The 55,625-nt window shown below is 69.0% G+C and carries 50 protein-coding genes (1 of these 50 running past the window's edge); 22 read left to right on the top strand and 28 right to left on the bottom strand.

Annotation, left to right across the window (positions count from 1 at the left end; all coding sequences use genetic code 11):
* Nucleotides 1-228, bottom strand: partial view of a 50S ribosomal protein L28 gene (rpmB, locus tag RKE50_RS15755; RefSeq protein ID WP_350038013.1) — the 5' portion only. Its footprint begins 9 nt before the window's first position; only the first 228 of its 237 coding nucleotides appear in the window; the start codon lies at nucleotides 226-228; the stop codon falls past the left edge of the window.
* A gap of 154 nt (nucleotides 229-382) precedes the next feature.
* Nucleotides 383-1,057, bottom strand: coding sequence for a RadC family protein (gene radC / locus RKE50_RS15750; protein ID WP_350038011.1), 675 nt, complete (start codon nucleotides 1,055-1,057; stop codon nucleotides 383-385).
* 103 nt (nucleotides 1,058-1,160) lie between these two features.
* On the opposite strand from radC, the gene coaBC reads away from it, so the two are divergent.
* From coaBC to slmA, 4 genes are all read left to right on the top strand, one after another.
* A complete protein-coding gene (coaBC, locus tag RKE50_RS15745) occupies nucleotides 1,161-2,384 on the top strand; it encodes a bifunctional phosphopantothenoylcysteine decarboxylase/phosphopantothenate--cysteine ligase CoaBC (RefSeq protein ID WP_350038009.1) in 1,224 nt (407 codons plus the stop codon).
* Nucleotides 2,385-2,451: 67 nt separating this feature from the next.
* Nucleotides 2,452-4,929: a phosphomannomutase/phosphoglucomutase gene (locus RKE50_RS15740; RefSeq protein WP_350038007.1), complete on the top strand. Its 2,478-nt coding sequence runs from the start codon at nucleotides 2,452-2,454 to the stop codon at nucleotides 4,927-4,929.
* A 21-nt stretch (nucleotides 4,930-4,950) separates the two neighbouring features.
* Nucleotides 4,951-5,853 (top strand): acetylglutamate kinase, encoded by a 903-nt coding sequence (argB, locus tag RKE50_RS15735; protein ID WP_350038005.1) that lies wholly within the window; start codon nucleotides 4,951-4,953, stop codon nucleotides 5,851-5,853.
* Nucleotides 5,854-5,929: 76 nt separating this feature from the next.
* A complete protein-coding gene (gene slmA / locus RKE50_RS15730; RefSeq protein ID WP_350038003.1) occupies nucleotides 5,930-6,595 on the top strand; it encodes a nucleoid occlusion factor SlmA in 666 nt (221 codons plus the stop codon).
* Here the strand turns inward: slmA and RKE50_RS15725 are convergent.
* Nucleotides 6,592-7,257, bottom strand: coding sequence for a hypothetical protein (locus tag RKE50_RS15725; RefSeq protein ID WP_350038001.1), 666 nt, complete (start codon nucleotides 7,255-7,257; stop codon nucleotides 6,592-6,594). The two genes, slmA and RKE50_RS15725, sit on opposite strands and share 4 nt — an antisense overlap.
* Nucleotides 7,258-7,295: 38 nt before the next feature.
* On the bottom strand, nucleotides 7,296-7,940 hold the full coding sequence (pyrE, locus tag RKE50_RS15720; protein ID WP_350037999.1) for an orotate phosphoribosyltransferase: 645 nt from the start codon (nucleotides 7,938-7,940) through the stop codon (nucleotides 7,296-7,298).
* Nucleotides 7,941-8,025: 85 nt separating this feature from the next.
* On the opposite strand from pyrE, the gene RKE50_RS15715 reads away from it, so the two are divergent.
* Nucleotides 8,026-8,790: an exodeoxyribonuclease III gene (locus tag RKE50_RS15715; protein ID WP_350037997.1), complete on the top strand. Its 765-nt coding sequence runs from the start codon at nucleotides 8,026-8,028 to the stop codon at nucleotides 8,788-8,790.
* A gap of 5 nt (nucleotides 8,791-8,795) precedes the next feature.
* Here RKE50_RS15715 and rph read toward each other — a convergent pair whose 3' ends face one another.
* The gene (gene rph, locus RKE50_RS15710; RefSeq protein WP_350037995.1) at nucleotides 8,796-9,518 is read right to left on the bottom strand and encodes a ribonuclease PH; all 723 of its coding nucleotides are present in this window, start codon (nucleotides 9,516-9,518) and stop codon (nucleotides 8,796-8,798) included.
* 128 nt (nucleotides 9,519-9,646) lie between these two features.
* Between rph and RKE50_RS15705 the strand changes: the two genes are divergently transcribed.
* A complete protein-coding gene (locus RKE50_RS15705; RefSeq protein WP_350037993.1) occupies nucleotides 9,647-10,498 on the top strand; it encodes a YicC/YloC family endoribonuclease in 852 nt (283 codons plus the stop codon).
* A gap of 470 nt (nucleotides 10,499-10,968) precedes the next feature.
* Here the strand turns inward: RKE50_RS15705 and RKE50_RS15700 are convergent, their stop codons facing one another.
* Both RKE50_RS15700 and RKE50_RS15695 read right to left on the bottom strand, forming a co-directional pair.
* A complete protein-coding gene (locus tag RKE50_RS15700) occupies nucleotides 10,969-13,404 on the bottom strand; it encodes a YbcC family protein (protein WP_350037991.1) in 2,436 nt (811 codons plus the stop codon).
* Nucleotides 13,401-14,942 carry an NADH-quinone oxidoreductase subunit L gene (locus tag RKE50_RS15695; protein ID WP_350037989.1) on the bottom strand — a complete coding sequence of 514 codons (1,542 nt, stop codon included), beginning with the start codon at nucleotides 14,940-14,942 and terminating at the stop codon, nucleotides 13,401-13,403. The genes RKE50_RS15700 and RKE50_RS15695 overlap by 4 nt, the downstream gene beginning before the upstream one ends.
* 188 nt (nucleotides 14,943-15,130) lie before the next feature.
* Between RKE50_RS15695 and gmk the strand changes: the two genes are divergently transcribed.
* From gmk to RKE50_RS15675, 4 genes are all read left to right on the top strand, one after another.
* Complete coding sequence (gene gmk, locus RKE50_RS15690) at nucleotides 15,131-15,751, top strand: guanylate kinase (RefSeq protein WP_350037987.1); 621 nt, start codon at nucleotides 15,131-15,133, stop codon at nucleotides 15,749-15,751.
* 116 nt (nucleotides 15,752-15,867) lie between these two features.
* Complete coding sequence (gene rpoZ, locus RKE50_RS15685) at nucleotides 15,868-16,128, top strand: DNA-directed RNA polymerase subunit omega (protein ID WP_350037985.1); 261 nt, start codon at nucleotides 15,868-15,870, stop codon at nucleotides 16,126-16,128.
* A 24-nt stretch (nucleotides 16,129-16,152) separates the two neighbouring features.
* Nucleotides 16,153-18,273, top strand: a complete 2,121-nt coding sequence (gene spoT / locus RKE50_RS15680; protein ID WP_350037983.1) for a bifunctional GTP diphosphokinase/guanosine-3',5'-bis pyrophosphate 3'-pyrophosphohydrolase — start codon at nucleotides 16,153-16,155, stop codon at nucleotides 18,271-18,273.
* Between the two features lie 24 nt (nucleotides 18,274-18,297).
* Nucleotides 18,298-18,681, top strand: coding sequence for a RidA family protein (locus RKE50_RS15675; protein ID WP_350037981.1), 384 nt, complete (start codon nucleotides 18,298-18,300; stop codon nucleotides 18,679-18,681).
* Here the strand turns inward: RKE50_RS15675 and RKE50_RS15670 are convergent.
* On the bottom strand, nucleotides 18,678-19,553 hold the full coding sequence (locus RKE50_RS15670; protein ID WP_350037979.1) for a Rossmann-fold NAD(P)-binding domain-containing protein: 876 nt from the start codon (nucleotides 19,551-19,553) through the stop codon (nucleotides 18,678-18,680). The two genes, RKE50_RS15675 and RKE50_RS15670, sit on opposite strands and share 4 nt — an antisense overlap.
* Nucleotides 19,554-19,637: 84 nt before the next feature.
* Here RKE50_RS15670 and recG point away from each other — a divergent pair, with 84 nt between their 5' ends.
* Nucleotides 19,638-21,698, top strand: a complete 2,061-nt coding sequence (recG, locus tag RKE50_RS15665; protein ID WP_350037977.1) for an ATP-dependent DNA helicase RecG — start codon at nucleotides 19,638-19,640, stop codon at nucleotides 21,696-21,698.
* A 16-nt stretch (nucleotides 21,699-21,714) separates the two neighbouring features.
* Here recG and RKE50_RS15660 read toward each other — a convergent pair whose 3' ends face one another.
* The gene (locus RKE50_RS15660) at nucleotides 21,715-23,085 is read right to left on the bottom strand and encodes an FAD-dependent oxidoreductase (protein WP_350037975.1); all 1,371 of its coding nucleotides are present in this window, start codon (nucleotides 23,083-23,085) and stop codon (nucleotides 21,715-21,717) included.
* Between the two features lie 155 nt (nucleotides 23,086-23,240).
* Here RKE50_RS15660 and RKE50_RS15655 point away from each other — a divergent pair, with 155 nt between their 5' ends.
* Genes RKE50_RS15655 through RKE50_RS15645 form a run of 3 tightly spaced genes read left to right on the top strand, consistent with a single transcriptional unit; the run spans nucleotide 23,241 to nucleotide 25,931 of the window.
* Nucleotides 23,241-23,858: a chorismate--pyruvate lyase family protein gene (locus RKE50_RS15655; RefSeq protein WP_350037973.1), complete on the top strand. Its 618-nt coding sequence runs from the start codon at nucleotides 23,241-23,243 to the stop codon at nucleotides 23,856-23,858.
* Nucleotides 23,859-23,870: 12 nt separating this feature from the next.
* Nucleotides 23,871-24,761: a 4-hydroxybenzoate octaprenyltransferase gene (gene ubiA, locus RKE50_RS15650; protein ID WP_350037971.1), complete on the top strand. Its 891-nt coding sequence runs from the start codon at nucleotides 23,871-23,873 to the stop codon at nucleotides 24,759-24,761.
* A 15-nt stretch (nucleotides 24,762-24,776) separates the two neighbouring features.
* On the top strand, nucleotides 24,777-25,931 hold the full coding sequence (locus RKE50_RS15645; protein WP_350037969.1) for a GNAT family N-acetyltransferase: 1,155 nt from the start codon (nucleotides 24,777-24,779) through the stop codon (nucleotides 25,929-25,931).
* Nucleotides 25,932-25,934: 3 nt separating this feature from the next.
* On the opposite strand, the gene RKE50_RS15640 is transcribed toward RKE50_RS15645, so the two are convergent.
* From RKE50_RS15640 to yaaA, 3 genes are read right to left on the bottom strand one after another with little or no spacing between them, the layout of a single operon-like run.
* The gene (locus tag RKE50_RS15640) at nucleotides 25,935-26,528 is read right to left on the bottom strand and encodes a DUF938 domain-containing protein (RefSeq protein ID WP_350037967.1); all 594 of its coding nucleotides are present in this window, start codon (nucleotides 26,526-26,528) and stop codon (nucleotides 25,935-25,937) included.
* A gap of 7 nt (nucleotides 26,529-26,535) precedes the next feature.
* Nucleotides 26,536-27,999 (bottom strand): flavin-containing monooxygenase, encoded by a 1,464-nt coding sequence (locus RKE50_RS15635; protein ID WP_350037965.1) that lies wholly within the window; start codon nucleotides 27,997-27,999, stop codon nucleotides 26,536-26,538.
* The gene (yaaA, locus tag RKE50_RS15630) at nucleotides 27,999-28,775 is read right to left on the bottom strand and encodes a peroxide stress protein YaaA (protein ID WP_350037963.1); all 777 of its coding nucleotides are present in this window, start codon (nucleotides 28,773-28,775) and stop codon (nucleotides 27,999-28,001) included. The genes RKE50_RS15635 and yaaA overlap by 1 nt, the downstream gene beginning before the upstream one ends.
* 139 nt (nucleotides 28,776-28,914) lie before the next feature.
* On the opposite strand from yaaA, the gene RKE50_RS15625 reads away from it, so the two are divergent.
* Genes RKE50_RS15625 through RKE50_RS15615 form a run of 3 tightly spaced genes read left to right on the top strand, consistent with a single transcriptional unit; the run spans nucleotide 28,915 to nucleotide 31,209 of the window.
* A complete protein-coding gene (locus tag RKE50_RS15625) occupies nucleotides 28,915-29,430 on the top strand; it encodes a TRAP transporter small permease subunit (protein WP_350037961.1) in 516 nt (171 codons plus the stop codon).
* On the top strand, nucleotides 29,430-30,794 hold the full coding sequence (locus RKE50_RS15620) for a TRAP transporter large permease (protein ID WP_350037959.1): 1,365 nt from the start codon (nucleotides 29,430-29,432) through the stop codon (nucleotides 30,792-30,794). The genes RKE50_RS15625 and RKE50_RS15620 overlap by 1 nt, the downstream gene beginning before the upstream one ends.
* 22 nt (nucleotides 30,795-30,816) lie before the next feature.
* The gene (locus tag RKE50_RS15615) at nucleotides 30,817-31,209 is read left to right on the top strand and encodes an acyl-CoA thioesterase (protein WP_350037957.1); all 393 of its coding nucleotides are present in this window, start codon (nucleotides 30,817-30,819) and stop codon (nucleotides 31,207-31,209) included.
* Between the two features lie 6 nt (nucleotides 31,210-31,215).
* Here RKE50_RS15615 and RKE50_RS15610 read toward each other — a convergent pair whose 3' ends face one another.
* Nucleotides 31,216-32,382: a TRAP transporter substrate-binding protein gene (locus RKE50_RS15610; RefSeq protein WP_502937899.1), complete on the bottom strand. Its 1,167-nt coding sequence runs from the start codon at nucleotides 32,380-32,382 to the stop codon at nucleotides 31,216-31,218.
* Between the two features lie 40 nt (nucleotides 32,383-32,422).
* Nucleotides 32,423-34,573 carry a DNA helicase II gene (gene uvrD / locus RKE50_RS15605; RefSeq protein WP_350037955.1) on the bottom strand — a complete coding sequence of 717 codons (2,151 nt, stop codon included), beginning with the start codon at nucleotides 34,571-34,573 and terminating at the stop codon, nucleotides 32,423-32,425.
* A 125-nt stretch (nucleotides 34,574-34,698) separates the two neighbouring features.
* Between uvrD and RKE50_RS15600 the strand changes: the two genes are divergently transcribed.
* From RKE50_RS15600 to RKE50_RS15580, 5 genes are all read left to right on the top strand, one after another.
* Nucleotides 34,699-36,093 carry an SPOR domain-containing protein gene (locus RKE50_RS15600; RefSeq protein ID WP_350037953.1) on the top strand — a complete coding sequence of 465 codons (1,395 nt, stop codon included), beginning with the start codon at nucleotides 34,699-34,701 and terminating at the stop codon, nucleotides 36,091-36,093.
* Nucleotides 36,094-36,151: 58 nt separating this feature from the next.
* On the top strand, nucleotides 36,152-36,520 hold the full coding sequence (locus tag RKE50_RS15595) for a hypothetical protein (protein WP_350037951.1): 369 nt from the start codon (nucleotides 36,152-36,154) through the stop codon (nucleotides 36,518-36,520).
* A 51-nt stretch (nucleotides 36,521-36,571) separates the two neighbouring features.
* Nucleotides 36,572-37,777 (top strand): cytochrome-c peroxidase, encoded by a 1,206-nt coding sequence (locus tag RKE50_RS15590; protein ID WP_350037949.1) that lies wholly within the window; start codon nucleotides 36,572-36,574, stop codon nucleotides 37,775-37,777.
* Between the two features lie 3 nt (nucleotides 37,778-37,780).
* Nucleotides 37,781-39,289, top strand: a complete 1,509-nt coding sequence (locus RKE50_RS15585; protein ID WP_350037947.1) for a parallel beta-helix domain-containing protein — start codon at nucleotides 37,781-37,783, stop codon at nucleotides 39,287-39,289.
* A gap of 126 nt (nucleotides 39,290-39,415) precedes the next feature.
* Nucleotides 39,416-40,672 carry an OmpP1/FadL family transporter gene (locus tag RKE50_RS15580; protein WP_350037945.1) on the top strand — a complete coding sequence of 419 codons (1,257 nt, stop codon included), beginning with the start codon at nucleotides 39,416-39,418 and terminating at the stop codon, nucleotides 40,670-40,672.
* 18 nt (nucleotides 40,673-40,690) lie between these two features.
* Here the strand turns inward: RKE50_RS15580 and RKE50_RS15575 are convergent, their stop codons facing one another.
* The 14 genes from RKE50_RS15575 to RKE50_RS15510 all read right to left on the bottom strand — a co-directional run.
* Complete coding sequence (locus RKE50_RS15575; RefSeq protein ID WP_350037943.1) at nucleotides 40,691-41,269, bottom strand: antibiotic biosynthesis monooxygenase; 579 nt, start codon at nucleotides 41,267-41,269, stop codon at nucleotides 40,691-40,693.
* A 13-nt stretch (nucleotides 41,270-41,282) separates the two neighbouring features.
* Nucleotides 41,283-42,083 carry a glutathione S-transferase family protein gene (locus RKE50_RS15570; protein ID WP_350037941.1) on the bottom strand — a complete coding sequence of 267 codons (801 nt, stop codon included), beginning with the start codon at nucleotides 42,081-42,083 and terminating at the stop codon, nucleotides 41,283-41,285.
* A complete protein-coding gene (gene dmpG, locus RKE50_RS15565) occupies nucleotides 42,076-43,101 on the bottom strand; it encodes a 4-hydroxy-2-oxovalerate aldolase (protein ID WP_350037939.1) in 1,026 nt (341 codons plus the stop codon). The genes RKE50_RS15570 and dmpG overlap by 8 nt, the downstream gene beginning before the upstream one ends.
* Nucleotides 43,102-43,118: 17 nt before the next feature.
* Nucleotides 43,119-44,033 carry an acetaldehyde dehydrogenase (acetylating) gene (locus RKE50_RS15560; RefSeq protein WP_350037938.1) on the bottom strand — a complete coding sequence of 305 codons (915 nt, stop codon included), beginning with the start codon at nucleotides 44,031-44,033 and terminating at the stop codon, nucleotides 43,119-43,121.
* A gap of 37 nt (nucleotides 44,034-44,070) precedes the next feature.
* Nucleotides 44,071-44,859, bottom strand: a complete 789-nt coding sequence (locus RKE50_RS15555; protein ID WP_350037936.1) for a fumarylacetoacetate hydrolase family protein — start codon at nucleotides 44,857-44,859, stop codon at nucleotides 44,071-44,073.
* A gap of 19 nt (nucleotides 44,860-44,878) precedes the next feature.
* Nucleotides 44,879-45,499, bottom strand: coding sequence for a glutathione S-transferase family protein (locus tag RKE50_RS15550; RefSeq protein WP_350037934.1), 621 nt, complete (start codon nucleotides 45,497-45,499; stop codon nucleotides 44,879-44,881).
* 19 nt (nucleotides 45,500-45,518) lie between these two features.
* Nucleotides 45,519-46,112, bottom strand: a complete 594-nt coding sequence (locus RKE50_RS15545; RefSeq protein ID WP_350037932.1) for a 2-hydroxychromene-2-carboxylate isomerase — start codon at nucleotides 46,110-46,112, stop codon at nucleotides 45,519-45,521.
* A gap of 81 nt (nucleotides 46,113-46,193) precedes the next feature.
* Nucleotides 46,194-47,501, bottom strand: coding sequence for a DUF1329 domain-containing protein (locus RKE50_RS15540; protein WP_350037930.1), 1,308 nt, complete (start codon nucleotides 47,499-47,501; stop codon nucleotides 46,194-46,196).
* 29 nt (nucleotides 47,502-47,530) lie between these two features.
* Nucleotides 47,531-49,507, bottom strand: coding sequence for a DUF1302 family protein (locus RKE50_RS15535; RefSeq protein ID WP_350037928.1), 1,977 nt, complete (start codon nucleotides 49,505-49,507; stop codon nucleotides 47,531-47,533).
* A gap of 61 nt (nucleotides 49,508-49,568) precedes the next feature.
* Nucleotides 49,569-51,980, bottom strand: coding sequence for an efflux RND transporter permease subunit (locus tag RKE50_RS15530; protein ID WP_350037926.1), 2,412 nt, complete (start codon nucleotides 51,978-51,980; stop codon nucleotides 49,569-49,571).
* Nucleotides 51,973-52,965 carry a WD40/YVTN/BNR-like repeat-containing protein gene (locus RKE50_RS15525; RefSeq protein ID WP_350037924.1) on the bottom strand — a complete coding sequence of 331 codons (993 nt, stop codon included), beginning with the start codon at nucleotides 52,963-52,965 and terminating at the stop codon, nucleotides 51,973-51,975. The genes RKE50_RS15530 and RKE50_RS15525 overlap by 8 nt, the downstream gene beginning before the upstream one ends.
* Nucleotides 52,962-53,753, bottom strand: a complete 792-nt coding sequence (gene dmpH / locus RKE50_RS15520; protein WP_350037922.1) for a 2-oxo-3-hexenedioate decarboxylase — start codon at nucleotides 53,751-53,753, stop codon at nucleotides 52,962-52,964. Before dmpH ends, RKE50_RS15525 begins: the two co-directional genes overlap by 4 nt.
* Before the next feature lie 13 nt (nucleotides 53,754-53,766).
* Nucleotides 53,767-55,227: a 2-hydroxymuconic semialdehyde dehydrogenase gene (locus RKE50_RS15515; RefSeq protein ID WP_350037920.1), complete on the bottom strand. Its 1,461-nt coding sequence runs from the start codon at nucleotides 55,225-55,227 to the stop codon at nucleotides 53,767-53,769.
* A gap of 43 nt (nucleotides 55,228-55,270) precedes the next feature.
* Nucleotides 55,271-55,625: VOC family protein (locus tag RKE50_RS15510; RefSeq protein ID WP_350037918.1), on the bottom strand; the 355-nt coding region annotated here is incomplete at its 5' end.

Genomic DNA, 55,625 nt, shown 5'->3' with positions numbered 1-55,625 from the left:
CTCGCCACGGGCGCGCAGTTCGCCCAGGACGGTGTCGATGCCTTTCTTGTCGATGATGCGCATACCCTTGCTCGAGACGCGCAGGGTGACAAAGCGCTTCTCCGAATCCACCCAGAAGCGATGCTGGTGCAGGTTCGGCAGGAAGCGGCGGCGACGCCGGTTCTTGGCGTGCGATACGTTGTTACCGGTGACCGGGCGCTTGCCGGTGACCTGACAGACTCGTGCCATCGTTGTCTCCTTCGGGACCCGGGGACCTACACGCCGGGGGCCTGCAAAACTGTGGGGCGGCGGGGCACATCTCACCTCGGTTCGGGGGGCCTGCCGCGCGGAGCGCGACTTTATACCAGAAGGTCGGGGGGTCCGCAAGGACTGATGTGGCGTTTCAGAGCAGCCCCTGTTCCGCGAAAGAGAAGGCCTCGCCGCGGCCGACGATCACGTGGTCCAGTACCCGGATGTCGAGGAGGCCGAGGCCGGCCTGCAGGCGCTCGGTGATGCGCCGGTCCGCGTGGCTGGGCTCGGCGACCCCCGAGGGATGGTTGTGGGCGAGGATCACCGCCGCCGCCCGGTGCTGCAGGGCGCGCACCGCCACCTCCCGGGGATAGACGGCGGCCCCGTCGAGGGTACCGAGAAACAGGTCCTCGCAGCGCAGCAGCCGGTGCTGGCTGTCGAGGAAAAGACAGGTGAAGACCTCGCGGGTCCGCGCCGCCAGGTGGTGCTGCAGGAAGCGCCGGGTATGCCGGGGGCTGCTCATCACGTCGGCCCGGCGCAGCTGCTGCTCGACGCTGCGCCTGGCCAGCTCCACCGCGGCCTGCAGCTGCGCGACCTTGGCGCTGCCCACCCCGGGCTCCGCCTCCAGGGCGGCGGCGTCCATGGCCAGCACCCCGGCGAGATCGCCGCCGCGCTCCAGCAGGGCGCGGGCGAGGCCGAGGGCGCTCACGCCACGCCGCCCGGTGCGCAGCACCACCGCGAGGAGCTCCGCATCGGAGAGCACCCCGGGGCCGTGCAGGTGCAGCTTTTCGCGCGGCCCCTCACCCCGCGGCCAGTCGTCGATCGCCATGTGGCAGCCCCTCCCTGGGCTTTGCGCGAACCGTGTCCGGCGGAGAGCCTTGTGCTATCTTCCCGCCCTTCACACGCCCGATTTTCCCAGCCCGGGGCCCGCGATGGCACATCTTTTCAATCGCAATGTCGTCCTTGGCGTCTGCGGCGGCATCGCCGCCTACAAGGCCGCCTTCCTCGTGCGCGAACTGCAGGCGCGCGGGGCCGACGTGAGGGTGATCATGACCCGCGGCGCCGAGGCCTTCATCACGCCCCTCACGATGCAGGCCCTGTCGACGCACCCGGTGCACCGGGACCTCCTCGACGAGGAGGCCGAGCGCGGCATGGGCCATATCGAGCTCGCCCGCTGGGCCGACCTGCTGCTCATCGCCCCCGCCACGGCCGACTGCCTCGCCCGCCTCGCCGCCGGCCGCGCCGACGACCTCCTGACCACCGTCGCCCTGGCGACGGCGGCGCCGGTACTCGTGGCGCCGGCCATGAACCAGCAGATGTGGGCCGACGCCGCCACCGCGGCCAATATCGGCACCCTCGAGGCGCGCGGTATTCACCGGGTCGGCCCCGCGGACGGGGACCAGGCCTGTGGCGAGGTGGGTACCGGGCGCATGAGCGAACCGCAGGCGATTGCCGAGCACGCCGCGGGCCTGTTCGAGCACGGCGCCCTCGCCGGCCTGCGCGTGGTGATCACCGCCGGCCCCACGCGGGAGGCGCTGGACCCGGTGCGCTACCTGTCCAACCACAGCTCCGGCAAGATGGGCTTCGCCCTGGCCGCCGCCTGCGTGGACGCCGGCGCCCACACGACGCTGGTCAGCGGCCCGGTGACGCTGCCGACGCCGCCGCACGTGGCGCGTACGGACGTGGAGAGCGCCCGCGAGATGCTCGAGGCCTGCCTCGCCCTGCTGCCGGCGTGCGATATCTTCATCGCCTGCGCCGCGGTCGCCGACTACCGGCCGGAGCACGCCGCCGACGACAAGATAAAGAAGAACGAGGAACGGCTGAGCCTCACCCTGGTGCGCAACCCGGACATCGTCGCCACGGTAGCGGCGGCCGACCCGCGCCCCTTCACCGTGGGCTTCGCCGCCGAGACCCGGGACATCCTCGCCTACGCCCGCGGCAAGCTGGAGCGCAAGGGCCTCGACCTGGTGGTCGCCAACGATGTCTCCGCCGAGGGTATCGGCTTCAACAGTGACGACAACGCGGTCACCCTGCTCTGGGCCGGCGGCGAAGCGCCGCTGCCGCGGGCGGGAAAAGGCAGCCTTGCCCGCGCCATCGTCCAGCACATCGCCGAACGCTACCGCGCGACCCGCGGTGCCGCGGTCGTTTCCCCGTGATCCGCGCCGGTTTATGATGCAGCGGGGGCTCCGGCTGCCATGTTGAAGCCATGCTCAAGTTGAAGCCATGCTAAAAAAAGAACAGCAACGCAACAGCGACAGCCGCCGCCTGCACGGTATCGACGCCGCGGGCAACGGGCTCTACGGCATCCTTTATAGCGGCTTCGCCCTGCTGCTGATCCCCGCCGTGCTCCTGCTGGCCTGGCTGCTCATCCTGCGCCAGCCGGCGCTGGAGCGTGAACTGGTCGACGAAGTCGCGGCGGGCTACGCCGCCAGCCGGGCGCAGGCGGTCGCCGCGCAGGCCGCGGCGGTACAGGCGCGGCTTCAGTCCATGCTTGCCAGTGACGAGTTCTCCGCGCTGCCGCCCGGGCCGACGCCCGACACCCTGGCCGGCGCCGCGGCGGCTGCGCTGGACGGTTTTCCCGATGCCGTGGGCCTGCGCGTCTTCGCCCTCGACGACCTCGGCACCGCCGGGCTCCAGGAGGGCGAGGGCGGCCTCGAGAACCACATCGAGATCGACCTCGTCCGCCGCGCCTCGAACGGCGAACCCACCATGCCGGAAGCCTACCGGGCCGGGGAGCGGTGGCTCTACTCCTTCGCCGAGCGCGGGGCGCTCGCCGGTGACGGCGAGCGGCTGGTCGCCCTGCTGAGCTACGACGAGCGCCTGCTCCGCGACAACCTGGCGGCGCCGGAAGACCAGGGTGGCACCTTCTCGCTGCTGCAGCGGCTGCAGGGCCGCGGTGCCGGCGCGGAAACCCGGGTCTTCGGTCCGGGCCCCGGCGACCGGGCTGCGCGCGCCGCCGTGGCGGGCACGCCCTGGTTCGTGGTGTTCACGCCGGGCGAGGCACTCGTTGCCTCCCTCGAGGACAAGGTCTCCCAGCCGCTGCTGGCGCTGCTCCTATTGCTCCTGGCCGGCAGCGCGGGCTTCGCCCTGGTGGCCCGGCGCTACCCGGCGCTGCTGCGCCGGGAGGTGGCCCGGGCCGAGGCCGCCGCCGAACACCGCACCCCCTACACGCTGAAGGTACCGGAACTCGCCCCGATCGCCCGCAGCCTGCGCAAGCTGACCCTGCGCCGGACGCGCATGGATGGCGTACCCCGCGTGCAGGAGGCCCCGGCGCCCGCGGCCGCTTCCAGCGCCCCGAGCCGGGAGGCGGTCTCGGGCCCGGCGGAAGCGCTGCCGGCGCACATCTTCCGCGCCTACGACATCCGAGGCATCGCCGACACGGAACTCGACGACGACACGGTCTACCGCATCGGCGCCGCCATCGGCACGCTGGCCGAAAACCTGGGCGAGCAGACCCTCCTGCTCGGCTACGACGGCCGCGCCAGCAGCGGCCGCATCAAGGCCGGCCTCGAGCGAGCACTCCTGCAGGCGGGTCGCGACGTCATCGACATCGGCCTCGTGCCGACCCCGCTGGCCTACTTCGCCGCGCACCAGTTCGAGGACGCGACCTCGGCGCTGATCGTGACCGGCAGCCACAACCCGGCGGAGTACAACGGGGTCAAGCTGTACCTGAAGCGCAAGCCCGTGGCCAGCGGCGACATCCAGCGCCTGCGCGAGATCGCCCTCTCCGGGAAGTTCAGCCAGGGCAGCGGACACAAGCTCCAGCGCGATGTGGCCTCCGACTATCTCGATGAGCTCGTCGGCGACGTCGCCATCGCCATGCCCCTGAAGATCGTGGTCGACGCCGGCAACGGCGCCACCGGGCACCTCGCGCCCACGCTGTTCGAGGAGCTGGGCTGCGAGGTCATACCGCTCTACTGCGACATCGACGGCAGCTTCCCGAACCACCCGCCGGACACCAGCGTGGCCGCCAACCTCGCGGACCTGCAGGCAGCGGTGCGCCGGGAGGGCGCGGACTTCGGCGTCGCCTTCGACGGCGACGGCGACCGGGTGGCCGCGGTGACCGGCAGCGGCGAGATCGTGCCCGCGGACTACCTGCTCATGCTCTTCGCCCAGGATGTGATCACGCGGAACCCGGGGGCGGACGTGGTCTACGACGTGAAGTGTTCCCGCAACCTCGCCCAGCTCGTCACCAGCCTCGGCGGGCGCGGGGTGCTCTGGCGCACCGGTCACACCCACATCAAGGAGAAAGTCGCCGAGACCGGCGCCCTGGTCGGCGGCGAGTTCTCCGGGCACATGGTGTTCGGCGAGCGCTGGTTCGGTTTCGACGACGGCCTCTACGCGGCCGCGCGGCTCGCCGAGATCGTCAGCAGCAGCGAGAGCACCCTGGACGAGCTCCTCGCCCAGTTCCATCACTCCGCGAGCACGCCGGAGATCATCATCCCCGTGGACGAGGCGCAGAAGTTCCAGCTCGTCGAGAGCTTCCGCCAGCAGGCGGACTTCGGCGACGGCCGCATCAACGACCTCGACGGCGTGCGCGTCGACTACACCCGCGGCTGGGGCCTGCTCCGCGCCTCCAACACCTCGGCCGCGCTCACGGCGCGCTTCGAGGGCGACGACGAAACCGCGCTGCAGGAGATCATGAGCCTCTTCCGCGAGCAGCTCGCGCAGGTCCACCCGGACCTCGACCCCAACTTCTGACCGATCCACACCGGGAACGCCATGTCACTCTCCGCCGACGCCGCCCTGCAGGTCGCCCAGGTCCTTACCGAGGCGCTGCCCTACATCCAGCGCTTCACCGGCAAGACCATCGTCGTGAAGTTCGGCGGCAACGCCATGGTCGACCCGCTGCTGCACGAGAGCTTCGCCCGCGACATCGTGCTCATGAAGCTCGTGGGCATGAACCCGGTCGTGGTCCACGGCGGTGGCCCGCAGATCGGCTCGCTCCTCGAGCGCCTGAACATCAGGAGCGAGTTCGTGGACGGCATGCGGGTCACGGACTCGCAGACCATGGACGTGGTGGAAATGGTGCTCGGTGGCCGCGTAAACAAGGAAATCGTCGCGTCCATCCACCGCAGCGGCGGCAAGGCCATCGGCGTGACCGGCAAGGACGGCCAGCTCATCCGCGCCCGGCGGCTTACCATCGAGCGCCGCGGCCCGGAGCTGGAGGCGCCGGAGATCATCGACATCGGCCACGTGGGGGAAGTGCGGCAGGTGGACACGGAGATGCTCAACGTGATCCTCGACAGCAACTTCATCCCGGTGATCGCCCCCATCGGCTGCGACGACGAGGGCCAGAGCTACAACATCAACGCCGACCTGGTCGCCGGCAAGCTGGCCCAGGTAATGCAGGCCGAGAAGCTCATGCTGCTCACCAACGTCGCCGGCCTCATGGACGGCGACGGCAAGGTGCTGACCGGTCTCAGCACCGCCGAGGTCGATGCACTCATCGCCGACGGCACCGTGCACGGCGGCATGCTGCCGAAGATCAGCTGCGCCCTGGAGGCGGTGAAGTCCGGTGTCGCCAGCGCCCACATCGTCGACGGGCGGGTGCCGCACGCGGTGCTGCTCGAGATCTTCACGGACCAGGGCATGGGCACGAAGATCACCAGCCGGGGAACCTGAGGCCGCATCCTGAACCTGTATTGCAGGGCTACCGGTCCCCGGCTACGATGGGGGCACCCTGGAAGAGCCCCCACCCATGCCGCAACGTAAGTCCCAGCGCCGTCAGCAGATCCTCGAGGCGCTGGCGGAGATGCTCGAGGCCAACCCCGGCGACCGCATCACCACGGCGCGGCTGGCCGAGCGCGTCGGCGTTTCCGAGGCGGCGCTCTACCGCCACTTCCCCAGCAAGTCGAAGATGTTCGAGGGGCTCATCGAGTTCATCGAGGACAGCCTGTTCGAGCGCATCGCGCTGATCCTGCGCGAGCAGTCCGCCGCGGCGGCCCGCTGCGAACACATGCTCGGCCTGCTGCTCAGCTTCGTGGAGCACAACCCCGGTATTTCCCGCATCATGACCGGCGATGCCCTCGCCGGGGAGAACCCGCGGCTTCACCAGCGCGTGGTACAGCTGTTCGAACGCTACGAGACCCAGCTGCGCCAGGTACTGCGCGACGCGGAGGTGCACGAGGGCCTGCGCCCGGTGCTCCCCCTGCCCGCGGCGGCCAACCTGCTCATGGCCAGCGCCGAGGGGCGGATGACCCAGTTCGTGCGCAGCGGCTTCCGCCGCAGCCCCACGGCCGACTGGCCGGCGCAGCTGTCGTTCCTGTTCGAGGGTTTCTTTCGCGAGGTCCCGCGCCCGCTGCGGGACGAGCACGGGCAGGGGCAGGAGCAGGAAGCGACGCGGCAGGAGCCGAGCGCCGGTTAGTCCTCCGCGCCCGTGCCGTCGCTCCGGGCCATGCGCTTGCGCAGTTCCACCACCTCGAGCAGCGTGCGGAAGCGCTCGATATCGCGCTCGTAGGACGCCACGACCTCGCTGATCTCCCGCTCGCGCTCGACCATGGAGCGCTGGGCCTGGGCCATGTCGCGGCGCAGGTCCTCGATCGCCTCGAGGTGCGCCTCGCTCACGGGCTCGCCCCGGCGCTCCTGGTCGGCGGCCTGGGCCTGGTAGTTCTCCACCTGCTGGCGCAGGGAGCGCTGCTTGCCCCTGAGGATACTGACGCGAATGCGCAGGTCGCGAAGCGCCCGGTCCCGGGCCGCCTCGATATCCTCCACGGAGCTGTAGCGCAGCAGCAGGGACTGGTCCCACGCCTGCAGCCGCTTGCGCTCGTCCTCGGCCTCCCGGGCCAGGCGCTCCTCGCTGGTCATGTTGGCCCGCTCTTCAGCGGTGAGGCTGCGCGGGACCACGTCGACGATCACGCCCTTCTCATTCAGGACCTCGTAGCCCTTGGCGACGTGCTCGGGGGGGACCTGGTAGGCGACGACGGCGTTGCCTTCGTCGTTGATATAGCGGTACATCGGCTGGGCCTCGACGGTGACAGCCGCAAGGAGGGCCAGGAAGACCCCCGGAATCGCGATACGCGCGCTCATTACCCGGCAATATAGGCGTCGCAGGACGCGGGGACAAGTCACACGCCGTACTGCTCGCGGTAGGCGAGCATGGCCTCGACGGCGCCGGCGGGAGCATCCTCGCGCTCGCGGAGCCAGTCGATGAGGTGGCCCATGTGCACGATGGAGAGCACCGGCACGCCGTGGCGCTCGGCGATCTCCTGCACCGCGGAGTGCTCGCCCTGCCCGCGCTCGCGCCGGTCGAGGCCGATAACCACGCCGGCGAGCCGGGCCCCGGCGCCTTCGATCATGGCAATGACCTCGCCCACGGCCGTGCCCGCGGTAATCACGTCGTCGATAACCAGTACCCCGCCCTCGAGCGGCGCCCCGACCAGCGATCCGCCCTCGCCGTGGTCCTTCGCCTCCTTGCGGTTGTAGGCGAAGGGTACGTCGCGGTCGTGGTGGTCGGCGAGGGCGACGGCCGTGGTCGCGGCCAGGGGAATGCCCTTGTAGGCGGGGCCCAGGAGCACGTCGAAATCGACGCCGGCATCGACGATCCGGTGCGCGTAGCAGCGGCCCAGGGTCGCCAGCGCGGCGCCCGTGGCGAAGGCGCCGGCATTGAAGAAATAGGGGCTTCGACGGCCCGACTTGAGGGTGAACTCACCGAAGCGCAGCACGTCGTAGCGCCGCGCGAGCTCGATGAAAGCGCGCTGGTATTCCTCCATGGATGGCGGGCCCACTCCTTGATGCAACTCAGTATTCTGGCATGGCGCGATTCGGTATCATAGCGCCCTGACAAGGGGGTACGGAATGCGAATCATCAGCTTCAGTGCTGACGGCCTCAGGGAAGCGGCCGGAAAGGGGCTTTACGAGTGGCTTGGCGAACAGGATGCGGATTTCATCTGCATCCAGGACCTGCGCTGCTCAGAATACGACCTGCAGGACGACAAGTACTTCCCCCGGGACTACAACGGCTACTTCTTCGACGACGTGGACGGAAAGGCCAACGGCGTCGCCATCTACTGCCGCAAGCTGCCCAAGGCCATCATGACCGGGCTCGGCTTCGCCGAGTTCGACATGGAGGGCCGCTACATCCAGGCCGACTACCAGGACGTCAGCGTCGCCTGCCTGCTGGCACCCGCGGCGCCCGCCGGTGACGGCGCCGCCCTGGCGCGCAAGGAGCAGTTCTTCGAGCTCTACGGTCACCACCTGCAGAAGGTCCGTAACAAGCGCCGCCAGTTCATCATCTGCGGCAACTGGCAGATCGCCCCCAGCGCCATCGATGTTGCCGATACGGAGAGTGCCAGCGGCCAGCCCGGCTTCCTGGGCGAAGAGCGCCAGTGGATGGACGAGCTGCTGGCGAACGGCTACGCCGACGCCTTCCGCGAGATCAACTCGGATGGCGACGAGTTCACCTGGTGGCCCGACGGCGACCGCGACGGCCCCGGCTGGCGCACGGACCTGCAGATCATCTCCGAGGGCCTGCGCTTCAAGGTCGAGCACGGCGCCATCAACAAGACGCAGCACTTCTCCAGCCACGCCCCGCTGATCATGGATTACGACCTGGAGGTCTGAGCCCCTCAGCCGGCGGCGAGCGCCTCCCGCTGCCGCGCCACCAGGTCACTGATACCGGCGGTCGCCAGGTCGAGCATGGCATCGAGGGCGCCGCGCTCGAAGGGCGCACCCTCCGCCGTCCCCTGCACCTCGATGAAACCGCCGTCCTCGCCCATCACGACGTTCAGGTCCGTGTACGCCGTGGAGTCCTCGGCGTAGTCGAGGTCCAGCACCGGCACGCCGTCGACGACGCCGACGGAGACCGCCGCGACGAGACCGAGCAGCGGGTCTTCCAGCAGCCGCTTGTCGCGCTGCATACCGTTCAGCGCATCGACCAGCGCCACGCAGGACCCGGTGATCGCCGCCGTGCGCGTGCCGCCGTCGGCCTGGATGACGTCGCAGTCGATGGTGATGGTGTACTCGCCGAGCTTCGACAGGTCGAGCCCCGCGCGCAGTGAGCGCCCGATCAGGCGCTGGATCTCCTGCGTGCGGCCACCCTGGCGGCCGCGCGCCGCCTCCCGGCCCATGCGCGTCCCCGTGGAGCGCGGCAGCATGCCGTACTCCGCCGTGAGCCAGCCCTGCCCCTGCCCGCGGAGGAAGCGCGGCACGCCCTCCTCCACGGAGGCGGTGCAGATGACCTGCGTGTGCCCGAAGGCGACGAGCACGGAGCCCTCGGCGTGGCGGGTGAACTGGCGGGTGATGCCGATATCGCGCAACTGGTCCGGCCGGCGGCCGCTGGGTCGCTGCATGGAGCCTCCTTGTCTGTGTCTCACTTCGTCGGGCCGGGAGTATACGTGAGCCGGCCCGGGACCGTCGCCGTGCTAGCATGGCGGCCCGTCTAGCAGACCCTGGAGGCAGCGCAGCGATGGTCAACAGCATGACAGCGTTCGCCCGCGCCGGCGCCAGCACGCCCTTCGGTGCGCTGGTGGTGGAGCTGCGCAGCGTGAACCACCGCTACCTCGACTGCCACTTCAAGCTCGCCGACGAGCTGCGCTCCCTGGAGCCGGCGCTCCGCGAGCGCCTGGGCAAGGCCCTCGCCCGCGGCAAGGTGGACTGCCTGGTCCGCCTCCAGGCCACCACCGCGGACCGCCCCCTCGAGCTGGACCGCGCCCGCCTCGCCCAGGTGCTCGATGCCTGCCGGGAGATCGCCGGCGAGGAGGACACGGTAGCCAGGCCGGACCCGCTCGCGGTGCTCCAGTTCCCCGGCGTCGCCCGCACGCCCGCCCCCGCGGAGGATGACCTCGCCTCGGCCGCCCTCGCGGTCTTCGACGAGGCCCTGGCCTCGCTCGCGGACACCCGCACCCGCGAGGGCACGCAGCTCCACCGCCTGGTCGCCGAGCGCATCGACGCGGTCGCCCGCGAGGTGGACGCGGTCCGCGAGCAGCTCCCGGCACTCCGCGAGCAGCAGCAGGGCCGCCTGCGCCAGCGCCTGGCCGAGTTGACGGAATCCCTGGACACGGACCGCCTGGAACAGGAGCTCGCCTACCTCGCCCAGAAGACGGACGTCGACGAGGAGCTCGACCGCCTCGACGCCCACGTCGCCGAGGTCCGCCGCGTCCTCGACGCCGCCGGCCCCTGCGGCCGCCGCCTCGATTTCCTCATGCAGGAGCTCAACCGCGAGGCCAACACCCTCTCCGCCAAGTCCATCGGCATCGCCCAGACCCAGGGCGCCATCGAGCTCAAGGTCCTGATCGAGCAGATGCGGGAGCAGGTTCAGAATATCGAGTAGTGGCTTTGGTCGGTTAGAAACCGTGATTTTATAGCTGGCGTTGGTGGCGGCGTCCCCCGGAACGCCCACCCGGGACACGCTACAAGCACATCCATGTGCGCTCGGCGCGGGCCATCCATGGCCCGCGACGGTCCCGGGCGGGCGTTCCGGCGCACGCCTTCGCCGGGACGGCGCTGCCCGGCCCATCCGTGGTCACCGATTCACTAACCGGGTGTAGCCAGTCAGAGGCGCTCTTGCCGATATGCGGGAACGTGGCAGAACGGTCGCCGGGCCTGCTTAACGCAGCGAGGTCCTGCGAGAAGGCGGGGTGCCGGGAAGGGCCTCCCGGAACGTCGCCGGCCATGGACGGCCGGCGTCGAGCGCACATGGATGTGCTTGTAGCGGTTCCGGGAGGCCCTTCCCGGCAGCTCGCCGCCCCGGGGGCCGCTCAAGAGCTCCAACCGAGAGCGCCAAATGCTCCCGCCCGAATCCTAAGCCGCCGCCGATGTCGCCGAGGAGCCGGCGACAGACCACCGGCCGCGGTGCAGGCGCTGGATCTCGCCGGCCTCGTCGTCGATGCGGAAGAGGTAGAGCCACTCGTTGTCGATGAGCTGGCGGACCACTTCGTGCTTCTCGGCGATCGCCGCGATGGCCTCGGCCGGGGCATCGAGATAGACCGACAGGCGCAGCGGCGCGTGGACCCAGTCCTCGCCGTCGTGCACCGATTGCAGGGGGAGGCCGATGCGCAGGTCGCCGCCGTTGCCCTCGAAGACACCGAGGTTGCCGCCGACCACGTTGTGCAGCACCTTGTTGCCCGAGCCGTAGCGGGTGGGGTCCGTGACCGAGGCGTTGTACTGCATGTTGATCCAGTGCGTCACCACCATCGGCGCGGTCATGATCAGCTCGAGCACCGGGTAGCCGGCCTCGGCGTCGGCGTGCCGGTCGTAGTCGTGCAGGAAACTGCGGCCGCCGAGGTTCAGGTGGCGGCTGCGGCTGCGCGGCGCGACGATGAAGCAGGCGTTGCCCGCGAGGCCCCACTCCGGGCGCACCTGCGACCAGTCGCGGCTGCGGGCCGGGATGTCGCTGTCGCTCCGCGCCGGCGAGACGCCGAGGGCGGTGGCGCGCTCGCGCCGCGTCGCGGCGCTGGCGGCGGCGATCCAGTCGGCGAGGGGTGCATCCGTTTCCGGCAGCGCCTCGAAGAAGCGGAGCTCGTCGGTCGTCGTATCGTGCAGGGTCGGCACGAAGCGGGTATCGGCGGGGATCGGGATGCCGTGATCGCTGGCCAGGTGCGCGCGCACGTCGGCATCGTTGAGGACCTGCGCGAGTACGCGGACATTGACCTCGCCGGTCTGCCCGCAGCAGGCACCGCAGTCGAGGCCGGCGAAGTGCGGGTTGTTGCGCGTGCTGCTGCCGTGGCCGGCGAGGAGGACCACCGGCGCGAAGTTGCGGGTAAGGGTCATGGCGCCGAGCACGCCGGCGACCAGCCCGGCCTGGGCCGCGGCGTCGAGGGCACGGCCGTCCTGGCGCAGCTCGAAGCGGGCGCCGTGGGTGCAGTGCTCGTTCACCGGGTGGGCCGGTGCGCCGCCGACGAAACTCTCGCGCAGCAGGCGCAGGGCGTAGCCGATCCCGGCCGCCTCGACGAAGCCGAAGGCCGCCGGGGCCTTCTTGCCGAAGGCCTCCCAGCGCGCGCGGCTGTTGAAGCCGCGGCTGCGCGCCTCGACGGCGGCCTCGTCGCCGGCCTCGACCGCCGTCAGCGCCGACGGCAGCAGCCCGGGCAGCTGCGGCCGCTCGTAAGCGCTCCCCGCCGGGGCGTAGGCGATGGGCAGGCCGAAGAAACCGGCGAAGCCGAGCGTCTGGATGGACGGATCCTGGGCCTCCAGCGCGCGCCGGTAGACCTCCGAGCGAACGTCGATGCAGAACACGGCCTGCAGGCTCGGGCGCTCGGCTGGCGCCGCCGCGGGGACCGGGGCCAGCAGGCTGTCGTGCAGCGAACCCTGGAAGGCGAATTCGGCGGCGCGCTGCCAGACCCAGGCCGGTCTCTGCGCGTCCCGGTGCTGGCGAAGCAGCCCGGGCAGGCGGTCGAACTGCTGGCGCCACTGGCGGCGCACGATGGCCGCGGTCTCCGCATGCTGCTCGCCGTGGTGGCGCCAGAGCACCAGTTCCCAGGCGAGCCGGATGGCGATCAGCGCGGGCATGCGGTCGTCCTCGCCGCCGGCGAGGTTAGCCTGCCAGCGCAGGTACGCCACCCAGGACGCCCAGCCGTTGACCTCCAGCAGCAGCGCGTGGAAGTAATCCTCGGCGAGTTCCGGGCCCAGCTCGAAGGCCTCGGCTGCCGCCTGGAACAGTGCATCCTCGTCGTCCGGCAGGGCCTCGAACTGCCGGTGCAGGCCGCGCTCGCCCATCATGATCTCGATGCCGCGATCGTTGCGCACCGCGTCGAGCCACTCGCGGTAGAGCCCCGTATCTGCCACCGCGGGCAGCGGCGTGTCGCCGCTGAACACGCTGGCGCAGAACTGGCTGACCTGGTGCACGATCTCGTCGTGCCAGCTGACCTGCCGCTCCAGGTCCCGGGTGCCGTCCACCTGGTCGCTGAAGTTGTGCCAGTGCGCGAGCTGGTCCTCGCCGTCGAGCCAGGCCAGCAGCTGCTTCTCGTCCAGCGGCAGCCCGGTCTCGGCGAGGGCGGCGGCCAGGTGCTCGAAGCGGATCTCGCGCTGCCAGCGGGCGCGGTACCAGCTGCGCGGCATGAGGCAATTGACCTGGCCGAGCGCGGCGAGGCGGGAGGCCACCGCCGGCAGCGGCTTGTCGCGCAGCTCCCACCAGGGGTTGACGGCGATGAGCTGATCCAGCGGCCAGGTCGGGGCGATCCGCCGCCCGGCGGCGGTCACCGCTTCGCGAAGGGCGTCCATACGCGTTTCGTTGCTGCTCATCGGGTTCCCTCCAGTTGCTTGATGGTAAGTACTTGCTTGCTCGCAGCCCGCGGCGGTAGCTGGGCCGGCCAGATAGCCAGGGTGATCCGCGTGGCCCACTCATCGAGGTAGAAGCCCGCGAAGAGATTGCGGTAGAGGCGGCGGGCGAGGGCACTCTCCGGCCGGCAGCGCAGCACCCAGTAGGCGCCGAGGAGGCCGAGGAACAGGGCCACGCACCAGAGGATCGCGGCGAGACCCGGCGCAACCGCTGCCGGTGCGAGCGCCGTGAAGACGAATTTCTGCAGGGCGTAGGCGACCGCGAGACCGCCGGCCACGGCCAGTGCCCGGAGCGCGGAGCCGCGAACCAGCGTGCTGCCGCGCTCACTCACCAGCACCAGGGCCATCAGGGCGAAGAGCAGCCAGAGGCTCGCATCGGGCGTGAGCCAGCCGGTGGCAAAGAGGCCGCCGAAGATGGCGATCACCACCCCGGCAAAGACCGGCGCGGCAGCGCGCGGCGCCTGCGCCGGCGGCGCCAGCCGCTGCCGCAGGTAGGCCTCGACCTGGCCGCCGGCGGCGAGGAAGCAGTAGGCCTTGTAGCAGGAGTGGGCGACCAGGTGCAGGAGCGCGAGGCCGTACTGGCCGAGGGCACACTCCACCAGCATGAGGCCCATCTGCGCCACCGTGGACCAGGCCAGCAGCACCTTGATGCTGACCCGGGTCATGGTGACCAGCGCGGCAATCACGCAGGTGAGCCCCGCCACCACCAGCAGCAGCCCCTTGGCGGGCGCCGCGAGGGCCATGAGCGGCGCCATGAGCAGGAGCAGGTAGCCGCCGAGGTTGATGATCCCGGCATGGAGCAGGGCGGAGACCGGCGTGGGCGCTTCCACCACCTGGATCAGCCAGCCGTGCATGGGGAACTGCGCGCACTTGACCATGGCGGCACTGGCGATCAGCAGCGCGGCCAGCTGCTCGCGAAGGCCCAGGGATACGCCCGGCTCGGCGTAGGCGGCGAGCATGCCGTCGATGTGCAGCGTGCCGTGCTCCAGGTAGAGCAGGCAGCCGGCGGCTGCCAGGCAGAGCTCCGCCAGGCGGGCGAAGAGGAATTTCTTGTGCGCCGCCAGGGCAGCGCGCTTGCGCTCCGGGTAGAACATCAGCAGCTGGTGCAGGCTCAGGCTGATGCCCGCCCAGGCCAGGAGCAGGACCAGGTAATGGTTGGTGGTGACCACCACGGCCACGCAGGCGAGGGTGACCTGCAGCCAGCGCTGGAAACGGGCCTGTCCCGCGTCGCCGTCGAGGTAGTGCGCCGAGAAGCGGGCGACCACCAGGCCGATGAAGGCGACCAGGGACAGCACGATACTGTTCACGGGGTCGTGCAGGAACCAGCCGGACACGGGGTGAGGCGCAAGGTCGAGGCCCAGCGCCAGGGCCAGGGCCAGGGCGTTGCCGCCCTGGACCAGCCGCCAGCCGGCGCGCGGCGCGGCAAACCCCGCCAGCCCGGCGGCCAGCAGGTAGACGAGGGGGACGAGCAGCAGGGCGAGATCTGTCCAGTTTCCGGTCATGGGGCACCTCCGAGTCAGCGATGGGGCGCAGTATCGCGGCCGGACAATATTCTGTAAAATAGATATTTATTATTCTATCGTTCTTTTTTAATTCATATCTGGCTTTCCCCGGCCGCTGGCGCGATTGAATCCCGGACCCGGCTGGCATACCTTTAGCGGCCCCGGGACGCAGGCGACGGAACGAGAGCATGAGCACGGCCACCGGCACCCTCTTCACGATTTCCGCGCCCAGCGGGGCCGGCAAGACGAGTCTCGTCGAGGCCCTGGTTGCCCGGGTACCGGCGCTCACGGTCTCCGTGTCGCATACCACGCGGCCGCAGCGGCGCGGCGAGGTCGACGGCGTGAACTATCACTTCGTGGAGCCGGCCGCCTTCCAGGCGATGCTCGGCGAGGGCGCCTTCCTCGAGCACGCCGAGGTCTTCGGCAACTGCTACGGGACCTCCCAGGCCTGGGTGCAGGAGCGCCTCTCTGCCGGCACGGACGTGATCCTCGAGATCGACTGGCAGGGCGCCCAGCAGGTGAAGCGGCTCATGCAGGAAACCTGCTCCATCTTCATCCTGCCGCCGTCCCGGGAAACGCTGCACGAACGGCTGACGGCCCGCGGCCAGGACGATCCGGAAACCATCGCCCGGCGCATGGCCCAGGCCGTGGCCGAGATGTCGCACTACGTGGAGTACGACTACCTCGTATTCAATGACGACTTCGAGCGCGCCCTGGACGAGCTCGCCGCCATCGTGCAGAGCTGCCGCCTGCGCACCCGCGCCCAGGGCGAGCGCCACGCCGACACCCTGGCCCGCCTGCTCGCCTGAGGCGCTTCGCGCAGCCCTTGCCCCGGGGGCGGTAAGCTCCTGTATACTATGCCGTTCTCCGGCGCCCGCCTGTCTGTGCGCGCCGAACCACAGGTCGACCAGGAAGCCCGATAGCCATGGCACGTGTAACCGTAGAAGATTGCCTCGCGAGCGTTGAAAACCGCTTCGAACTCGTCATGCTGGCCAGCAAGCGCGCCCGCCAGATCGCGACGGGGGGCAAGGACCCGCTGGTCCAGGAAGAGTCCGACAAGCCGACCGTCATCGCCCTGCGCGAAATCGCCGAGGGCCTGGTGACCGGCGACATGCTGGCGCGCGAGGATGAGCTCGATGCCGAGGAAGAACTCGCCGAAGTCATGGGTGCCAGCGAGAGCTTCTGATCCCGTCGTGATCGCGAGGGCTTGATGCAGACCATCGACGCCCTCGACGCCACCCTGCGCAGCTATCTCGAAGCGGACCAGACCCGCCAGGTCCGCCGCGCCTACTATTTTGCCGAGCAGGCCCACTACGGCCAGACCCGCCGCAGCGGGGAGCCCTACGTCACCCATCCGCTCGCCGTCGCGAACATTCTCGCCGGCATGCACATGGACCACCAGAGCCTCATGGCCGCCATGCTGCACGATGTCATCGAGGACACGGGCATCAACAAGGCGGCCATCGGCCGGCAGTTCGGCGATGCCGTGGCCGAGCTCGTCGACGGCGTCAGCAAGCTCACGCAGATGGAGTTCGAGAGCCTCGAGGAGAAGCAGGCCGAGAACTTCCAGAAGATGGCGCTGGCCATGGCGCGGGACATCCGCGTCATCCTCGTCAAGCTCGCCGACCGGCTGCACAACATGCGCACCCTGGGCGTGCTGCCCACCGACAAGGCCCGGCGCATCGCCCGCGAGACCCTCGACATCTACGCGCCCATCGCCATGCGCCTGGGCATGAACGCGGTGCGCATGGAGTTCGAGGACCTCGGCTTCTCGGCGCTGTACCCGATGCGCGCCCGGCGCATCGAGGCGGCCGTGCGCAAGGCGCGGGGCAACCGCAAGGAACTGGTGGAGAAGATCCGCCACCAGATCGAGTCGACGCTGCGCCAGGAGGGGCACGCCGCGGAGGTGATCGGCCGCGAGAAGCACCTCTATAGCATCTACCAGAAGATGCGCTCGAAGAATAAGTCCTTCTCCGAGATCATGGACATCTACGCCTTCCGCATCATCGTCGACTCCGTGGACACCTGCTACCGCGTGCTCGGCTGCATGCACAACCTCTACAAGCCGGTCCCCGGCGAGTTCACGGACTATATCGCCATCCCGAAGGCCAACGGCTACCAGTCGCTGCACACGGTGACCAAGGGCATGCACGGCGTGCCCATCGAGATCCAGATCCGCACCCGCGAGATGGAAGACATGGCCAACAACGGCATCGCCGCGCACTGGCTCTACAAGAGCGACGCGGGCTCCGCCGGCGGCAGCCATGCGCGCGCCCGGGAATGGGTGCAGGGCCTGCTCGAGATGCAGCAGCGGGCCGGCAACTCGCTGGAGTTCATCGAGAACGTCAAGATCGACCTGTTCCCGGACGAGATCTACGTGTTCACGCCGAAGGGGCGCATCCTCGAGCTGCCCCGGGGCGCCACGGCGGTGGACTTCGCCTACGCGGTGCACACGGACCTCGGCAACCGCTGCGTCGCCTGCCGCATCAACCGGCGCCTCGCGCCGCTGTCCGAACCGCTGCAGAGCGGCCAGACCGTCGAGGTGCTCACCGCCGCGGGCGCGCGGCCGAACCCCTCCTGGTTCAACTACACCGTGACCGCCAAGGCGCGCACGAACATCCGCCACTTCCTCAAGAACCAGACCCGGGAAGACTCGGTGGCCCTGGGCCGGCGCCTCCTCGACAAGGCCCTCGGCGACGCCGAGAGCGCCGTCGAGGAACTCGACGGGGACACGGTGACGGACTACCTCGGGCACAACGGCTACGGCAGCATGGACGACCTGCTGGAGGATATCGCCCGCGGCAAGCGGCTGCCGGCCGTGGTGGCACAGCAGCTGCTCGGCGACGGCGAGGAGGCGGCGCCGAAGCAGCGGGAGGAGGGCGGCGGTGCGCCGCTCGCGATCCGCGGCACGGAGGGCTTCATGGTCTCCTACGCCCGCTGCTGCCGCCCGCTCCCCGGCGACCCCATCGCCGGCTACCTGAGCTCCGAGCGCGGCGTGGTCGTGCACCGCGAGGCCTGCCGCAACCTCGCCGAGATGCGCGAGAAGCCCGAACGGCTCATCCCGCTGCGCTGGGACGATAACGTGGAGGGCGAGTTCCCCGCGGAGCTGCGGATCGAGGTGGAGAACCGCCGCGGAACCATCGCCGTCATCGCCACGCGCATCAACAGCATGGGCGTCAACATCGAGAAGATCTCCACCGAGGACAAGGACTACCAGTTCACCTACGTGGACCTGGAACTGCAGGTGAACAACCGCGTTCACCTAGCGCGCATCATGCGCCGGCTGCGCGGCATCGCCACCGTGCGCCGGGTGATGCGCGTCACCAACTAGCGTCGCCGACAGAAGGAATCGAGCATGACCAACCGCGCCGTGATTTCCACCGACCGGGCGCCCGCCGCCATCGGCCCCTATTCCCAGGCGGTGAAGGTGGGCAACATCGCCTGGCTCTCCGGCCAGATTCCGCTCGATCCGGGGACCATGGAGCTGGTCGAGGGCGGCATCGATGCGCAGGCGCGGCAGGTCTTCCGCAACCTCGCCGCGGTCGCCGAGGCGGCCGGCGGCGACCTCGACGATGCCGTGAAGCTCAATATCTCGCTGACGGACCTCGGCGACTTCGCGACCGTCAACGGGATCATGGAAGAGTTCTTCAAGGCGCCCTACCCGGCCCGGGCCTGCGTGCAGGTCGCGGCGCTGCCGAAAGGGGCGGCCATCGAGGTCGAGGCCCAGCTCGCCCTCTAGCCCTCCGCCGCCAGCGCGGCGGCGTAGCCCGCGCGGTAGTCGGGGTAGCGCAGCCGGTAGCCGCTCTCGTGCAGGCGCCCGTTGCTGATGCGCTTGTGGCCCCGGGACAGGGGCCGGGCATCGTAGCGCCGCTCGCTTTCCGGCACCCCCAGCTGCTCCGCCAGCCACGCTTCCACCGTCGCCTGCGGCACGGGGCAGTCGTCCACCACGTTGTAGGCCGGGGCGACAGCGCTGCCTTCCGCGGCGGCTGTCAGCAGGTGGGCGAGAAAGCCGCCGACATCGTCGCGGTGGATGCGGTTGCTGTAGTGCACCGGGGTCGGCGGACAGAGGCTGCCGCTGGCGACCCGGCGCTGCAGGAAGCCGTCGGCGCCACCGTAGATGCCGGCGCAGCGCAGGCGTGCGACGGGTGCGACAGCGGCCAGCGCGTCCTCCGCGGCGACGATCTCCGCCGCCGCCGGGTCCGTGGCCGCCGTGGCCAGGGGGCTCGTCTCGTCGACCCAGCCGCCGTCCTTCTCCGCGTAGACCCGCGTACTGGAAACGAACAGCAGCTGCCGCGGCGGGTGCGCCGCGAACGCCTCGCCGAGGTAGCCGGCGGCGTCGGCGAAGCCCCGTCGGTAGCCGGCTTCGTCGCGGCCCAGGGGCTTGAAGGTGGTGACCACGAAATCCGGCGCCAGCGCCGCGATCCGCGGGGCGACCGCCGGATCCGCGTAGTCACCGGCCAGCCCCTCGAAGCCCGGCGGCAGGGCCGCCACGTCACGGCGCAGGCCGACGAGCCGCACGCGGGCCAGCGGGCTTGCCGGATTGTCTCCCAGGGCCGCGGCACACCGGGCCGCGAGATCGCCGGCGCCCACGAAGAGCACCGTGGTGCTCACGGAGCCGCTCCCGGACGGAGTCGATGAAGGCCTCCGCTCCAGGCCGTGCGACAATAGCGGGCGGGTGTGTCGACAGTGGCAAGCATGGCAACAATAGTAGCGCAGGATCTGGCCGCCTTGCGCGGCGTGGGGCCGAAGCTGGCCGCCCGGCTGCAGGCCTACGGCGTCGCGCGGGTCGAGGACCTGCTGTTCCACTTTCCGCTGCGCTACCAGGACCGCACCCGCGTCACGCCGATCGGCGGCCTGGTCGAGGGCAGCGAGGCGGTGGTCGAGGGAGAGGTGCGCGGCGCCGATGTCACCTTCGGCCGCCGGCGCAGCCTGCTGGTCCTGCTCCAGGACGGCACCGGCACGCTGACGCTGCGTTTCTTCCACTTCAGCAACGCCCAGAAACAGGCCCTGCGGCCGGGGGTGCGCCTGCGCTGCTTCGGCCAGGTGCGCACCGGGCCGCGCGGCGCGGAACTCGTGCACCCGGAGTACCGGGCGGTGGGCCCCGGGCCCGCGCCCGTGGAAGACCGGCTGACGCCCATCTACCCGACCACCGAGGGCATCGGCCAGCAGCAGTGGCGCAAGCTCTGCGGCCAGGCGGTGGCCCTGCTCAGGCGGCAGCCGCCAGAGGACCTCCTCGCCGGCGTCGACGGCGACGGCTTCACGCTGGCCGATGCCATCGCCTACCTGCACGCGCCGCCGGCGGGCGCGGCGCTAGAAGCGCTCCGGGACGGCCGCCACCCGGCGCAGCTGCGCCTCGCCCGGGAGGAACTGCTGGCCCACCACCTGTCCCTGCGCCACCTGCGGGCCCGGGAGCGCGCGCACCGCGCGCCGGCGATGGCGCCCGACAGCGCGGGCCTGCGCGATTTCCTCGCGCGGCTGCCCTTCGTACCCACGGGCGCCCAGGAGCGGGTCATGGCGGAGATCGCCGCGGACCTCGCCAGCGAGGCGCCGATGCTGCGCCTGGTACAGGGCGACGTCGGCTCCGGCAAGACGTTGGTCGCCGCCGCCGCGGCCCGGCAGGCGATCGCCGCGGGCTACCAGGTGGCGATCATGGCGCCCACAGAGCTCCTCGCCGAGCAGCACCGGGTGAATTTCGAGGGCTGGTTCGCGGAGGAGCCGGTGTCCATCGCCTGGCTCAGCGGCCGGGTGAAGGGCGCGGCCCGGCGCGAGGCATTGGCCGCCATCGGCGACGGCAGCGCGGACCTGGTGGTCGGGACCCACGCCCTGTTCCAGGACGCCGTGTCCTTCGCCCGCCTCGGCCTGCTCATCGTCGACGAGCAGCACCGCTTCGGCGTGCACCAGCGGCTGTCCCTCAAGGACAAGGCCGCGGACTGGCGCCCGCACCAGCTGGTGATGACCGCGACGCCGATCCCGCGCACCCTTTCCATGGTCGCCTACGCGGATCTCGACTGCTCGGTGATCGACGAGCTGCCCCCGGGGCGCAAGCCGGTGAACACCGTGCTGGTGGACAGCGCCCGCCGCGACACCGTGATCGAGCGGGTCGCCCGAGCCTGCGCGGAGGGCCGCCAGGCCTACTGGGTCTGCACCCTGGTGGAGGAGAGCGACGTACTGCAGGCACAGGCCGCGGAGGCGACCTACGAGGAGCTGGCCGCGGGACTCCCGGGGCTGCGCGTGGGACTGATACACGGCAAGCTGCCGGCGGCGCGGAAGGCCGAGGTCATGGCGGCCTTCAAGGCCGGAGACTGCGACCTGCTGGTGGCGACGACGGTCATCGAGGTCGGCGTGGACGTGCCCCGGGCCAGCCTCATGGTGATCGAGAACCCGGAGCGCCTGGGCCTTGCCCAGCTGCACCAGCTCCGGGGCCGGGTCGGCCGGGGCAGCGCCGAGAGCCACTGCGTGCTGCTCTACCAGTCACCCCTGTCGGCGAACGGGAAGGAACGGCTGCAGGCGCTCCGGGAGAGCAACGACGGCTTCTTCATCGCGCGCAAGGACCTGGAGCTGCGCGGCCCCGGCGAGGTGCTGGGCACGCGGCAGACCGGCCTCATGGATTTCCGCGTGGCGCGGCTGCCGGAGCACGAGGACCTGCTGGACGCGGTACAGGAGCAGGCCCGGGCGCTCGCGCAGCGCTACCCGGAACGGGTAGCGCCGCTCATCGAGCGCTGGACCGGGACCCGCCAGGCCTTCGCCGGGGTCTGACGCCCGCCGCGCCCGCTCAGGGCAGGATCGGCGGCAGGGCCTTCTGCAGGGCGATCTTCTCGCGGATGGCCTCGCCGGTGAGGGCGAAGCCCCGGAGCTCGCCGGCGCCGTCCCGGAACTCGCAGCGCACGTTGGCGCCCTCGGCGTCGATCTGCCACTCGCCCGCCGCACCCGCCGGCGGCGGCGCCACCACGACCGGGCAGGTCGGCGTCTTGATGGTCACGGGCATCGCCGGGTAGGTCACCGCCGTGCGCTCGCCGGTGAGGGTCTTGCCGAGGGCCCGGGCCGCCGCCATCAGCGGTGCCACGTAGACGAGCACGTGCCCCTCCACCTCGGCGCAGTCGCCGAGCGCATAGACGTTCGGCGCCGAGGCCTCGAGGTAGCGGTTGACAACCACGCCGCGGTTGCTGGCGAGCCCCGCGGCCCGGGCGAGCTCCGTGCGCGGACGCACGCCGACCGCGGAAACGACCAGGTCTGCGGCGATCGTCTCGCCGTTGTCCAGGGTGACTTCCACCCCGGCCCCGGCCTTGTTCACCGCCGTGGCCAGGGCGCCGAAGTGGAACACCGCGCCCTGTTCGGCGAGGGCCGCCTGCACCGCCTTGCCGGCGGTTTCCGGCAGCAGCGTCGGCAGGCAGTAGCCCAGCGGGTCGACCACCTCCACCTCGAAGCCGCCGTTCAGAAGGTCGTTGGTGAACTCGCAGCCGATGAGGCCGCCGCCGATGATGCACACGCGCCGGGCGTCGTTCTCGACCATGGCGGCGCGGAAATCGGCGTAGTCCATGAGGTCGTTCACGGAGTAGACGTAGTCGAGACCGTCCCCCGCCAGCGGCGGTTCGATGACCTGCGAACCCACGGCGAGCACCAGCTTGCCGTAGTGGATCATCGTGGCGTCCTCGCCCACGTGGAGGATCTGTTTTTCCGTATCGATCTCGTTGACCTTGGTATGGGTCCACACCTTGGCGTCGAGCTGCGTGCCCATGCCGCCGGCATCCTGCTGGGCGAGGTCGTCGGCGCCGGTGTTCTTGGTGTAGCCCGTGGAGAGCATGGGCTTGGAGTAGGAGCGGCCGTCGTCGGCGGTGATGAGGATCACCGGCGTCTCACTGTCGTAGCGGCGGATCTCCCGGGCGAGCCCGTAGCCGGCGAGGCCGGTGCCGATGATCACGATCGGCGCATGCTCCCGGTCCGCCTCGGCCTCCTGGTGGTGCGGGGTCTCCTCGACCGGCGACTCCTCGAGGAGCTCGAAATCCTCCTTGCCGACGCCGCAGTCCGGGCAGAGCCAGTCCTCGGGCACGTCCTCCCAGCGCGTACCCGGCGGAATGTCATCATCGGGCCAGCCCTTGGCCTCGTCGTAGACCAGCCCGCAGACGATACATTCCCACTTGCTCATAGCGACCCTCCTGCCGTCCGCCCGGAAGCGGAAAAGCGACCACTATAAATAGGCGCCGGGAATGTGCAAGGGCGGGGCCCCGAGCGCAGCCCGGCGACCTTGCATGCGCCCGCGTTCTGGCGCATCCTCGCGCCTCTTCCCGTGCAGCGACCCCCGTGACCCGAGTACCGCCCGACAGCCCCGCCGACCCTGCCTGGCGCAGCCCCGACGACCCCCGTCTCGCCGGGCTCCACGGCCTGCGCCACTGGCTCCTCGACGACGGCTCGCTGACCCGCCGCCTGGTGGACAGCGGCGGTGTCTTCCGCGTGCAGCGCCTGAGCCAGCGCTGGGCCACGCCGCGGGCCAGCGAGCGCCGGGTCCTGGCGAACGGCCTCCGGCAGCGGGCCCTGGTGCGCGAGGTCGCCCTGCGCCTCGACGGCGAGGCGGTGGTGTTCGCCCGCAGCGTGTTCCCCTACGCCAGCCTCTGCGGCCGCCTCGCGCACCTGCGCAAGCTGCAGGGCAGCTCGCTCGGTGCGATCCTGTTCAGCGCCGCGGACATGCGCCGCAGCCCTTTTCAGGTAGCCCTGCTCGACGGCGACAGCCAATACCTGCCGCCCGCGCTGCGCCAGGACCGCCCGGCCTGGGCCCGGCGCTCGGTCTTCCGCCTGCACGGCCAGCGCCTGCTGGTCAGCGAGGTCTTCCTCGCGCCGTTCCGCCCCTGGCCGCCCGGACCCGGCCTCGAGCGTGGCTGGCGCCGCCGCGTGAGCGCTGCAATCCTGCCCGCAACGCAGTAAGCTTTCGTCCCCATGACGACACTGAGCCAACCGTCGCCCGGCAAGACCGCCGCGCTCCTGCAGCTGATCCGCTGGGACCGTCCCATCGGCACGCTGCTGCTGCTGTGGCCGACGCTCTGGGCCCTGTGGATCGCGGCGGAGGGCCTGCCGGACCTGCACCTGCTGGTGATCTTCAGCGTCGGCACCTTCCTCATGCGCTCCGCCGGCTGCATCATCAACGACCTCGCCGACCGCAACTTCGACGGCGGGGTCACGCGCACCCGGGAGCGACCCCTGGTCACCGGGCGGGTGTCGGTGAACGAGGCGGTGGGCCTGTTCTGTGTGCTCTGCCTGCTCGCCTTCGGCCTCGTGCTGCTGACCAACCGGCTGACGGTGGTGCTCTCCGTACCGGCACTGCTGCTGGCATCGACCTACCCCTTCATGAAGCGCTACACCCACTTTCCGCAGATCGTCCTCGGCCTGGCGTTCTCCTGCGCCATCCCCATGGCCTTCGCCGCTCAGCGCGGCGAGCTGCCGCCGGCCCTGTGGCTCCTGTTCACCGCCAACGTGCTCTGGACCGTGGTCTACGACACCAAGTACGCCATGGTGGACCGGCGCGACGACCTCCAGGTCGGCATCAAGAGCACCGCGGTGCTGTTCGGCGATGCGGACCGCTACATCATCGCCGGCCTGCAGGTGCTCTGCCTCGCCGCCCTCTACCTCGCCGGTGAGCGCTTCGGCCTCGGCGCCTGCTACAACCTCAGCCTGCTTGTGACCGCCGGGCTGTTCGGCTATCACCTGTACCTCATCCGCCACCAGGACGAGGCCGCGTGCTTCCACGCCTTCCTGCACAACCGCTGGGTCGGCCTGACGGTCTTCCTCGGCATCGCCGCCGATTACGCCCTGCCGGCCCTCACCGGCTGAGGGGCGCGGGCCGCCATGGCTGACTTCGCGCTACAGGCCCTGGGCAGCCTGGAGGCCCTCCCCGCGGCGAGCTGGGACGGGCCGGGCACGGCGGCCTATCCCTTCCTGCGCCACGACTTCCTGCTCGGCCTGGAGACGACCGGCTGCACCACCGCCGACAGCGGCTGGCAGCCCTGCCACCTCCTGCTCCGCGACGGCGAGGCGGTGGAGGCCGCGGCCCCGGGCTACCTGAAGGGACACTCCTACGGCGAGTACGTCTTCGACTGGGCCTGGGCCGACGCCTGGCGGCGCATGGGTCTCAGCTATTACCCGAAGCTGGTCACGGCCATCCCGTTCACACCGGCAACGGGGCCGCGGCTCCTGTGCCGTCCCGGCGTGGACCCGGCCGGCGCCTGGGCCGCACTGCTCGAAGGCGTGAGGCAGCTCGCCGAGCGGCGCGGCCTCTCCTCCTGGCACGTCCTGTTCCCGGAGCCGGAAACGGCGGCCATCCTGGAGGGGCTGGGCCTGGCCACCCGCCACGCAGTGCAGTTCCACTGGTTCAACCGCGGCTACGCGGACTTCGACGATTTCCTCGCGACCTTTGCCAGCCGCAAGCGCAAGGCGCTGCGCCGGGAGCGCCGGCGCGTGGCGGAGCAGGGGCTCGCGCTGCGCACCCTCACCGGCAGTGAGATCCGCCCCGCCGACTGGGCGACCTTCCACCGCTTCTACCAGCTCACCTACGCCAAGCGCAGCGGCCACGGCGGCTACCTGAACCGCGCCTTCTTCACGGAAGTCGCGCCGCGGCTCGGCGACCAGGTGGTCATGGTGCTCGCCGACAAGGGCGGCCGCGACGTGGCCGGCGCCCTCTACTTCCGCGGCGAGGACACACTCTACGGCCGCTACTGGGGCTGCGAGGAGGAGTTCGACTGCCTGCACTTCGAGGCCTGCTACTACCGCGGGATCGACTACTGCATCGCCGAGGGCATCGGCCGCTTCGACCCCGGTGCCCAGGGCGAGCACAAGATCCAGCGCGGCTTCGAACCCATCCACACCCGCTCCAGCCACTGGATCGCCGAACCGGCGCTCGCCGATGCCGTGGCCGCCTTTACCCGCGAGGAGCTGGACCACGTGGAAGCCTACCGGCGGGAGGCCGCCAGGCTGCTGCCGTTCCGGGCCGGGGACCCCGGCTGACGCTCAGCCGCGGCGCCAGAGCAGCAGGCGGTTGTTCGCGGGCATGGCGTGATCGGCCTCGAGGGCAAAGCCCGCCGCGGCGGCCAGCGCATCCACCGCCTCGAAGTCACGGATGGCGCTGTGCGGTGAGCGCGCCGCCAGCCACTGGTCGAACTGCGCGTTGCTCTGCGAGGTGTAGCGCCCGCTGTAATTGAAGGGCCCGTAGACCGCCAGCAGCGTGCCCGTGGCCGCACCGGCGAGCGCCTCGAACAAGGCCTCCGTCGCCTCCCAGGGCATGATGTGCAGCGTGTTCGCCGTGAACACGCCGTCCGGCACGGGCACCGGCCAGGGCCGCTCGCAGACGTCCAGCGCGCGCGGGGCCTCGAGGTTCGGCGCGGGAAAGGCACGGCAGCGCGGTTCGAGGACGGCCAGGGCCTGCGGGTGCTCCGTGGGCTGCCAGCGCAGCCAGGGCATGGCCGGGGCGAAGGCGGTGGCGTGCTGGCCGGTGCCGGCGCCGATCTCGAGCACCGCCGTGCAGGCGCCGAAGGCTTCCCGGAGCACGGCCAGGATCGGTTCCCGGTTGTTCTCGCAGGCCTGCGAGAAGGGCAGCTCCGCCATGGTCGCCTCAGCCCATGTCGAAGTCGGCGAAGTCCGGTGCGCGCATGTGCCACCAGTAGGCCGCCGTGGAGCGGGGCCAGTTGTTGCTGATCCGGCCCTCGGCATCCTTGTACCAGCTGTCGCAATCGCTGGCCCACACGGTCTGCGCCAGCTCGCCCTGCAGGTGGTCGTTGTAGGCCCGCTGCACGCCGGGGTTCACCTCCAGCCGCTTCAGGTCGTGAACCAGCAGCTTGTCGATGCAGGCGGCCACGTAGCGGCACTGCCGCTCCACCATGAAGATGATCGAGTTGCTGCCGAGGTTGCTGTTCGGCCCGTAAAGCATGAAGAAATTCGGGAAGCCCGCGGTGCACACGCCCCGGTAGGCCTCCTCGCCATCGGCCCAGGCCTCGCCCAGGGAGCGGCCGTCGCGGCCGACGAACTCGACCTGGCCCTGCATCGGGTGGGTCTTGAAGCCGGTGCCGTAGATGATCACGTCCACCGGCCGGGCCTCGCCGTCTGCGCTGCACACCCCCTGTTCGTCGATGCCCTCGATGGGCGAGGTCACCAGTTCCACGGTGCTGCGCCGGAAGGCGCTGTAGTAGTCATCGGAGAACAGGATGCGCTTGCAGCCGATGCGGTAGTCCGGCGTCAGCGCCCGCCGCAGCGCGGGGTCGTCGACCTCCTCCTCCAGGAACTGCCGGCTCTTGCGCTCCAGCAGCGCCCGGGCGATGCGGCTCCTGCTGCGCAGCACCGGGTACAGGACCCACTCGCCGCGCAGCCAGACCAGCAGCCGGGCCAGCTTCTGCGCCAGCGGCAGGCGCGCGAACAGCGACTTCTCCCAGCCGTGGTAGGCGCGGTCGCCGCGGCGCACGATGTAGTTCGGGCTGCGCTGGTAGACGTAGAGCTGCGCCGCTTCCCGGGCCACCGGGGGAATGAACTGGATCGCGCTGGCGGCGGTGCCGATCACCGCCACCCGCTTGCCGGCCAGGGACAGGTCGTGGTTCCAGCGCGCGGAATGGAAGGTCTCGCCGCGGAAGCGCTCGGCGCCCGGAAACGCGGGCGTGAAAGGCACGTTGAGCTGGCCGAGCCCGCTGACCAGCGCCCGCGCCGACACCCGCTCGCCGCTCTCCAGCTCCACCTGCCAGCGGCCGTCGTCGCCGAAGGCGGCCCGCTTCACGGAGGTCGACAGGCGCAGGTGCGGGCGCAGCCCGAACTGCACGGCCGTGTCCTCGAGGTAGGCGCGGATCTCGTCGTGGGGCGCGTGCCGCCGGCTCCAGTCCGCCTTCGGCGCGAAGGAGTAGCTGTACAGCACCGAGGGCACGTCGCAGCAGGCACCCGGGTAGCTGTTGTCGTACCAGGTGCCGCCGACGGCGGGGGATTTCTCGAGGATAACGAAGTCGCGGATGCCGCGCCTGAGCAGGGCGATACCCATGCACAGGCCGGACATGCCGGCGCCGATGATGATGACCTGGTGGCTCTTCCCGTCAGCCATCAGGGCGGCGTGTCGCGGGTAAACACCAGCTCCCGCGCGGCCGATTCGTCACGACTGTAGCGATAACCGGCGACGTCGAAGTCCTTGAGCGCCTCCGGGTCGTTGATGGCGTTGTCGATGATGAAGCGGGCCATCTGGCCGCGCGCCTTCTTGGCGTAGAAGGATATGATCTTGTACTTGCCGCCCTTCAGGTCCTTGAACACCGGGGTCACGATCTCTGCGTCCAGCGCCTTCGGCTGCAGCGCCTTGAAGTACTCGTTGGAGGCGAGGTTCACCAGCACCCGGCTGCCGCTCTTGCCGAGCTGCCGGTCCAGGGTGCGGGTCAGGCGGTCGCCCCAGAACGCATACAGGTTGGCGCCGCCGCGGTTGGCGAACTTGAGGCCCATCTCGAGCCGGTAGGGCTGCATCAGGTCGAGGGGTCGCAGGAGGCCGTAGAGCCCGGACAGGATACGCAGGTGCTTCTGGGCGAAAGCGAGGCCCGCGCTGTCCAGCGTCTCGGCTTCCAGGCCGGTGTAGACGTCGCCACGGAAGGCGAGCACCGCCTGCTTGGCGTTGTCGAGGTCGAAGGGCGTCGACCAGTTCATGAAGCGCTCGTGGTTGAGTTCGGCGATCTTCCCGCTCACGCCCATGAGGTCGCGAAGGGCGTCGGGGGAGAGGCCCCGGGCGTCCTCCACCAGCTCGGCCGCGGCATCGAGGAAGGCCGGCTGCGTGGCCCGGCGGGTCGTCGGCGCGGTCTCGAAATCGAGGGTCTTGGCGGGCGAGATCACGGTGAGCATGGAAGCTTTCCTTTTTCTGACCGGGCAGTGGTGCTGACTTGGCAGTGGCCGGGGTGTGCCGCGGGGCGCCGCCGCGGGGCCGGGGCGACAGCGCGCTATGATACCCTTCGCGCGAATAATCAAAAAGGATCACCCCGCCATGACCCGGGTGCGCCGGCTCGTGCAGCTCATCGATGCCTTTACCGGGACCTGCGGCCACGCCCTCGCCTGGCTGATCGCGGCCATGGCGCTGCTCACGGCCGCGGTGGTGCTCATGCGCTACGGCCTCGAGCTGGGCTCCATCGCCGCGCAGGAGGCGGTCACCTACCTCCATGCCTCCGTGTTCATGCTCGGCGCCGCCTACGCCCTGAAGAACGGCGCCCACGTGCGCGTGGACATCTTCTACCAGCGCTTCACGCCGCGCACCCGGGCCTGGATCGACAGCCTCGGCGGCATCGTTTTCCTGCTGCCGCTGTGCGCGGTGATCGGCCTCGGCAGTGTCGCTTTCGTCGCCCAGGCCTGGTCCGTGCACGAGACCTCGGCGGACGCGGGCGGCATCCCCGCCGTGTTCCTGCTGAAGACGCTGCTGCCGCTCATGGCGGCGAACCTGGCTCTCCAGGGTGTGGCCGAGATCCTGCGCAACGCGCTCACGCTGGTCGGAGACACGACCTCCTGATGGACGGGACCATCGCCCTGTGGCTGTTCGCGGCCGTCTGCCTGCTGCTCATGCTCGGCTACCCGGTGGCCTTCACCCTAGCCGGCACCGCGCTGGCCTTCGCCGCCGGCGGGATCATCGCCGGCGTCTTCGACGCCTCCTTCCTCTCCGCCCTGCCCGGCCGGCTCTTCGGCACCATGAGCAACACCACGCTCATCGCGGTGCCGCTGTTCGTGCTGATGGGGGTCATCCTCGAGAAGTCGAAGGTCGCCGAGGAGCTCCTCGACAACATGGCGCACCTCCTCGGCGGCGTGCGCGGGGGCCTTGCCCTCTCCGTGGTCATCGTCGGCATGCTGCTGGCGGCGAGCACCGGCATCGTCGGCGCCACGGTGGTGACCATGGGGCTGCTGTCGCTGCCGAGCATGCTCCGCGCCGGCTACAGCCCGGCCATCGCCACCGGCACCATCTGCGCCACCGGCACCCTCGGCCAGATCATCCCGCCGTCCATCGCCCTCGTACTCCTCGGTGACATCCTCTCCAGCGCCTACCAGCAGGCGCAGCTGCGCATGAACGTGTTCAGCCCGGACACCGTCTCCGTGGGCGACCTATTCGTGGGCGCGATCATCCCCGGGCTGCTGCTGGTGGCGCTGTACATGGTCTTCCTGCTGCTGGTCGCCTGGCTGCGGCCGGGGCTCCTGCCCGCCGGCCAGCGCGAGCCGGTGGACACGCTCGCCTTCCTTCGCGGGCTGGTGCCGCCGCTGGCGCTCATCGCCGTGGTCCTCGGCTCCATCCTGGCCGGCGCCGCGACGCCCACGGAGGCGGCCGGTGTCGGCGCAGTGGGCGCCTGGCTGCTGGCCCTGGCCAAGGGCGAGATGCCCCTGGTGAGGCTGCGCTCGGTGCTCCGCAACACGCTGGAGATCACCGCCATGGTGTTCATGATCCTGGTCGGCGCGGCCGTATTCTCGCTGGTGTTCCGCGGCTTCGGCGGCGAGGAGCTGATCCACGCCTTCCTCACGGACCTGCCCGGCGGCGTCTTCGGCGCGACCCTGTTCGTGATGGTGCTGATCTTCCTCCTCGGCTTCATTCTCGACTTTATCGAGATCACCTTCGTGGTCGTGCCGATCGTCGGCCCGGTGCTGCTGATGATGGGGCTGGACCCGGTCTGGCTCGGCATCATGATCGCTATCAACCTGCAGACCTCGTTCCTCACGCCGCCCTTCGGTTTCGCCCTGTTCTACCTGCGCGGCGTCGCCGCCGACCAGGTCCCGACAGGCGCAATCTACCGCGGCGTGATACCCTTTATCGTGATCCAGCTGCTCGTGATCGCCGCCCTCTGGCAATGGCCGGAGCTAGCCACCTGGCTGCCCGCGGTGCTCTCGGACTAGCCCTGGCAACCCGGGAACTGCCATGAACGATATCGATTCCACTCCGACGCCCCAGGGCGAGCTGGCGCTGCAGACCATCGCCATGCCCAAGGACACCAACGCCGAGGGCGACATCTTCGGCGGCTGGCTGTTGTCACAGATGGACCTCGCCGGCGCGATCGCCGCGCGCGAGGTCGCCGGCGGCCGGGTGGCCACGGTGGCGATCGAGGGCATGGCGTTCATCACGCCGGTGCACGTGGGCGCGGTGGTGTCCTGCTACTGCGACGTGATCGAGATCGGCCGCAGCTCCATCCGCATCGTGGTCGAGGTCTGGATCGACTCGCCGCACGACGGCGAGCCCATCAAGGTGACCGAGGGTGAGTTCATCTTCGTCGCCATCGACGACAAGCGCCGCACCCGCACCATCAAGCGCTAGCGCGCCTTACTCTTCCGACCGGGGCACGGGGTCGCCGAGGACCGTCGTGCGGGCGTTGATGTAGGCTTGCTCGGAGATACCGTGGTAGGCGCGCACTGCGTCGAGAAACTCGCGGTAGGAGGCGTAGACCTTGCGCGCCATCGGGTCCCCGGCGACCAGGCGGGCCATGACCTCGTCGCTTTTTTCCTTTAGCAGCGCGAGCACGTCATCCGGCAGGCGGCGCAGCTTCACCTCGTGCTCCTTCAGCAGCGTCTCCAGCGAGGCGTTGTTGCGCGCGGTGAATTCGTCGAGCATGTCCTGGTTGGTGGCCCGGGCCGCGTCGCGGACGATCGCCTTGAGGTCTTCCGGCAGGGCCGCCAGGGCATCCGCGTTGACGATGAACTCGAGCATGGCACCGGGCTCGTGCCAGCCCGGGTAGTAGTAGTACTCGGCGACCTCGTGCAGGCCCAGGGCGAGGTCGTTGTAGGGGCCGACCCACTCGACGGCATCGATGACGCCGGTCTGCATGGAGGTATAGACCTCGCCCCCGGGGATATTGACCGCCGTGCCGCCGGCGGCCGTAAAGACCTCGCCGGCCAGGCCCGGAATGCGCATCTTCAGGCCGCGCAGATCCTCGGTGGAGGTAAGCTCGCGGTTGAACCAGCCGGCCATCTGCACGCCCGTGCTGCCGCCGGCGAAGGGCACCACGCCGAAGGGCGCGTAGGTCTCGCGCCAGAGCGCCTCGCCGCCGCCGTAGTGCAGCCAGCCGTTCATTTCCTGCGCCGTCATGCCGAAGGGCACGGCCGTGAAGAACACCGCCGCGGGGATCTTGCCCTTCCAGTAGTAGGAGGCGCCGTGGCCCATCTCGGCCACGCCGCCGGAGACCGCGTCGAACACGCCGAGGGCCGGGACGATCTCGCCGGCACCGTAGACCCGTACCGTGAGCCGGCCGTCACTCAGCTCGCCGACGAGCCGGGCGAAGGTCTCCGGCGCCGTGCCGAGGCCGGGCAGGTTCTTCGGCCAGGTGGTGACCAGCTTCCACTCGAAGCGCTCGCCATTGCCGACACCGGGGCCGGCGGACAGGACGCGGCCGCCACCGGTACGCTCCGCGGCCCAGAAGCCGACGACCGCGACCAGGGCGGCGGTGAGCAGCAGGATGACGAGAGGCTGGACCTTGCTGGGGCTCGGGTTCACGGGTGCGGGCCTGGCCTTGTAGTTATCGTGCGTGGTGTCGCTAGAGCGCCTGGAGCTTCGCGTACTGCAGCACCAGCCACTTGCTGCCCTCGCCGTCGAAATTCACTTCGACACGGGCGCTGGCGCCGCGGCCCTCGAAGTTTAGCACGACCCCCTCACCGAAGACCTGGTGGTAGACCCGCTGGCCGAGGCTGAAGGCCGCGTCCGCCATGGACGGCTGGGCCAGGGAGCCGAGGGGCCGGCTGACGCTGCTCTGCAGGCGCACCTCGTGCAGCAGCTCGCCGGGGATCTCGCGCAGGAAGCGGGAGGGCGCGTTGTAGCTCTCGCTGCCGTGAAGCCGCCGGGTCTCCGCGTAGGTGAGCACGAGGCGCTCCATGGCGCGGGTAATGCCCACATAGCAGAGCCGGCGCTCCTCCTCGAGGCGGCCGGGCTCCTCCACGGACATGCGGTGCGGGAACAGGTTCTCCTCCATGCCCGCGAGGAACACCAGGGGAAACTCCAGCCCCTTGGCCGAGTGCAGGGTCATGAGCTGCACGCTGTCCTCGTGCGCCTCGGCCTGGTTGTCGCCGGCGTCGAGGGCGGCGTTGTCGAGAAACTGCTGCAGCGGCGACAGCTCCTCGCCCACGGGCGCGAACTGTCGCGCGGCGGCGACCAGCTCCTCGAGGTTCTCCACCCGCGCCTGGCCGCGCTCGCCCTTCTCCCGGCGGTGCAGGTCGATGAGCCCCGCGCCCTGGATCACCGTCTCCGTCAGCTCCTCGAGGCTCATGCTGTCGGTGCCGCCGTCGAGCTCGTCGATGAGCACGCGAAAGCCCTCGAGGGCGGAGAGCGCCCGCGCGGCGAGCAGTTTCTCGTCGGCGGCGATCGCCATCGCCTGCCACAGGGAGACGCCGCGCTCGCGGGCGATCTCCCGCAGCGTGTCGATGGTCTTGCCACCGATGCCTCGCGGCGGCGTGTTGATCACGCGCTCCATGGCCGCATCGTCGCCGCGGTTCACCAGCAGGCGCAGGTAGGCCAGCGCGTTGCGGATCTCCATGCGCTCGTAGAAGCGCTGGCCGCCGTAGATGCGATAGGGCACCCCGGCGCGGATCAGGGCCTCCTCGAGCACCCGGGACTGGGCGTTGGAGCGGTAGAGGATCGCCACGGAGCGCCGCGGATGGCCGTCCCGGAGCCACTCCTCGAGCCGGTCGACGATGAAGCGCGCCTCGTCGTGCTCGTTGTAGCCGGCATAAAGCTGGATCGGCTCGCCGCTGTCGCCGTCGGTCCAGAGCTCCTTACCGAGGCGACCGGCGTTGTGGGCGATAACCCCGTTGGCCGCGCGCAGGATGGTCTGGGTCGAGCGGTAGTTCTGCTCCAGGCGGACCGTCTGCACGCGCTCGAAGTCGTCGCTGAAGCGCTGGATGTTCTCGATGCGGGCACCGCGCCAGCCGTAGATCGACTGGTCGTCGTCGCCCACGGCGACCACCGGGACGCGGCCCCCGGCGAGCACCCGGAGCCAGGCGTACTGGATGGTGTTGGTGTCCTGGAACTCGTCGACGAGGATCTGCCGGAAACGGCCCTGGTAGTGTGCCAGCACGTCGGGTTTCTTCAGCCAGAGCTCGTGCGCGCGCAGCAGCAGCTCGGCAAAGTCCACCAGGCCGCCGCGCTCACAGGCGACCTCGTAGGCCCGGTAGATGCGCAGCATCGTCTGCACGAACAGGTCCCCGGGGGGCGCTTCGATGTGGGCGGCGCGGAGCCCCTCGTCCTTCTGGCCGTTGATGTACCACTGGGCCTGCCGCGGCGGCCAGCGCGCCTCGTCCAGCTCGAGCTCCCGGCAGACGCGCTTGACCAGGCGCAGCTGGTCGTCGCTGTCGAGGATCTGGAAATTCTGCGGCAGCCCCGCGTCCTGCCAGTGCATCTTCAGCAGCCGGTGGGCAAGGCCGTGGAAAGTACCGACCCACATTCCGTGCACCGGCAGCTGCAGCATGTGCTCGATGCGGCTGCGCATCTCCCGCGCCGCCTTGTTGGTAAAGGTGACGGCCAGGATCGCGTGCGGCGAGAGCCCCCCGGCCCGGATGAGCCAGGCGATGCGATGCACCAGCACCCGCGTCTTGCCGGAACCCGCCCCAGCGAGCACCAGCAGGTTGGGGCTCTCGGCGGCGACGGCCTCGCGCTGGGCGTCATTCAGGGGAGAGAGGATGTCGCTTACGTCCATCGCGGCATTCTATCCGCTTTACCCGCGGCGCTCACGGCCGGTGGGCCGTAACGTCGGGGAATGCTGGCGCCGCCCGGGGCCACTGGGTACCATCGGGACGCGAACAGTGGCCCGTGGATGGTCCGATGGCAGACAGAGATGACGACGCGACGCCCTTCGATGAAGACGGCTGGATAGACCGGGACGACGGCAGACCGCAGAAGGTGGTCGACCGGGACGGACCGGCCCGGCGCGGGCCCGCGCCTGCCGGTGCCGATGACGACCCGGAGGCCGGGGACAGCGAAGCCCTGGTCGACCGCGACGAGGAAGATCCCGAGCCCGGCTCCTGGCTCGAGCCCGAGCCGACCGAAGCGGTGGCGCCCGGCGCGGACCGTCGCGATACGCCCTCGCGCTGGCAGTCCGCGGAAGACTGGGACGAAGCGGCCGCCCACTGGGACAGCAACGAAGACTGGGAGCAGGACAGCTGGGAGTCCGTGGACGGCGACGAGGACGAAAGCGCCGGCTCCGCCGGGCCGTCTCCAACCCTGCCGCCGCTCGATCCGCCGCGGCCGGCGACCGGCGCGCCGCCCGAAGAGCTGCCGGGCGGGGACGCCCGGGATAGCGCGGAGAGCGACTGGGAGGAAGAGCCGGAGGACGGGGACAACGCCTGGGACCCGCCGCCCGGGGACGGCGAGGATGCTTTCAACCGCGTGGTGGAGCGCGAACTCAGCGAGCACCCCTACCTCGGCGACTCGGACGACGACGGCTGGAACCTGCCCATGGAGGACGATGAGTCGAGTGCAGCGGACTCGGACGGCGAGGACGAGGTGCCCGCGGCCCCAGCCGGGATGGCGACTCCCGTCGCGCCGGCCGAGGCCCGGGAGGCGCCCGCGGCCGGCCGGCGGCGCTGGCCGATCGTTTCGCTTGCCGTCGGCGCGCTCGCCCTGGCGCTGCTGGCCCTGGGCGGCGTCGGCGTCGTCAAGGAGCGGAGTGAGCTGCAGTCCCAGGTCCGCGACCTGCAGGCACAGCTCGCGCGGCGGCCCACGGCCGAGGAGGCGCAGGGCGACCGCACGGCGGCCCGGGAGTTGCAGGCGCGCGTGCAGGTCCTCGCGGCGGACCTCGCCTCGCTCGAGGGCGACTACGCGCTGCTCCAGGGCGAGCTGGCAACGGCCCGGGAACAGCTGGCGGACAGCGAGGCGGCACTCGAGACCGCCCGGTCGCAAGTCGCCGCCGCGAAAGCCGCCGCAAAGGCCTCGGCGAAGGCCGCGAGTGAACGCCCCGCGGCCGCGGCAGCCGCGGCCAGCGGCGGGTGGTTCGTCAACTTCGGCACCTATGCGCAGCGAAGTGACGCGGCGTCCCGGGCGTCCCGGCTCACAGTGGACAAGGGCGAGGTGGTGATTCAGGATGCGCAGAGCGGAGGACGCACCCTTTATCGTGTGCGCGTGGTCGGCCTCGCCAGCCGCGCTGCCGCAGAGTCGGTCGCCAGGGACCTCGAGGCCCGTTTCGGGCTGTCGAAGCTGTGGATCGGCAAGGCGAACTAGCCATCAATAAAGACAGGCCTCGACGCCGAGCAAGGGGCCAGAACCGGGAGGACCTGCAATGAAGAAGACAAGCTGTGCACTGTTGCTGGCGCTCTGTGCGAGCGCCGGCGCGCGCGCCGAGTGCAACGTGCCGGAGCAGCCGACGCTGCCCGACGGCGCCGAGGCGTCCATGGAAGAGATGCTGGCCGGCCAGAAGGCGGTGAAGTCCTTCCAGGAGGCCAACATGGACTACATGAAGTGCATGGAAGCCCGCATGGCGGCGGCCAAGCAGGCCGGCGAGGATGCCGAGACCAAGGACGCCCGCAAAGCGGCCCTGGAGACGTACACCGCCGCCGTCGAAGCGTACAACAAGGCGGTTTCCGCCGAGGAGACCGTGGCCGGCGACTTCAACACGCAGGTGCGCGAGTACAAGGCCGCCAACAAGTAGCGCCCGCCGGCCGCTGGCGGGCCCAGAACAATAACGCGCCAGGGGGTACCCATGGAGCCTTGCAGGCCGCGGCGGCTGGCCGCGCTTGTACTGTTGCTTGTAATGCCGCTTGCGCCGTTGCTTGCGCTGCCGGCCGTCGCCGCGGATTTCCGCCTGAGCGACCAGTGCCCGCCCGGCTTCGAACAGCTGGCCGGTGATGTCTGCCGCCTCGCCACCCTCTACGACCAGTACGGCTCCCTTCGGGGTCGCGGTGTCGGCGGCACGCGCACGGGCCTGCCGCCGCGCCGCGACGGTTTCACCGCGCAGCAGATCGACCTCGGCCGCTACCTGTTCTTCGACCCGCTCCTGTCCGCCGACGGGCGCCTCTCCTGCGCCAGCTGCCACGACCCCGCCCTGGGCTTCGCCGACGGCCGCGGGCGCAGCACCGGGCTGCACGGCGAGGCGCTGCCGCGGGGAGCGCCGACACTGTGGAACAGCGCGTTCCTTCAGCACTTCTTCTGGGACGCCCGCGCCGACTCCCTCGAAGCGCAGCTGACCGGCCCCCTCTACGCCCCCGAGGAGATGGGCAACAACCCCGCCGACCTGCTCGCGGCGCTGCGCGGCAACGACGCCTACCCGGCCCTGTTCCGCGCCGCCTTCGGCGACGACGGCGGGCCCATCGACACGGCGCAGGTGTACACGGCCCTGGCGGCCTTCGAGGCGTCCCTCGTCTCCCTGAACAGCCGCTACGACCGCTATGCCCACGGCGACCACAGCGCCCTCGATGCCGAGGAGATCGCCGGCCTCAACGTGTTCCGCTCCTTCGTCGCGCGCTGCGCCGAGTGCCACACGCCGCCGCTGTTCACCAACCAGCAGGTCGCGGTGATCGGCAGCCCGGAACCGCCGGGGCTGGCCCGTGACATCGGCGCCGAGGCCACCCTCGGCAGCCCGAAACTGCGTGGCGCCTTCAAGGTGCCGACCTTGCGCAACATCGCCCGGACCGCGCCCTACATGCACTCGGGCCGCTTCCAGACCCTGGACGAAGTGGTCACCTTCTATAACGGCGGCCGCGGCCACGCGGTGCCCGAGGGCGAGGCGCTGCAACTGCACTGGCACATCGTCAGCCCGGACCTCGCCGACCACGAACTGAAGCAGCTGGTGGCCTTCCTCGGCACCCTGACCGATGAACGATTCCTGCCCCGCGTGCCGAAGCACGTACCCTCCGGCCTTCCCGTCGGCGGGCGCAGCGCGCGCAGCCCCAACCCCCACGGGAGATAACCCATGAAAATCGGCAAGCTCATCCTCGCGCTGCTGGTCCTCGCCGTCGCCTTCGGGGGCGGTCTCTGGTACGGCAAGCAGCAGTCCACGACCATCATCGCCGCCAACGACGAGGGCGGCAGCTACGGCGGCGGCTTCCGCAGCGCGGAGCCGGACGCGAAACCCCGGGCCACGGCCGCCCGCGGTCCCGGCGGCACGGTGCACCAGGTGCGCGAGGGCGAGGCGATCCAGGACGCGGTCAACGCCGCCGAGCCCGGGGACACGATCCGCATCTTCCCGGGCACCTACACGGAGACCGTCTACATCGACAAGGACGGCATCCGCCTCATCGGCGTCATCGAGCAGGGCAACTGGCCGACCCTGGAGGGGGAGAAGCGCCTCAATGACGCCATCCTCTACTCCGGCAACGACATCGTGGTGGAGAACCTCAAGATCACCAACTACAAGGGCAACGGGATCATGGGGCAGGCGGGGAACAACTTCGAGATCCGCAACAACCTGATCATCGACACCGGGGTCTACGGGATCTTTCCGCAGCTCGGGCAGAACGGCATCGTCGAGGACAACGTGGTCTCCGGCATCGAGGATGCGGCGATCTACGTGGGCATGAGTGACAACATTCACGTGGCCGGGAACGAGGTCTTCGACTCCGTCGCCGGCATCGAGATTGAGAACAGCCGCCACGCCATCGTCGAGAACAACTACGTGCACCACAACACCGGCGGCATTCTCGCCTTCATCACGCCGGGGCTGCCGATCAAGACCACCTACGACGTGATCATCCGCGACAACTTCATCGTCGACAACAACACCCCGAATTTCGGCGCACCGGGTTCCACCGTGGCCGGCATCCCCGCGGGCACCGGCGTGCTCATCATGGCCGCGGACGAGGTGGTCATCGAGAACAACATCATCCGCGACCACCAGACCGCGGGCATCCTCGTGGTGGACCACGCCAACGCCTCGAACATCACCGCCGACCCGGATGCCGACCCGGCGCCGGACCGGGTCGCGATCCTCGACAACCTCATGCTCAACAACGGCTACGACACCATCGACGAGGTCCGCGCGCTCATGCTCGCGACGATGACCCGCGGCACCCCGGACATCGTCCGCGCCGGCGAGGTGCGCGACAGCTGCATCCGCAACCGGCACCGCTACACCACCGTCGGCGTCGGCGACTTCGCCGACTGCGACTTCGCCAACACCGACAACATCGACAACTACCTGCTGCCGGAACCGGTGCCGCCGCGGGAGATCGACCCCTCGGAGCAGGGCAAGCTGACCTACCTCGGCATCTGCACCGGCTGCCACAGCTACAAGGGCATCCTCATCGGCCCGCCGGTGGAGATGATCCAGGCCATGTACAAGGACGACCCGCAGGGGATCGCCGCCTACATCGCCGACCCGGTGAAGAAACGGCCGACCTTCCCGGAGATGCCGCCGCAGGATTACCTCGACCCGGAGGTGCGGCTGGCGGTCGCGGAGTACCTGCTGACCGTGGGCAACTGAAAACCCGCATAAGCATAGAAAGAATCCGTCTTTCCCCGGGCTCCCGGGCGGGTTAGGCTTCGCGCCGCCATCGTCCGGGGGGCTTTGCTCCCGGCGTCCAGTCAACGACCCGGGAGTCCCCCACCCATGCTTCGACCGCTCCGCGCCCTGGCCCTGCTGCCCGCGCTCACCGCCCCCATGGTTTCGGCCACCAACGGCTACTTCACCCACGGCGTCGGCCTGCGCGCCCAGGGCATGGCCGGGGTGAGCATCGCGCTGCCCCAGGACGCCCTGGCGGCGGCCACCAATCCCGCCGGGACGGCGCTGGTCGGCGACCGCTTCGACGTGGAGGCCACCTGGTTCCGGCCGGACCGCGGCGCCCGCATCAGCGGCAACGGTTTCGGCGCCGACGGCAGCTACGACGGCAACGACGACGCCTGGTTCCTGCTGCCGGCACTCGGCTACACGAAGCGCCTAGACCACGGGCTGAGCTGGGGCGTGGCGCTCTACGGCAACGGCGGCATGAACACCGGCTACGAGAGCAACCCCTTCGCGGCCTACGGCGGCACGGGCACCGCCGGGGTCGACCTGGCCCAGGTCTTCCTGACGCCGTCCCTTGCCTGGCGCCACGGCAGCCACAGCTTCGGCGTGGCGGTGACGGGGGCCTACCAGCGCTTCGAGGCGCGCGGCCTCGGGCCCTTCGACAACCCGGTGTTCAGCAGCCGGCCCGGCGCCGTCACCGAACTCGGCCACGACGAGAGCACCGGCTGGGGCGTCAAGCTCGGCTGGCACGGCCAGGTCACCCCGACCCTGGCGCTCGGCGCGACCTGGTCCTCCAAGGTCGCCATGGACAAGTTCGATGACTACGCGGGGCTGTTCGCCGACGGCGGCAGCTTCGATATCCCCGAGACCTACGGCGCCGGTCTCAGCTGGCAGGCAGCGCCCGCGCTGACGCTCGCGGCGGACTGGCAGCACATCCGCTACGGCGACATCCCCGCGGTCGCGAATTCGCTGGCGCCGCTGCTTTCGGGGGTACCCCTGGGCGCGGACGGGGGCCCCGGTTTCGGCTGGGAGGACCGCGACGTGTGGAAGCTGGGCGCGCGCTATCGCGTCAACGAAACACTCACCCTGCGCGCCGGCTACAGCACCATGGACCAGCCGATACCGGCCAACGAGACCTTCATCAACATCCTCGCCCCGGGCGTGATCGAGGAGCACGCGAGCATCGGCGCGAGCTGGCGGCCGCGGGGCGAAGAAGGTGGTGAGTGGACGCTGGCTTACACGCGAGCCCTTAAAAACACTGTCCGCGGGAGCGGCTCCATCCCGCCGGCCTTCGGCGGCGGCGAGGTGGACCTGACCATGCACCAGGACATCCTGGCGGTGGGGTACAGCTGGCGGTTCTGAGCGCGGTGGGCGCGACGCTCAGCGTTCTTCACTGCGGTCCCGGGGGAACAGCCAGAAGGCAAACCAGCGGGTCATGCGCGGCATCAGCACGTAGCTCATGAGCAGCATGACCGCCGCGGTCACCAGCAGCGTGCGCAGCGGTAGCGGCAGGCGCGCCAGCAAGTCGCCAAAGAGCAGGAACATTAGCGTGACCGCGGGGTAGAGCGCCAGCCAGCTGACCAGGGTCATCTTGTAGCGCGGTGGAGGCTGCACCGGGTTCTGGCCCGGCAGGGTAAACCAGGTCACGATGCCGGAGAGCACCTCGCGTTCGCTTGGCTCCTGCAGCAGCGCTTCGATTTCACCGAGCAGCTCCGTGCGCTCTGCGGATGACTCCCAGGCCGCCAGCGTTTCCCGGTCGCGGAACTTGAACACGATCCGGTATTCCGGGTCCTCGGCGGCGGCGGGGCGGAACATCGTCGCACCGAGGTAACCGGGGAAAGCAGATGCCCGCTCGGTCATTGCCGTGCTGAGCATCTCGAAATCCGCCTCCCTGCCACGCTGAACCCGCCGGGATACCACTACGGTTACCGGGTCGGTGACAGCCAATCCCCCTGCCATCTCCGGTGGAGCCCTACTGCGCGGATGCGGGGGGCAGATGAACGGCGACCTGCCCGCGGGCGGCTTGGCCGTCCCGTCTCAACTGCGCCAGGGTCTCGGTCGGGAAATCCCGGCTGACTGCCTCGCGGTAGGACTCACGCTCCCGACAGCGCTCGTACCAGTGCGTGACCCGGTCGCTATCGACGAATAGATCCAGCCAGTCGAACTGGTGCAGGGTCTGGAAATAGGGCGCCAGGCTCGCATCGGCCAGCGAAAACTGGTCGCCCGCCACCCACTCGCCCTCGGCCAGCGCGCGATCCATGGCCTGGATCAGCTCGCAATAGGTGCCGACTGCGGCGGAAACATCCGGCGCGTCGAGGCCATGCTCAAGCAGCCTGCGCTGGCGCTCCCGGCGCGGCGCTTCGGGGACCTGCGCCAGCAACGCCTCGCGCTCCTCGACGGGTTTCTCAAGCAGCGCGGGGCGCATGATCAGCGGCCACTGCAGGGCGCCACAGGCGGGATGGAGCCGGTTGTCTACCTGCTTCATCCAGAAGCGCATGCGCGCACGGCCGTGCGGGTCCTCCGGACGAAGCGAGGGCGCCGGGAACGCATCCTCTAGGTACTCGCAGATAATGCTCGATTCGATTACCGGCCTGCCTTCATGGACCAGCGTGGGAACCACCCCGAGCGGGTTCAGCGCGAGGTACTCCGGCCGGAGGTTCTCCTTCTGCGACAGTTCGACGTGGTGGGACGTCCACTCCAGGCCCTTCTCGTGAAGTACCAGCCGCACCTTCTGCGCGCAGGGCGACATCGGGTGCGTGTAGAGCTCAAGCATGGTTCCGGGCCATATCGAGGGCGAGGTCCTCGATCATGTCTTCCTGGCCGCCGACGGTGCCGCGGCGGCCGAGTTCGACCAGGATGTCGCGGGCCGACAGGCCGTATTTCTCCGCGCTGCGCTTGGCAAAGAGCAGGAAGCTCGAGTAAACGCCGGCAAAGCCCAGGGTCAGTGAATCGCGGTCCACGCGCACCATGTGCTCCATGAGAGGAACAATGAGATCCTCTGCCACATCCATGGCCTTGAACAGGTCGACCCCCGTTTCCACGCCCATGCGCTCGCAGACGGCAATGAACACCTCCAGCGGCGTATTGCCGGCGCCGGCGCCGAGGCCGGCGAGGGAGCCGTCGATACGCGTCGCACCCGCCTCTACTGCGGCCAGGGAATTGGCGATGCCCATGCCGAGATTGTGGTGGCCGTGGAAGCCGATCTCCGTGGCCGGGTCCAGCTTCTCCCGCGCCAGGGCGATACGCGCCGTGACATCGTCGGGCAGCATGTAGCCGGCCGAGTCGGTGATGTACACGCAGTTGGCGCCGTAGCCCTCCATGAGCTTGAGCTGCTCCAGGAGCTGCTCGGGCGACGCCATGTGCGCCATCATCAGGAAGCCCACCGTATCCAGGCCATCGATCTTCGACGCGAGGGTGAGGTGCTGCTCGGAGACATCGGCCTCGGTGCAGTGCGTGGCCACGCGGATCGTCGAGATACCGCAGTCCAGCGCCATCTGCAGATGGTCGACGGTGCCGATGCCGGGCAGGAGCAGCGCAGAGACCTTCGTCCGCTTCACCGCGCCGCAGACGGCACGCAGGTAGTCCTCGTCGCTCGCCGCGGGGAAGCCGTAGTTCACGGAAGCACCACCGAGGCCGTCGCCGTGGGTCACCTCGATCATCGGGATGCCGGCCTCGTCCATGGCGGTCGCGATGGTGACCATCTCCTCGACGGAGATCTGGTGGCGCTTGGCGTGCATGCCGTCGCGCAGGCTCATGTCGTGCACGGTGATTTTCTTGCCGGAAAGGTCCATGGTCGTGTCCTCTTGGGTCAGGCCGCGTCGGCGCCGGGAGTGAAGGTGCCGGCGAGAATCTCTTCGGCATACATTTCCGCCGTGCGCAGCCCCGCGGCGGTCATGATGTCCAGGTTGCCCGCATACTTCGGCAGGAAGTCGCCGAGCCCCTCCACCTCCAGGTAGATCGACACGCGATTGCCGTCGAAGACCGGGCCGTTCTTCAACGTGTAGCCGGGAACATATTGCTGAACTTCCGCCAGCATCGCGGCGACCGACTCCCGGATCGCAGCCTCGTCCGGCGCGTCCTCGGTGAGGCAGTGGACGGTGTCGCGCATGATCAGCGGCGGCTCGGCCGGGTTGATGATGATGATGGCCTTGCCGGTTCTCGCGCCGCCGACCTTCTCGATGCCGCGAGCCGTGGTGCGGGTGAACTCGTCGATGTTCTTGCGCGTGCCCGGGCCGGCCGACTTCGAGCTCACCGTCGCGACGATTTCCGCATACGCCACGGGCTGCACCCGGCTCACTGCTGCGACCATGGGAATCGTCGCCTGGCCGCCGCAGGTCACCATGTTCACATTCACGGTATGCGCCGCGACGGCCTCGGCGAGGTTGACCGGCGGCACGCAGAAAGGCCCGATGGCCGCCGGGGTCAGGTCGATCATGACCGCGCCCTGCTCGATCACCTTGCGGCTGTTCTCCGCATGGACGTAGGCGCTGGTGGCATCGAAGACCACCTGGACGCCGTCGGCTTTCATGTGCGGTACGAGGCCGTCCACACCCTGGGCCGTGGTCTTCAGGCCCATCTCTTTCGCCCGGGCCAGCCCCGGGGAATCGGGGACCACACCGACCATCCACACCGGTTCGATCACCTCGCTGCGCATGGCCTTGGTCAGCAGGTCCGTGCCGATATTGCCCGGGCCGATGATGGCCGCCTTCACTTTCTTGCTCATGGCTTGTTCTCTCGCTGGATTGCGTACGCGTGTGTTGCTAGCTGAAGCTGCAGCTGCAGCCGCCGATGCCCTCGAGCTCCAGGGCGAAGCGGTCGCCCGGCGCGGCGGGGATCAGCGGCGCCAGGGAGCCGGACAGGATCACCTCGCCCGCCCGGAAGGGAATGCCGAACTCGCCGAGCGTATTGGCCAGCCAGGCCACCGCGGTGAGCGGGTTGCCCTGCACGGCGCTGCCGAGGCCCTCGCTGTGGAGTTCGCCGTTGTGGTAGATGCGCATCTTCAGGTTCGGCAGGTCGAATTCTCTCGGGTCCACTTCCGTCTTCCCGAGCACGTAGACCCCGCAGGACGCGTTATCCGCAACCGTGTCCTGGATGCGGATTTTCCAGTCGGCGATGCGCGAATCGACGATCTCGAAGCAGGGGATGATGCTCTCCGTGGCGTCAAGCACATCCGCTTCCGTCACACCGGGACCGTTCAGGTCCTTGCGCAGGCGGAAGGCGATCTCGCCCTCGGCGCGCGGCGCGATCAGCTGTCCGGCGACAGGAATGTCTGCACCGTCCGGGTATACCATCGCGTCGGTGAGGAAGCCGAAGTCCGGCTGGAAGACCCCGAGCATGTCCTGCACCGGCTTGCTGGTGACGCCGATCTTCTTGCCGACCACCTGCTCGCCATCGCGCTGCTCGCGCAGCGCGAGCATGGCGCGGCTGATGTGGTAGGCGTCCTCGAGTGCGATGTCAGGATAGCGCTCGGTGAGCGGCGCTACCGGCCGGCACGTGCGCAGGGCCTCGTAGAGTTCCAGGCCCAGGGCTTCGATTTGCGACGTCTCCATGCTGTTCTCTTCCTTTGCTTCAGGCCCGCTGGAGGCCGATGAACTGTTTGGGGTAGGCCTGTTGCCAGGCCGGACGCGCCTTTAGGCGCTCGAACCATGAGCCCAGGTTGTCGTGGCGCCGGAACGCATCGATACCGTAGGCTTCGGCGACACCGAAACGCGGACCGAGGGCGCAGTCGGCAAGGGAGAAATCCCCGGCGAACCACGGCTTGTCGCCCAGGCGGCGGGCGAGATCGGCGAGCCGGTCCCCCCACCGGACCAGACCCTGCTCGATGCGCGACGCATCGCGTTCGTCAGCGGCCTTGCTGCGAAGCTCGAAAACGGCGTCCCGCAGGCCGTCGGCAGCGAGCCGGTCAGAATAGGCCTCGAGGAGGCGCACGCTGGCGCGGTCCGCCGGCGTTCGGCCGTAACCGCGGCCACCGGCGAGCTCGTCGAGATAGCCGCAGATAACGGCGCTCTCCCAGAGGGCCAGGGGACCGTCCACCAGCACGGGCACCGTCGCCGTTGGGCTGAGCCGCTTGACCTCCGGATGCGGGTCGCCGGGCTGGGATGCGACCAGGTTCAGCGCGACGCCCAGCTCTGCCGCCGCCAGCCGGACTTTCCAGCAGAAGGGGCAATCGGTTCGCTCGAAGACCTGCATGGCAGTTGTCGCCCGCCTGCTAGACGCGACGCGCACGCAGCGCGGTCAGGTGATCGACGATGTACTCGAGACGGTCGCTTCCCCAGAACAGCTCGTCGCCGATCTGCACGCTGGGGACACCGATCAGGCCGAGCTCCTGGGCCTCCGCCCAGTTGTCGTCGAGGGCTTTCAGCTTGTCCGCATCCTCCCAGGCGGCCCTCGTCTCGCCGGCGTCGAGGCCGATAGCACCGGCTACCTCGAGGAGCACTTCCTCCTCACCGATGTCCCGGCCCTCGGCCCACTCCGCGCGCATGACCTCGACGATCCACTTGTTGAGCAGCCCCTGCTCCGCGGCGAGCAGGGAGACGGCGCCCGCCCGGGTGGGGTCGGTGGTGATCGGCGGCGGGTTCATGGGTATGCCCATCTTCGCCGTGATACGGCGCACGTCCTGCCGCGTCAGCGGCACCTTGACCTTGGCCCGCTCCGGCGAAGAGCGCCCGGACCAGCCACCAAGGGGCCGCCAGAGCAGGCGGATATTGAACTCCTCGAAAGCCGGCAGAAAGGTCTTCGAGGCGATATAGCAGTAGGGGCTGCGAAAGTTGAAGAAAAACTTGAGGTCGATGGGGTCGTTCATGGTCATTTGCCTTTCAGGGGGCAGAAAAAACGCTCCCCCGGCACCGCGCGGCGGCGGGGGAGCCAGTCGGCATGAATGGACCTAGCGGCCGGTGGCGCGCATGTTCTGCACGCTGAACAGTTTCACCGGGTTGAGTTCAGGGTCGACCTGGCCCTTGAACTGACCGGTGGTGCAGTGCGACGCCTGCACATCGATCATCGAGAAGGCGTCGTCGATGGAAACACCAGTGCCCTTGTTCTTCGGCAGGTGGTGGTCCGGGTGCGCCTGACCGATGGTCCAGGACTTCCAAAGGTCACCCTTGCGGTCATAGGTCAGGGTCCGCGGCAGGGTGAAGGTCTGGGCATCGACATAGTGCACCCGCTTGCTGATCGGGTGGTTATCGTCCACCGGGTCTGACTCGAGCACGAAGACCTTGCGCAGCTGCCAGGTGATTTCCGGGAAGCAGCCGCCTTTTCCGCCGAAGTCGACGAACTGGTAGCCCTCGGGATCCTCGAGATCGGTCGCCAGTTCCATGTCGTTGTGGTTATAAAACGGCAGCAGGATGTTTTCGGTGCCCTTGTAGCTCCAGTTCATATCGGACAGGCGGCCGTTGTAGCCCTCGAAGTCCTCGATCATCAGGTCCGAGCCGAGGAAGGAGTCGGTGATCTGGCCGGAGGCCAGGCGGCGCACGCGGCGCTGGAAGCCCAGGTAGAGCCAGGTATTGTCCGCTACCTGGTCATCGTCATGCCGGTGAATCAACAACTGCGTGTTCTTTACGTCGAAGGGTTCCAGCACCTGCACATAAATGGCACGGAACAGTTCGGAGGGGTTGTCCTCGAACTCGGGCACCGGCGGCTGATTCACCCGGTGCATGTAGTTGAGGAAGTGGAAATTGAACTTGATGGTCCGCTCCACCTTGCCGGAGTCCATATCCCGGTAGCGCCAGTAGAAGGGATAGATGGCCGCGTTGTCTCCCCAGTTGTAGCCGTAGCGGTAGTTCCAGGCGAGCTTCTCACCGGCGCGAGGGTCGTCCATGGACGGCTCTTCCGGAAACGGCCGACCGGCTACGAAGCCGTTGATCTGACCGAGGCTGTCACCGAGGGAAACCTTGCCGAGGGAGTCGCGGGTCGCCTGCACGTAGTTGGGGTGGAGGTCGAAGGATGTGGTCTCGCCGACCGTGATCTCCACCCAGCCGTCTTTCACGTGTTGGTATAGCGCCGGGTCCAGCGCGGTCTTGAACTGGTCCACGTTGCCCGCGTTGAGCACCGTGCCCGGGGTCAGGCCCTCGACCGTCGGAACACCGTCCTTGTAGGGGTAGAAGGAGCGCTCGACATCCTCCATGGTGGCGGCCTGGGCCGCCGTGACGCCGGCCAGTGCAAGGCTGGCGGCAAGCAGTGTTTTCCTGAACATGATGTGTATCTCCCTGTCGTTATCTCGAGTTAGAAGCGGTAGCGCAGCGTGACCTGGAACTCGTCTTCCTGGCTGGCGCTGCCCAGCGGGCCGGCGCGGAAGCGACCCAGCGGCTCGATCCCGGAAAGGCCGACGGAGCCCGACTGGAAGGGGTCTGCATGCGCCGGGGTGGCCGTGAAGGGCGGGAACGGGTTGCAGCTGCGGCAGTCGTCGAAGGACTGGTCAGCCATGTCGTCCCCCACTTTGATGTTGAAGCCCACAAGCAGCCGCCAGTTGTCGCTGATCAACCAGTCGACGGACGGTGCGATGGTCCCGGCGCCGGCCTCGTAGTCCCAGGCCATGATGACCTGCGGACTGATCGTGTCGGACTTGTACCAGCCTTTGATCAGCAGCGTGGCGATGTAGTTGTCCTCCCAGTTCGGCATGCCGGCGACACCGAGGGGACGCTGCTCCAGCTCGTGGTCGAGCACGTGCTCGCCGAAGACCTGCGCCGAAATGAGGAATGCCCGGGTCTTGTTCAGGAAGGGAATGAAAGTATTGCGGTCCCAGCCCAGCACCCAGCGGAACATGTCCGTTTCCGAGTAGAGCTGCGGATCCAGCGTATTCTGGATCTCCTCACCTTGCGTGTAGGCCGCCTCTACGCGGAAGACGGATTTGATCGGGTCCACGTAGAAGTCCAGGGAGCCGCCAAAGAGGTCGACTTCCGGGAAGTTCACGTCGAAGGCGATCAGGTGATCCCAGACGCCAACCTCGCCGGTGAACGCGTTGGTCGCGGGAATGCCGCCCCGCAGCACGGGCAGCTGCTGGAAGTAATGGTAGTAGTTGAGGGAAAAGCCGACGCTCTTGTACACACCCTCCAGCTTGACGCCGCCCTGGGTGTTGCCGAGCTCCCAGTCGGGCAGGTCCACGTCGCGGATGCCGATGACACCGGGTGCGAAGTCCGCGGCCAGCAGGCCCGGATCGTCGGTGAGGCCGATGGCGGCCGCCGGCACGAAGTTGGAGACGGTACAGCCGTTCTCCCAGCAGTTGTTCATGGCGCGGAAGAACGAGGCCGCGTCAAGAATATTGTAGGGCCCACCGCCCAGCCCCAGGTTGTTGGGCCGGAACTGGTCGAAGTTCCACACTGCCTGGAAGTTCAGGTCATCGAAGCCGCCGACGGCGCCGAAGCGGTACTCCGCGGTTGCCATCCACTGCGGAATCCGGATGTCCTCCAGCTCGTCGTAGATATTGTGGCGCTGGTAGTCGACCGGATTGATGATATCGAGGACCCGGAACAGGTCCGTGCGGCCCCAGACCACCTGCTGCTTACCGATGCGCAGGAAGAGTTCGGACATGGTACCCGTGGGAATGCTGCCCTCGATGTAAAGCTCCCGGACGAAATCGAGCTGGTCGTTGAAGTCCGGGAAGCGCAGGTCGTTGGTGTCGAAATCCATGTAGTCATCGAGGTTGCAACCGCGCCCGTCCTCGTCACAGGGACGGACCGGTACGCCGATGGTCACGCCGCCGTTCGGGTTGTGGAAGTCTTCGCCGAGCACCTTGAGGCCCTCGTTGGGGTTCTGCGACACGTCGAAGAGGAAGCCGGGCGGGATGGGATTCCCGGCGGCGGCGCCGCCATTTCCGAGAATCGAGCTGCCCCAGGGCGAGTCGCCGTTGCCGCCGAAGAGCCCCTGCGCAGTGGTGCTGCCGAAGTTCTCGAAGCTGCGCGGACCGCCCGCGCCATCGCCCCATTCGTCGTCATTGAGATCGTAAACAGCGTCATAGGTAGCGCGCAGCGTGCCGCTGACGCGGAAGTTGGAGAGGCCCATCTTCTTCCCGAATTCCTTGCTGAACTCGAACTGGGCCGTGTTCCGGGACTTGGATAGCCCGAAGCCGTCGCGATAGAACGTGGCGTTCTCGACGAAGCCGGCGGTGTCCCAGCGGCCCTGCGCGCCGGCTCCTTCAGCGGCCACCGCCGCCAGGAGTGCCGTCGCTGTCGCGACGGCCAGTCTCTTAACGTTATTCTTCATGGTTTACCCTCTTGTGTCGTGGTATCGCAAACGTTGCAATGACGCCGCTCCTGGCGGTACCTCAGGCACCGGCAGGAAGCGCCGCCGACTCTTCTTCCTCCAGATGGGGTTTCGCCCGGACGATGAAGCCGGGGCGGAAACGGACGATCCAGGCGGGGACGAGATTGCCCGCCGCCCAGGCGTTGAGAATGAGCATGACCACCAGCAGCAGCGCGGCGTCGGCCTGGAAGCGGAGCTCCGAAACGAGCGCCCACATGACCACCCCACCGATCAGTGCCGTGGCGGTGAACGCAATCGCCTTGCCGGTGGTGGCGATGGCATTGCGCACCCCGATCTCCAGGTCGCCGGCGGCCGCCGCCGTCTCCTCGCGGACCCGGTCCATCATGTAGATGGAGTAATCGATACCGACGCCGATGCCGACGGCGATGATCGGTACCGTATTCACATCGATACCGATACCGACGACACCCATGTAGGCGTAGGTGGCTACCGTGCAGAAGGTCATGACCATGAACATCAGCCAACCGGCATGCAGGGACCAGTAGAACAGCGTGACGAAGAGGAAGATGATCGCCATGGCCGCAGGGATGATGACCAGGTTGCTCTGGTAGGCGGCCTCGTTAATGGCGGCGGTCACGCCGATGGGCCCACCGGCAAGGCGCACCTCCATGCCCTCGACCTGGTTGGCCGGATCCTCGATCCACGCCTTGGCCATGTAGATCGCCCGGCGCAGGGTCTCGCCTTTATGGTCCTTGTAGAAGAAGACGATGTTGGCGGTCTGCTCGTCTGTATCGATGAATTCCTTGAGCGCGCCGGGGATGGGGCTCGAAGCCATGTAGGCAAACAGGAGGCCGCCGACGTAACTCGGCTCATCGGGGATGATGGCCCAGCGGGGATCGTTGTTGTGCAGGATCTGGTTGACCTGCAGCACCAGGTCCGTGATGCCCCGGCTGCCGCCCATGTCCGGATCGGCCAGCATGTACCGCTGGAAGTCCCGGATAGCGTTAAGCACCTCCGGTCGTTTGATACCGCCGGGCTCGTCCGTGTGCACGACGACGTACATCTCCTCGGATCCCGGGAAGTTCTCGTTGATATTCTTCGACGAGACGTTGTAGTCGTGGTCCGGGTAGAGGATCGGCGAGCCGGGCTCGGACTCGCCGATCTGCACCTTCGAACTCAGGAAGCCGCCCACGGCATACACGGCGACAGCGAACAGGATGATCGCCGTGGAACCGCTGCGGCTGATGACCAGGTTGGCGGCGCCGCGAAACGCACCGCCCCCGCCGCCGGCCGCCGCGTCCCGCGGCCGCGCCATGGGCAGCACGGAAAGCAGCAGCGGCACGGCCATGAGGACGGTGATCACTACGGTCGATGCCCAGATCGACGCGTAGATACCGAGCTTGACATTGATCGGCGAGGAACCGAGGGCGATCAGGAGCAGGCCCACGGCATCCGATATGATGCCGAGCGTGCCGGGCCGGAACAGCGTTTCGAAGGTACGCCGGGCGGCGTCGTGGTTGTCCCGCGCATGCGGCAGTTCCACGTAGTAGCGCTCGACGAGCTGGATACCGTGAGACATGGCTCGCGCCGTGATCAGGAACGGAATGACCAGCGTCAGGGGATCGAGGTTGTAGCCCAGCATCGACACGATGCCCAGGCCCCAGGTCGCCGAAATCGCGACGCCCACCAGGGGCAGGGCGATACCGTAGATGCGGCTGCGGAAGTAGAGCACGAGCAGTGCGGTCAGGATGCCGAGCGTGAGCAGGAAGATCTGCATGATCTGGCCGAGATAGCTGTACACCCAGCCGAGCAGCACCGGCTGCCCGGTGGTATAGACGTCGATCGCGGGACCGTCGGCAGCCAGCACCTCGGCCTTGAGCTCGTTGAGCTGTTCGAAGATGGCCACGTAGTCGAGCTGGCCCTCGTTGAAGGTCGCCTTGATCAGTGCGGACTTCAGGTCCGGGGAAACCAGCAGGCCATAGACCGAGGGGTCGCTCATGACGTCGAGCCGCAGCGCGGCTGCTTCCGCCTCGGTGACCTCCGGGTACAGCGGATCGAAGTAAGGCTCCGAGTTCATAGTGCCCATCTCGGTCAGCCAGGTCTTGCGCACCGTGCGGTGCGTCACGCTGCGCACCAGGTTGTGGTTGACGCCGGGAAGGCTGTCGACGCCCTGCGTAAGCGCGTGGATACGCTCCATGGTCTCCGTGTTGAACACATCACCCTGGCGAACAGAGAGGGCCATCACAATGTTGTTGGCTCCGCCGAAGGTGTCTTTCACCTCGTTGTGCAGCTGGATATAGGGATGCTCCTGCGGCAGGAGGTCGGCGAAGTCCGAGTACATCTGCACGTAGGGGATGCGCGTCGCGAAGAAGGCCGTGGCCAGGAGAATCGCAGCCAGGAAGGTCTTGGGGTGGTAGAAGACCCAGACCTCGATGAGGCGGAAGAACCTGCTGATGACACCGAAGTTACTCACTGGCTAACTCTCTCTTCGCGTTGGGCCGCGCGGGCATGGACCGGTCCAGCAGCGCCATGGCACCGCCGGCGCCCGCGAGCAGGATCCGCCCCGGGCCGAGGAGCTCGACCGCACGGAAATAGGCGAGCACGTCGGGCGCATTGGCTGGCTTGACCCAGCTGCCGCCGACATACTCGTAGTACTTGCCGGCGCCACCGACCGCGACCACGCCCGCGTCCGACGCCTCGATGCGATAGACCGGGGTGGCGCTGCCCGTCTCGTGGCGCGTCCATTGCTGGCCGCCGTCCGTGGTTTCCCAGATAACGCCGTCGAGGCCGCCTACCCAGCCCGTCTGCCGGTCGAGAAAATCGGCCGCCATGGGGTAGAAGTCGTTGGGTATCGGCGGCAGGTAGTCCCAGCTGTCACCGCCATCGCTGCTGCTGACCACGGTGCCGAACTCGCCGACCGCGAAGCCGTGCTCGTCATCGACGAACTTGACGCGGGTGAACTGCAGGTCGTCACCGAGGCTGTCTTCGGTCCAGGTGCCGCCGGCGACCGGGCGGTGCAGCAGCGTTGCGAAGCCGGCGGTGACCCAGAGTCTCCCTCCCGGCGCGCAGTGGATCGAGAGGGTGCTTTCCGCGGTAGGCAGTTTCTCGCTCTGCCAGGTCCCGTCATCGGCAAGGGCCCAGACGCGGCGCTCCGAGTCGAGGGCAAACACCTCGCCGTCGGCACAGGCGGTGACGTCGATGAGCGAGGGTGCGCCCGGTAGCGCATCACGGCGCCAGCTCTCGCCATCGTCGCTGGAGACCAGCGCCGCACCGGCGGAGCTGACCACGACCAGCTTGTCCGCGTTGGCAGCGGCCGCCTGCAGCGTGTCATAGCGCTTCACCGGCTCGGCGCGATTCGCCTCGACGGCCTCGAGCCGCAGCGGTGCTTCACAGGCAGCGACGCCGAGGAGCGCGAGCAGCGCTCCGGCGCGCAGGGCGCTGCCGGCGGCCGTGCTCACACGAACCTCATGGCGAGGCTGCCGAGCTCGTGGTAGCGCACGTTGATCACGTCTCCGGCCTCTACAGCGACGGCCGCGGTCACGCCGCCGGTCATGATGAAGGTGCCTGCCGGGATCTCCTCGCCGCGTTCACCAAGCATATTGGCGAGCATGGCTACGCTCGCCGCGGGGTTGCCAAGCACGGCTGCGCCGGTGCTCATCTCGACAATCTCGCCGTTCTTCTCCATCACGACACCGAGCGTCGTCAGGTCGGTTGCGTCGACGGGCAGGCACCGGCCGCCGGTCACGAAGCGCGAAGACGAACTGTTGTCGGCGCAGACGCTGATCAGGTCGAACTTGAAGTCCCGGTAGCGGGAGTCGATGACTTCGACCGCCGGCAGAATGAAGTCCGTGGCCGCAAACACGTCGGCGACGTGGCAGCCCGGGCCCCGGAGCGGGGCCCTGGTCACGAAGGCGATCTCCGCTTCCACCTTCGGGTGGATCAGCTTCGACGTGTCGATGGCAGAGCCGCTCTCGCAGCTGAAATAGTCGGCGAGAAAGCCGTAACAGGGCTGCTCAACGCCCATCTGCGCCATCTTGGCCCAGGAGGTGAGCCCCATCTTCATGCCGACGATACGATGGCCGCGGCTCTCCTTGCGGCGGCGGATCTCCCACTGGATGTTGTAGGCATCCTCGTAGTCCATGGCCGGGTAGTCGTCGGTGATCTTGACGACGTCACGGGCCTCAAGCTCGGCGTTCTCCAGGTGCTCCGCGAGTTTGTCGACCGTTGCTTTGTCCAGGGTTGCCATGCGCTAGCCTCGTTCAGATCTTGATGCAGATGTTCTGGAGCTCGGAGTAGAACTCGAGCGAGTGGACGCCGCCCTCGCGGCCGATACCCGACTGCTTGCAACCGCCAAAGGGGGTGCGCAGGTCGCGGAGGAACCAGGCATTGGCCCAGGTAATGCCCGCCTCGATGCGTGGTGTGACGCGCAGAATCCTGGACACGTCCTGGCTCCAGATGGCGGCAGCCAGGCCGTAGGGCGTGTCGTTTGCGAGGCGGATGGCCTCCTCTTCGTCGTCAAAAGGCTGGATATGGCAGCAGGGGCCGAAGATTTCCTCGCGCACGATGCGCGAGCTCTCCGGCAGGCCGGTCCAGATCGTCGGCTCGACCCAGGCACCGCCGGCGAGATCGCCGGGCATGTCCGGAACGCCGCCGCCGAGGACGACCGTCGCGCCCTCTTCCTTTGCCAGCTCGTAGTAGGAAAGGACCTTGCGCTGGTGCTCGTGAGAGACCAGTGGGCCCATGTCCGTCGCCGGATCCTCGGGCCGCCCGAGCTGGTAGCGGGCAGCAGCCTCCGCCAGGCGGGAAACAAACTCGTCGAAGATCGGGCGCTCTACGTAGACGCGTTCCGTGCCGAGGCAGACCTGGCCGCAGTTGGCGAAAACGGAGCGCAGCGTGCCCTCGATGGCGCGGTCCATGTCGCAGTCGGCGAAGACCAGGGCGGGATTCTTGCCGCCCAGCTCGAAGGAAACGTCGCGGACGCCGCTCGCGGCCGCCCGCATGATGGCCTCACCGGTACGCGTTTCCCCGGTGAACGTGATGGCATCGACGCCGCGATGCTGGGTCAGGAATTCACCCGCCGAGCCGGGCCCGAAGCCGTGGACGACATTGAAAACCCCGGCCGGCACGCCTGCCTCGTTCATGACTTCGCCGAGCAGAGCGGTGGTCGTGGGCGTCTCCTCAGACGGCTTGACCACCACCGTGTTGCCGCAGGCCAACGCCGGTCCGACTTTCCAGGTCATCAGCAGCAGCGGCAGGTTCCAGGGGCTGATGACACCGATCACACCCTTGGGCTTGCGAACGGCGAGGTTGTAGGCCCCGGTGCCATCGGGCGTTTCCATGTGGAAAGCCTCCGTCGGCACATTCTGCACCGCATCGGCAAAGACGCGGAAATTCGCGGCGCCGCGCGGAATGTCGATATGGCTGGCGATGCTGTAGGGTTTGCCCGTGTCGAGGCACTCCGCCTCGAGGAACTCGTCGAAGCGCCTGTCGACACCATCGGCTATCGCGTGCAGTAACTCCATGCGCTGCCGGGACGGCATCCGCGCCCACTCGCCGTTCAGGGCCTCGCGCGCGGCTGCGACGGCGGCATTGATATCTTGCTCGCCGCCCTCGTGAACCACGCCGATCTTCTCGCCGTTGCAGGGGTTGATGTTGTCGAAGGTGCGTCCCAGGGAGGACTCCCGATACTCCCCCGCGATGAAATGCTTGACGTCTTCCATGAATTACTCGCGTCCTGGTAGATGAATTGCGGGCGGGCGATGCTCAGGTGACCACGCCGAGGAAGCGGTCGTTGAGCTGGCGGTCGTGGTAGAAGATCGCCTTGCCCAGCTGGGCCGCGTCCCAGGTCACCACCGGGTGGTCCGGGTAGGTGTAGTCCCCTCCCGCGAACACCTCATTGCGGTTCCCCGACGGGTCGAAGAAGTAGATCGTCTGCCCGTGCGTCAGCCCGTGCCGCGTCGGGCCGATGTCCAGCGCAATGTCGTGCATGGAGATCAGGTCCGCCGCCCGCAGCACGTCTTCCCAGGTGCTCAGGTAGAACGAGGCGTGGTGGAACTTGCCCTTCTCCTCGTGCCGCACGAAGGCCACGTCGTGCGCCTTCATGGACACGGTCAGGAAC

Origin of the sequence: Pseudohaliea sp. (genome assembly GCF_040217025.1) — a bacterium.
GTDB lineage: Bacteria > Pseudomonadota > Gammaproteobacteria > Pseudomonadales > Halieaceae > Pseudohaliea.
Note: the sequence above shows the minus strand (reverse complement) of the source record. Positions and strands in the feature narration are given on the sequence as shown.

Coding starts and splice junctions, on each gene's coding strand:
- RKE50_RS15635 (WP_350037965.1), bottom strand. CDS start 27,999: ATGGCTGACGGGAAGAGCCACCAGGTCATCATCATCGGCGCCGGCATG.
- RKE50_RS15660 (WP_350037975.1), bottom strand. CDS start 23,085: ATGAGCAAGTGGGAATGTATCGTCTGCGGGCTGGTCTACGACGAGGCC.
- RKE50_RS15570 (WP_350037941.1), bottom strand. CDS start 42,083: ATGCTTGAGCTCTACACGCACCCGATGTCGCCCTGCGCGCAGAAGGTG.
- rpoZ (WP_350037985.1), top strand. CDS start 15,868: ATGGCACGTGTAACCGTAGAAGATTGCCTCGCGAGCGTTGAAAACCGC.
- RKE50_RS15585 (WP_350037947.1), top strand. CDS start 37,781: ATGAAAATCGGCAAGCTCATCCTCGCGCTGCTGGTCCTCGCCGTCGCC.
- RKE50_RS15740 (WP_350038007.1), top strand. CDS start 2,452: ATGCTAAAAAAAGAACAGCAACGCAACAGCGACAGCCGCCGCCTGCAC.
- RKE50_RS15675 (WP_350037981.1), top strand. CDS start 18,298: ATGACCAACCGCGCCGTGATTTCCACCGACCGGGCGCCCGCCGCCATC.
- RKE50_RS15590 (WP_350037949.1), top strand. CDS start 36,572: ATGGAGCCTTGCAGGCCGCGGCGGCTGGCCGCGCTTGTACTGTTGCTT.
- RKE50_RS15645 (WP_350037969.1), top strand. CDS start 24,777: ATGGCTGACTTCGCGCTACAGGCCCTGGGCAGCCTGGAGGCCCTCCCC.
- yaaA (WP_350037963.1), bottom strand. CDS start 28,775: ATGCTCACCGTGATCTCGCCCGCCAAGACCCTCGATTTCGAGACCGCG.
- dmpH (WP_350037922.1), bottom strand. CDS start 53,753: ATGGCAACCCTGGACAAAGCAACGGTCGACAAACTCGCGGAGCACCTG.
- slmA (WP_350038003.1), top strand. CDS start 5,930: ATGCCGCAACGTAAGTCCCAGCGCCGTCAGCAGATCCTCGAGGCGCTG.
- spoT (WP_350037983.1), top strand. CDS start 16,153: ATGCAGACCATCGACGCCCTCGACGCCACCCTGCGCAGCTATCTCGAA.
- RKE50_RS15700 (WP_350037991.1), bottom strand. CDS start 13,404: ATGAGCAGCAACGAAACGCGTATGGACGCCCTTCGCGAAGCGGTGACC.
- RKE50_RS15625 (WP_350037961.1), top strand. CDS start 28,915: ATGACCCGGGTGCGCCGGCTCGTGCAGCTCATCGATGCCTTTACCGGG.
- RKE50_RS15540 (WP_350037930.1), bottom strand. CDS start 47,501: ATGTTCAGGAAAACACTGCTTGCCGCCAGCCTTGCACTGGCCGGCGTC.
- RKE50_RS15545 (WP_350037932.1), bottom strand. CDS start 46,112: ATGAACGACCCCATCGACCTCAAGTTTTTCTTCAACTTTCGCAGCCCC.
- ubiA (WP_350037971.1), top strand. CDS start 23,871: ATGACGACACTGAGCCAACCGTCGCCCGGCAAGACCGCCGCGCTCCTG.
- coaBC (WP_350038009.1), top strand. CDS start 1,161: ATGGCACATCTTTTCAATCGCAATGTCGTCCTTGGCGTCTGCGGCGGC.
- gmk (WP_350037987.1), top strand. CDS start 15,131: ATGAGCACGGCCACCGGCACCCTCTTCACGATTTCCGCGCCCAGCGGG.
- rph (WP_350037995.1), bottom strand. CDS start 9,518: ATGCAGCGACCCAGCGGCCGCCGGCCGGACCAGTTGCGCGATATCGGC.
- RKE50_RS15640 (WP_350037967.1), bottom strand. CDS start 26,528: ATGGCGGAGCTGCCCTTCTCGCAGGCCTGCGAGAACAACCGGGAACCG.
- dmpG (WP_350037939.1), bottom strand. CDS start 43,101: ATGGACCTTTCCGGCAAGAAAATCACCGTGCACGACATGAGCCTGCGC.
- RKE50_RS15560 (WP_350037938.1), bottom strand. CDS start 44,033: ATGAGCAAGAAAGTGAAGGCGGCCATCATCGGCCCGGGCAATATCGGC.
- RKE50_RS15695 (WP_350037989.1), bottom strand. CDS start 14,942: ATGACCGGAAACTGGACAGATCTCGCCCTGCTGCTCGTCCCCCTCGTC.
- RKE50_RS15600 (WP_350037953.1), top strand. CDS start 34,699: ATGGCAGACAGAGATGACGACGCGACGCCCTTCGATGAAGACGGCTGG.
- uvrD (WP_350037955.1), bottom strand. CDS start 34,573: ATGGACGTAAGCGACATCCTCTCTCCCCTGAATGACGCCCAGCGCGAG.
- RKE50_RS15705 (WP_350037993.1), top strand. CDS start 9,647: ATGACAGCGTTCGCCCGCGCCGGCGCCAGCACGCCCTTCGGTGCGCTG.
- RKE50_RS15555 (WP_350037936.1), bottom strand. CDS start 44,859: ATGGAGACGTCGCAAATCGAAGCCCTGGGCCTGGAACTCTACGAGGCC.
- RKE50_RS15535 (WP_350037928.1), bottom strand. CDS start 49,507: ATGAAGAATAACGTTAAGAGACTGGCCGTCGCGACAGCGACGGCACTC.
- RKE50_RS15550 (WP_350037934.1), bottom strand. CDS start 45,499: ATGCAGGTCTTCGAGCGAACCGATTGCCCCTTCTGCTGGAAAGTCCGG.
- radC (WP_350038011.1), bottom strand. CDS start 1,057: ATGGCGATCGACGACTGGCCGCGGGGTGAGGGGCCGCGCGAAAAGCTG.
- recG (WP_350037977.1), top strand. CDS start 19,638: ATGGCAACAATAGTAGCGCAGGATCTGGCCGCCTTGCGCGGCGTGGGG.
- RKE50_RS15715 (WP_350037997.1), top strand. CDS start 8,026: ATGCGAATCATCAGCTTCAGTGCTGACGGCCTCAGGGAAGCGGCCGGA.
- RKE50_RS15595 (WP_350037951.1), top strand. CDS start 36,152: ATGAAGAAGACAAGCTGTGCACTGTTGCTGGCGCTCTGTGCGAGCGCC.
- RKE50_RS15515 (WP_350037920.1), bottom strand. CDS start 55,227: ATGGAAGACGTCAAGCATTTCATCGCGGGGGAGTATCGGGAGTCCTCC.
- pyrE (WP_350037999.1), bottom strand. CDS start 7,940: ATGGAGGAATACCAGCGCGCTTTCATCGAGCTCGCGCGGCGCTACGAC.
- argB (WP_350038005.1), top strand. CDS start 4,951: ATGTCACTCTCCGCCGACGCCGCCCTGCAGGTCGCCCAGGTCCTTACC.
- RKE50_RS15620 (WP_350037959.1), top strand. CDS start 29,430: ATGGACGGGACCATCGCCCTGTGGCTGTTCGCGGCCGTCTGCCTGCTG.
- RKE50_RS15580 (WP_350037945.1), top strand. CDS start 39,416: ATGCTTCGACCGCTCCGCGCCCTGGCCCTGCTGCCCGCGCTCACCGCC.
- RKE50_RS15575 (WP_350037943.1), bottom strand. CDS start 41,269: ATGGCAGGGGGATTGGCTGTCACCGACCCGGTAACCGTAGTGGTATCC.
- RKE50_RS15615 (WP_350037957.1), top strand. CDS start 30,817: ATGAACGATATCGATTCCACTCCGACGCCCCAGGGCGAGCTGGCGCTG.
- RKE50_RS15725 (WP_350038001.1), bottom strand. CDS start 7,257: ATGAGCGCGCGTATCGCGATTCCGGGGGTCTTCCTGGCCCTCCTTGCG.